57 protein-coding genes, 3 tRNA genes and 1 riboswitch (2 of these 61 only partly in view) are annotated in these 54,165 nt (G+C 73.7%); of the genes, 28 read left to right on the plus strand and 32 right to left on the minus strand.

Translation table 11 applies throughout. The features are described 5' to 3' along the window. Together SRB5_RS20355 and SRB5_RS20360 are read left to right on the plus strand one after the other, a co-directional pair. Positions 1-863: the 3' portion of a GH1 family beta-glucosidase gene (locus SRB5_RS20355; protein ID WP_153454052.1), read on the plus strand. 562 nt of this gene lie to the left of the window's left edge; only the last 863 of its 1,425 coding nucleotides appear in the window; its start codon lies beyond the left edge, outside the window; the stop codon is at positions 861-863. Beyond that, a complete protein-coding gene (locus tag SRB5_RS20360; RefSeq protein WP_153454054.1) occupies positions 860-2,152 on the plus strand; it encodes an ABC transporter ATP-binding protein in 1,293 nt (430 codons plus the stop codon). Before SRB5_RS20355 ends, SRB5_RS20360 begins: the two co-directional genes overlap by 4 nt. A 113-nt stretch (positions 2,153-2,265) precedes the next feature. On the opposite strand, the gene SRB5_RS20365 is transcribed toward SRB5_RS20360, so the two are convergent. The 3 genes from SRB5_RS20365 to SRB5_RS20375 all read right to left on the minus strand — a co-directional run bounded on the left by SRB5_RS20365 (position 2,266) and on the right by SRB5_RS20375 (position 4,408). After that, positions 2,266-2,961 carry a response regulator transcription factor gene (locus SRB5_RS20365; protein WP_194292974.1) on the minus strand — a complete coding sequence of 232 codons (696 nt, stop codon included), beginning with the start codon at positions 2,959-2,961 and terminating at the stop codon, positions 2,266-2,268. A 130-nt stretch (positions 2,962-3,091) separates the two neighbouring features. Further along, on the minus strand, positions 3,092-3,946 hold the full coding sequence (locus SRB5_RS20370) for a spermidine synthase (protein ID WP_323378195.1): 855 nt from the start codon (positions 3,944-3,946) through the stop codon (positions 3,092-3,094). Between the two features lie 75 nt (positions 3,947-4,021). Then, entirely contained in the window at positions 4,022-4,408 is a 387-nt protein-coding gene (locus SRB5_RS20375; protein ID WP_153454060.1) for a hypothetical protein, read from the minus strand. A gap of 294 nt (positions 4,409-4,702) precedes the next feature. Here SRB5_RS20375 and SRB5_RS20380 point away from each other — a divergent pair, with 294 nt between their 5' ends. After that, the gene (locus tag SRB5_RS20380; RefSeq protein WP_153454062.1) at positions 4,703-6,115 is read left to right on the plus strand and encodes a tetratricopeptide repeat protein; all 1,413 of its coding nucleotides are present in this window, start codon (positions 4,703-4,705) and stop codon (positions 6,113-6,115) included. Between the two features lie 30 nt (positions 6,116-6,145). Here the strand turns inward: SRB5_RS20380 and SRB5_RS20385 are convergent, their stop codons facing one another. Then, positions 6,146-7,486: an FAD-binding oxidoreductase gene (locus tag SRB5_RS20385; protein WP_153454064.1), complete on the minus strand. Its 1,341-nt coding sequence runs from the start codon at positions 7,484-7,486 to the stop codon at positions 6,146-6,148. Between the two features lie 169 nt (positions 7,487-7,655). Between SRB5_RS20385 and SRB5_RS20390 the strand changes: the two genes are divergently transcribed. From SRB5_RS20390 to SRB5_RS20420, 7 genes are all read left to right on the plus strand, one after another. Beyond that, positions 7,656-8,537: an RNA polymerase sigma-70 factor gene (locus tag SRB5_RS20390; RefSeq protein ID WP_153454066.1), complete on the plus strand. Its 882-nt coding sequence runs from the start codon at positions 7,656-7,658 to the stop codon at positions 8,535-8,537. A gap of 158 nt (positions 8,538-8,695) precedes the next feature. Further along, positions 8,696-9,622, plus strand: a complete 927-nt coding sequence (locus SRB5_RS20395) for a phosphatase PAP2 family protein (RefSeq protein WP_153454068.1) — start codon at positions 8,696-8,698, stop codon at positions 9,620-9,622. A gap of 103 nt (positions 9,623-9,725) precedes the next feature. After that, positions 9,726-10,748 carry a hypothetical protein gene (locus SRB5_RS20400; RefSeq protein WP_407703946.1) on the plus strand — a complete coding sequence of 341 codons (1,023 nt, stop codon included), beginning with the start codon at positions 9,726-9,728 and terminating at the stop codon, positions 10,746-10,748. Then, positions 10,745-12,265: a hypothetical protein gene (locus SRB5_RS20405; protein ID WP_323378196.1), complete on the plus strand. Its 1,521-nt coding sequence runs from the start codon at positions 10,745-10,747 to the stop codon at positions 12,263-12,265. Before SRB5_RS20400 ends, SRB5_RS20405 begins: the two co-directional genes overlap by 4 nt. Continuing rightward, a complete protein-coding gene (locus SRB5_RS20410; protein ID WP_323378197.1) occupies positions 12,262-13,587 on the plus strand; it encodes an AAA domain-containing protein in 1,326 nt (441 codons plus the stop codon). Before SRB5_RS20405 ends, SRB5_RS20410 begins: the two co-directional genes overlap by 4 nt. An 85-nt stretch (positions 13,588-13,672) precedes the next feature. Then, positions 13,673-14,050: a hypothetical protein gene (locus SRB5_RS20415; protein WP_153454070.1), complete on the plus strand. Its 378-nt coding sequence runs from the start codon at positions 13,673-13,675 to the stop codon at positions 14,048-14,050. Positions 14,051-14,115: 65 nt separating this feature from the next. Next, positions 14,116-14,189 (plus strand) — tRNA-Lys (locus tag SRB5_RS20420). Positions 14,190-14,399: 210 nt separating this feature from the next. Here SRB5_RS20420 and SRB5_RS20425 read toward each other — a convergent pair. Further along, positions 14,400-15,647: a M6 family metalloprotease domain-containing protein gene (locus SRB5_RS20425; RefSeq protein WP_407703947.1), complete on the minus strand. Its 1,248-nt coding sequence runs from the start codon at positions 15,645-15,647 to the stop codon at positions 14,400-14,402. A 542-nt stretch (positions 15,648-16,189) separates the two neighbouring features. Between SRB5_RS20425 and SRB5_RS20430 the strand changes: the two genes are divergently transcribed. Next, positions 16,190-17,836 (plus strand): putative bifunctional diguanylate cyclase/phosphodiesterase, encoded by a 1,647-nt coding sequence (locus tag SRB5_RS20430; protein WP_153454188.1) that lies wholly within the window; start codon positions 16,190-16,192, stop codon positions 17,834-17,836. A gap of 10 nt (positions 17,837-17,846) precedes the next feature. Here SRB5_RS20430 and SRB5_RS20435 read toward each other — a convergent pair whose 3' ends face one another. The 4 genes from SRB5_RS20435 to SRB5_RS20450 form a co-directional block, all read right to left on the minus strand. Continuing rightward, positions 17,847-18,140, minus strand: a complete 294-nt coding sequence (locus SRB5_RS20435) for a hypothetical protein (RefSeq protein WP_153454072.1) — start codon at positions 18,138-18,140, stop codon at positions 17,847-17,849. A gap of 131 nt (positions 18,141-18,271) precedes the next feature. Then, positions 18,272-18,979, minus strand: a complete 708-nt coding sequence (locus SRB5_RS20440; RefSeq protein ID WP_153454074.1) for a maleate cis-trans isomerase family protein — start codon at positions 18,977-18,979, stop codon at positions 18,272-18,274. 41 nt (positions 18,980-19,020) lie between these two features. After that, positions 19,021-19,320, minus strand: coding sequence for a GroES family chaperonin (locus tag SRB5_RS20445; RefSeq protein WP_153454190.1), 300 nt, complete (start codon positions 19,318-19,320; stop codon positions 19,021-19,023). Between the two features lie 134 nt (positions 19,321-19,454). Next, a complete protein-coding gene (locus SRB5_RS20450; RefSeq protein WP_407703948.1) occupies positions 19,455-19,817 on the minus strand; it encodes a DUF3618 domain-containing protein in 363 nt (120 codons plus the stop codon). A 114-nt stretch (positions 19,818-19,931) separates the two neighbouring features. Between SRB5_RS20450 and bcp the strand changes: the two genes are divergently transcribed. The 3 genes from bcp to SRB5_RS20470 all read left to right on the plus strand — a co-directional run bounded on the left by bcp (position 19,932) and on the right by SRB5_RS20470 (position 22,094). Next, on the plus strand, positions 19,932-20,405 hold the full coding sequence (bcp, locus tag SRB5_RS20455) for a thioredoxin-dependent thiol peroxidase (protein WP_153454076.1): 474 nt from the start codon (positions 19,932-19,934) through the stop codon (positions 20,403-20,405). Positions 20,406-21,157: 752 nt separating this feature from the next. Beyond that, a complete protein-coding gene (locus tag SRB5_RS20465) occupies positions 21,158-21,982 on the plus strand; it encodes an HNH endonuclease signature motif containing protein (protein ID WP_153454080.1) in 825 nt (274 codons plus the stop codon). 36 nt (positions 21,983-22,018) lie between these two features. Further along, a tRNA-Leu gene (locus SRB5_RS20470) sits at positions 22,019-22,094 on the plus strand. Between the two features lie 56 nt (positions 22,095-22,150). Here SRB5_RS20470 and SRB5_RS20475 read toward each other — a convergent pair. From SRB5_RS20475 to ehuB, 7 genes are all read right to left on the minus strand, one after another. Then, entirely contained in the window at positions 22,151-23,218 is a 1,068-nt protein-coding gene (locus tag SRB5_RS20475; RefSeq protein ID WP_153454082.1) for an LLM class flavin-dependent oxidoreductase, read from the minus strand. Positions 23,219-23,626: 408 nt separating this feature from the next. Continuing rightward, positions 23,627-23,700: transfer RNA gene (locus SRB5_RS20480), tRNA-Lys, on the minus strand. A gap of 59 nt (positions 23,701-23,759) precedes the next feature. Next, positions 23,760-24,518: an IclR family transcriptional regulator gene (locus tag SRB5_RS20485; protein ID WP_323378198.1), complete on the minus strand. Its 759-nt coding sequence runs from the start codon at positions 24,516-24,518 to the stop codon at positions 23,760-23,762. A 199-nt stretch (positions 24,519-24,717) separates the two neighbouring features. Then, entirely contained in the window at positions 24,718-25,545 is an 828-nt protein-coding gene (gene ehuA / locus SRB5_RS20490; RefSeq protein WP_153454084.1) for an ectoine/hydroxyectoine ABC transporter ATP-binding protein EhuA, read from the minus strand. Continuing rightward, positions 25,535-26,179, minus strand: coding sequence for an ectoine/hydroxyectoine ABC transporter permease subunit EhuD (gene ehuD, locus SRB5_RS20495; RefSeq protein WP_153454086.1), 645 nt, complete (start codon positions 26,177-26,179; stop codon positions 25,535-25,537). Before ehuD ends, ehuA begins: the two co-directional genes overlap by 11 nt. Next, positions 26,176-26,904: an ectoine/hydroxyectoine ABC transporter permease subunit EhuC gene (gene ehuC / locus SRB5_RS20500; protein WP_153454088.1), complete on the minus strand. Its 729-nt coding sequence runs from the start codon at positions 26,902-26,904 to the stop codon at positions 26,176-26,178. Before ehuC ends, ehuD begins: the two co-directional genes overlap by 4 nt. 18 nt (positions 26,905-26,922) lie before the next feature. Then, entirely contained in the window at positions 26,923-27,831 is a 909-nt protein-coding gene (gene ehuB / locus SRB5_RS20505; protein WP_153454090.1) for an ectoine/hydroxyectoine ABC transporter substrate-binding protein EhuB, read from the minus strand. A gap of 173 nt (positions 27,832-28,004) precedes the next feature. Between ehuB and SRB5_RS20510 the strand changes: the two genes are divergently transcribed. Next, positions 28,005-28,505, plus strand: a complete 501-nt coding sequence (locus tag SRB5_RS20510) for a DUF3830 family protein (protein ID WP_153454092.1) — start codon at positions 28,005-28,007, stop codon at positions 28,503-28,505. Here the strand turns inward: SRB5_RS20510 and SRB5_RS20515 are convergent. Next, positions 28,486-29,889, minus strand: a complete 1,404-nt coding sequence (locus SRB5_RS20515; protein WP_153454094.1) for an amidase — start codon at positions 29,887-29,889, stop codon at positions 28,486-28,488. The genes SRB5_RS20510 and SRB5_RS20515 overlap by 20 nt on opposite strands. A gap of 263 nt (positions 29,890-30,152) precedes the next feature. Here SRB5_RS20515 and SRB5_RS20520 point away from each other — a divergent pair, with 263 nt between their 5' ends. Beyond that, positions 30,153-30,926 (plus strand): maleate cis-trans isomerase family protein, encoded by a 774-nt coding sequence (locus SRB5_RS20520; protein WP_153454095.1) that lies wholly within the window; start codon positions 30,153-30,155, stop codon positions 30,924-30,926. Here the strand turns inward: SRB5_RS20520 and SRB5_RS20525 are convergent. Then, positions 30,896-32,812, minus strand: coding sequence for an FtsX-like permease family protein (locus tag SRB5_RS20525; RefSeq protein ID WP_153454096.1), 1,917 nt, complete (start codon positions 32,810-32,812; stop codon positions 30,896-30,898). The genes SRB5_RS20520 and SRB5_RS20525 overlap by 31 nt on opposite strands. 186 nt (positions 32,813-32,998) lie before the next feature. Between SRB5_RS20525 and SRB5_RS20530 the strand changes: the two genes are divergently transcribed. Continuing rightward, positions 32,999-34,210, plus strand: a complete 1,212-nt coding sequence (locus tag SRB5_RS20530; RefSeq protein ID WP_153454098.1) for a sensor histidine kinase — start codon at positions 32,999-33,001, stop codon at positions 34,208-34,210. After that, positions 34,210-34,842: a response regulator gene (locus SRB5_RS20535; protein ID WP_407703950.1), complete on the plus strand. Its 633-nt coding sequence runs from the start codon at positions 34,210-34,212 to the stop codon at positions 34,840-34,842. Before SRB5_RS20530 ends, SRB5_RS20535 begins: the two co-directional genes overlap by 1 nt. A 10-nt stretch (positions 34,843-34,852) precedes the next feature. Here the strand turns inward: SRB5_RS20535 and SRB5_RS20540 are convergent, their stop codons facing one another. Beyond that, on the minus strand, positions 34,853-35,227 hold the full coding sequence (locus SRB5_RS20540; protein WP_323378200.1) for a VOC family protein: 375 nt from the start codon (positions 35,225-35,227) through the stop codon (positions 34,853-34,855). An 80-nt stretch (positions 35,228-35,307) separates the two neighbouring features. On the opposite strand from SRB5_RS20540, the gene SRB5_RS20545 reads away from it, so the two are divergent. Then, positions 35,308-35,910, plus strand: a complete 603-nt coding sequence (locus SRB5_RS20545) for a nucleoside/nucleotide kinase family protein (protein ID WP_228390247.1) — start codon at positions 35,308-35,310, stop codon at positions 35,908-35,910. On the opposite strand, the gene SRB5_RS20550 is transcribed toward SRB5_RS20545, so the two are convergent. Both SRB5_RS20550 and SRB5_RS20555 read right to left on the minus strand, forming a co-directional pair. Then, positions 35,900-36,373 carry a heme-degrading domain-containing protein gene (locus tag SRB5_RS20550; RefSeq protein ID WP_323378201.1) on the minus strand — a complete coding sequence of 158 codons (474 nt, stop codon included), beginning with the start codon at positions 36,371-36,373 and terminating at the stop codon, positions 35,900-35,902. The two genes, SRB5_RS20545 and SRB5_RS20550, sit on opposite strands and share 11 nt — an antisense overlap. Beyond that, complete coding sequence (locus SRB5_RS20555; RefSeq protein ID WP_153454104.1) at positions 36,370-37,455, minus strand: Gfo/Idh/MocA family oxidoreductase; 1,086 nt, start codon at positions 37,453-37,455, stop codon at positions 36,370-36,372. Before SRB5_RS20555 ends, SRB5_RS20550 begins: the two co-directional genes overlap by 4 nt. A 296-nt stretch (positions 37,456-37,751) precedes the next feature. Here SRB5_RS20555 and SRB5_RS20560 point away from each other — a divergent pair, with 296 nt between their 5' ends. Continuing rightward, entirely contained in the window at positions 37,752-38,669 is a 918-nt protein-coding gene (locus SRB5_RS20560; protein ID WP_153454106.1) for a hypothetical protein, read from the plus strand. Between the two features lie 63 nt (positions 38,670-38,732). On the opposite strand, the gene SRB5_RS20565 is transcribed toward SRB5_RS20560, so the two are convergent. Then, positions 38,733-39,512: an HAD-IIA family hydrolase gene (locus SRB5_RS20565; protein WP_153454108.1), complete on the minus strand. Its 780-nt coding sequence runs from the start codon at positions 39,510-39,512 to the stop codon at positions 38,733-38,735. A 212-nt stretch (positions 39,513-39,724) separates the two neighbouring features. Here SRB5_RS20565 and SRB5_RS20570 point away from each other — a divergent pair, with 212 nt between their 5' ends. Both SRB5_RS20570 and SRB5_RS20575 read left to right on the plus strand, forming a co-directional pair. Further along, positions 39,725-40,312, plus strand: coding sequence for a hypothetical protein (locus SRB5_RS20570; RefSeq protein ID WP_153454110.1), 588 nt, complete (start codon positions 39,725-39,727; stop codon positions 40,310-40,312). Further along, positions 40,299-40,946 carry a class F sortase gene (locus SRB5_RS20575; protein ID WP_323378202.1) on the plus strand — a complete coding sequence of 216 codons (648 nt, stop codon included), beginning with the start codon at positions 40,299-40,301 and terminating at the stop codon, positions 40,944-40,946. The genes SRB5_RS20570 and SRB5_RS20575 overlap by 14 nt, the downstream gene beginning before the upstream one ends. Here the strand turns inward: SRB5_RS20575 and SRB5_RS20580 are convergent. The 4 genes from SRB5_RS20580 to SRB5_RS20595 form a co-directional block, all read right to left on the minus strand. Next, positions 40,930-41,286 carry an STAS domain-containing protein gene (locus tag SRB5_RS20580; protein WP_153454113.1) on the minus strand — a complete coding sequence of 119 codons (357 nt, stop codon included), beginning with the start codon at positions 41,284-41,286 and terminating at the stop codon, positions 40,930-40,932. The genes SRB5_RS20575 and SRB5_RS20580 overlap by 17 nt on opposite strands. Before the next feature lie 134 nt (positions 41,287-41,420). Next, on the minus strand, positions 41,421-41,741 hold the full coding sequence (locus SRB5_RS20585) for a DMT family transporter (protein ID WP_153454115.1): 321 nt from the start codon (positions 41,739-41,741) through the stop codon (positions 41,421-41,423). A gap of 28 nt (positions 41,742-41,769) precedes the next feature. Next, a riboswitch (guanidine-III (ykkC-III) riboswitch) is annotated at positions 41,770-41,840 on the minus strand. Between the two features lie 6 nt (positions 41,841-41,846). After that, positions 41,847-44,051, minus strand: a complete 2,205-nt coding sequence (locus SRB5_RS20590; RefSeq protein ID WP_153454117.1) for a transglycosylase domain-containing protein — start codon at positions 44,049-44,051, stop codon at positions 41,847-41,849. A gap of 149 nt (positions 44,052-44,200) precedes the next feature. Further along, entirely contained in the window at positions 44,201-44,674 is a 474-nt protein-coding gene (locus SRB5_RS20595; protein ID WP_153454119.1) for a carboxymuconolactone decarboxylase family protein, read from the minus strand. A gap of 148 nt (positions 44,675-44,822) precedes the next feature. Between SRB5_RS20595 and SRB5_RS20600 the strand changes: the two genes are divergently transcribed. Next, entirely contained in the window at positions 44,823-45,467 is a 645-nt protein-coding gene (locus tag SRB5_RS20600) for a DUF1707 SHOCT-like domain-containing protein (RefSeq protein ID WP_153454121.1), read from the plus strand. Here SRB5_RS20600 and SRB5_RS20605 read toward each other — a convergent pair whose 3' ends face one another. Continuing rightward, positions 45,468-46,772 carry an SGNH/GDSL hydrolase family protein gene (locus SRB5_RS20605; RefSeq protein WP_323378203.1) on the minus strand — a complete coding sequence of 435 codons (1,305 nt, stop codon included), beginning with the start codon at positions 46,770-46,772 and terminating at the stop codon, positions 45,468-45,470. Between the two features lie 239 nt (positions 46,773-47,011). Here SRB5_RS20605 and SRB5_RS20610 point away from each other — a divergent pair, with 239 nt between their 5' ends. The 4 genes from SRB5_RS20610 to SRB5_RS20625 all read left to right on the plus strand — a co-directional run bounded on the left by SRB5_RS20610 (position 47,012) and on the right by SRB5_RS20625 (position 50,723). Beyond that, complete coding sequence (locus SRB5_RS20610) at positions 47,012-48,334, plus strand: DUF445 domain-containing protein (RefSeq protein WP_153454123.1); 1,323 nt, start codon at positions 47,012-47,014, stop codon at positions 48,332-48,334. Positions 48,335-48,404: 70 nt separating this feature from the next. Further along, positions 48,405-48,728, plus strand: a complete 324-nt coding sequence (locus SRB5_RS20615; protein ID WP_153454125.1) for a DUF6412 domain-containing protein — start codon at positions 48,405-48,407, stop codon at positions 48,726-48,728. A 306-nt stretch (positions 48,729-49,034) separates the two neighbouring features. Continuing rightward, entirely contained in the window at positions 49,035-49,763 is a 729-nt protein-coding gene (locus SRB5_RS20620) for a YidC/Oxa1 family membrane protein insertase (protein ID WP_153454127.1), read from the plus strand. A gap of 102 nt (positions 49,764-49,865) precedes the next feature. Next, positions 49,866-50,723: a fumarylacetoacetate hydrolase family protein gene (locus tag SRB5_RS20625; RefSeq protein WP_153454129.1), complete on the plus strand. Its 858-nt coding sequence runs from the start codon at positions 49,866-49,868 to the stop codon at positions 50,721-50,723. A gap of 51 nt (positions 50,724-50,774) precedes the next feature. On the opposite strand, the gene rdgB is transcribed toward SRB5_RS20625, so the two are convergent. The 4 genes from rdgB to SRB5_RS20645 form a co-directional block, all read right to left on the minus strand. After that, positions 50,775-51,383 (minus strand): RdgB/HAM1 family non-canonical purine NTP pyrophosphatase, encoded by a 609-nt coding sequence (rdgB, locus tag SRB5_RS20630; protein WP_153454131.1) that lies wholly within the window; start codon positions 51,381-51,383, stop codon positions 50,775-50,777. After that, a complete protein-coding gene (locus tag SRB5_RS20635) occupies positions 51,380-51,763 on the minus strand; it encodes a hypothetical protein (protein WP_323378204.1) in 384 nt (127 codons plus the stop codon). The genes rdgB and SRB5_RS20635 overlap by 4 nt, the downstream gene beginning before the upstream one ends. Beyond that, positions 51,760-52,521, minus strand: coding sequence for a ribonuclease PH (gene rph, locus SRB5_RS20640; RefSeq protein ID WP_153454133.1), 762 nt, complete (start codon positions 52,519-52,521; stop codon positions 51,760-51,762). The genes SRB5_RS20635 and rph overlap by 4 nt, the downstream gene beginning before the upstream one ends. A 156-nt stretch (positions 52,522-52,677) precedes the next feature. Then, complete coding sequence (locus tag SRB5_RS20645; protein WP_153454135.1) at positions 52,678-53,430, minus strand: MBL fold metallo-hydrolase; 753 nt, start codon at positions 53,428-53,430, stop codon at positions 52,678-52,680. Between the two features lie 205 nt (positions 53,431-53,635). On the opposite strand from SRB5_RS20645, the gene SRB5_RS20650 reads away from it, so the two are divergent. Continuing rightward, the gene (locus SRB5_RS20650; RefSeq protein WP_153454137.1) at positions 53,636-54,091 is read left to right on the plus strand and encodes a type II toxin-antitoxin system PemK/MazF family toxin; all 456 of its coding nucleotides are present in this window, start codon (positions 53,636-53,638) and stop codon (positions 54,089-54,091) included. Between the two features lie 64 nt (positions 54,092-54,155). Here SRB5_RS20650 and SRB5_RS20655 read toward each other — a convergent pair whose 3' ends face one another. After that, on the minus strand, positions 54,156-54,165 hold the end of the coding sequence (locus SRB5_RS20655) for an ABC transporter substrate-binding protein (RefSeq protein WP_153454139.1). Its footprint extends 1,562 nt past the window's final position; only the last 10 of its 1,572 coding nucleotides appear in the window; the start codon falls outside the window, past its right edge; the stop codon is at positions 54,156-54,158.

Here is a 54,165-nt window from a genome sequence, read left to right on the forward strand (position 1 = left end):
GCCGTACCGTCCCCGTCGCCGCGCTGCGCGCCGCCCACCATCTGAACCTCGGCCACGGTCTGGCCGTCCAGGCGCTGCGCCAGGTGCTGCCCGCCCGGGCGCAGATCGGCGTCTGCCACAACCCGTCGCTGGTGCGCGCCCGCACCGACAGCCCCGAGGACATCGACGCCGCGCGCCGGATCGACGCCCTGTCGACCCGGATCTGGACGGGTCCGCAGCTCAAGGGCCGCTATGACGAGGACCTTCTCGCCGACACCGCCCGCATCACCGACTGGTCGTTCGTCCAGGAGGGCGATCTGGCCACGATCAACCAGCCGCTGGACTTCATGGGGATCAACTACTACAACCCCACCCTCGTCTCGGCCCTCTCCGACGGCGAGTCCGGCCCGCGCGACGACGGCCACGGCGGCGGCGCCTCGCCCTGGCCCGGCGCCGACAAGGTCGCCTTCCACCAGTCGCCGGGCGAGCGCACCGCGATGGGCTGGACCGTCGACCCGACCGGTCTGTACGACCTGCTGATGCGCTTCCACCGCGACGCCCCCGACCTGCCGCTGCTCATCACCGAGAACGGCGCCGCGTACGACGACAAGCCCGACGCGGACGGCCAGGTCAACGACCCCGAGCGGATCGCCTACATCCACGGCCACCTGGCCGCCCTCCACCGCGCGATGGCGGACGGCGCGGACGTGCGGGGCTACTTCCTCTGGTCGCTGATGGACAACTTCGAGTGGGCGTACGGCTACAGCAAGCGCTTCGGCGCGGTGTACGTCGACTACCCGTCGCAGACCCGTACGCCGAAGGCCAGCGCCCGCTATTACGCGGAGGTGGCCCGCAGCGGAGTCCTCCAGGAGCCGCCCAGATGACGACGGGGGCCATCAGCCTGCGGGAGGTCAGCAAGAGCTACGACCGGCGCATTCCCGCCGTGAACAAGGTGTCGCTCGAGATCGAGCCCGGTGAGTTCCTGGTGCTGCTCGGCCCCTCGGGGTGCGGGAAGTCGACTCTGCTCCGGCTGATCGCGGGGCTGGAGTCGGCCACCTCGGGGCAGGTCTGGCTGGACGGCGAGGAGGCCGGCGAACTGCCGCCGGCGGCCCGCAACATCGCCATGGTGTTCCAGAGCTCGGCGCTGTATCCGGCGATGAGCGGCGCCGGGAACATCGGCTTCCCGCTGCGGCTGGGCGGGATGGCGGACGAGGAGTCCACGCCGCGCGTCGACTGGGCGGCGCGGCTCCTCGGGGTGACGGAGCTGCTCGAGCGGCGCCCGGGCCAGATGTCGGGCGGTGAGCGCCAGCGGGTGGCGATCGGCCGCGCCGTGGTCCGGGCGCCGTCGGCGTTCCTGCTGGACGAGCCGCTGTCCAGCCTGGACGCCAAGCTCCGCAACCAGCTCCGGGTGGAGATCGCCCGCCTCACCCGGGAGCTGAACACCACCACCGTCTACGTCACCCACGACCAGGGCGAGGCGATGAGTCTGGGTGACCGGGTGGCGGTGATGCGCGACGGGGTGCTCCAGCAGGTGGACACCCCGCGCGAGCTGTACCGGATGCCGGTGAACGTGTTCGTCGCGGCGTTCGTGGGCGTTCCGCGGATCAATCTGCTGAACGGGACGGTGCTGTCGCCGCTGGACGGCCCCGTCTTCGTCGACCTGGGCCGCCAGCGCATCGAGCTGCCCCAGCCGCTGCCCCCGGACCATCAGCTGCTGCGGATCCAGCAGCACCGGCCGCTGCTGATCGGCGTGCGCGCGGAGGACGTACGCATCGCGGGGCCGGAGCGGGCCGGGCCCGCGGAGGTGCCGCTGCGCGGGGTGGTGGAGCAGGTGGAGTACCAGGGACACGAGACGCTGCTGCACCTGAGCATCGGGGCCGTGCCCGCGGTCGTCCCCGCGCTGGAGGCGCCGCGCTATCTGCCCCGGGAGCGCAAGTCGGGGCGCCCGTCGTGGCTGCGGCTGGGCTCCGCGCCCCAGCCGCCCGCCCCGCCGCCGGCGCCGGCCCCGCAGCAGCAGGTGGGGGATCTGGTCGTACGCGCGGAGGCCGGGATGAATCCGCTGGTCGGCGACCGGCTGCCGGTGCTGCTCAACACGCGCCGGCTGTTCGTGTTCGACGAGCAGGGCCGCCGGCTGTGTCCGGCACCGCCCGGCGGGGCGCAGTTCTACGGCTGACCCCGCGCATGAACGTCCCGGTGGCCGTCCGTGGAGGGGACGGACGGTCGCCGGGAGATGGACCTGTCGCCGGCCCCGTCCGTTGCCCCGCCCGGGGCCGGCGACAGCCTTTCTCACGGAGGCGGCTCCAGCTTGACCCCGACCCCGCGCAGGGTGTGCAGATAGCGCGGGGCGGCGGCCGTCTCGCCCAGTTTGCGGCGCAGCCACGACAGATGGACGTCTATCGTCTGGTCGTCGCCGTAGCTCTGCCGCCACACCTCGGCCAGCAGCTCCCCGCGCGCCACGACGACCCCCGGCCGCCGGGCGAGGAACGCCAGCAGGTCGAACTCCCGCCGGGTCAGCGCCAGCGGCTCCCCGTCCAGCCGCGCCCGCCGCCGCCGCGGGTCGATGCGCAGCCCGCCCACCTCGATCACGTCCGGCTGCGGGGCCTCCTCGGGCCGGGGGCGGGGGCGGGCCCGGCGCAGGACGGCGGCGAGGCGGGCGGTGAGCTGTTCGCCGGAGAAGGGTCTGACGAGGTAGTCGTCGGCGCCCTCGTCGAGCAGCCGGACGATGCCCGCCTCGTCGGCGCGGTCGGTGGCGACGATCACCGGGACGTCCGTGACGCCGCGCAGCATCCGCAGCACCTCCGCCCCGTCCGGGCCGGCCGCCCCGAGGTCCAGGACGACCGCGTCGAAGCGGTGGTGGGCCACCTCGCGCAGGGCCTGCGGGGCGGTCCCCACGCTGCGTACCGTGTGCGCCGCCGCGGTCAGCTGCCGGATCAGCGCCGACCGTACGAACTGATCGTCCTCGACCACCAGCACACTCGCCATGTCCCGCAACGTACGCCCGTCCGCCGCGCCGGGACCCGATGTCGGCGGGATCGGTGGCGGGAACGGGGGGCGCGCTTGACCGCGGGCGGCGCGTTCGGGCCGGGTCTGCGGTACGGGTGGGGCGGACGGGTCACTTGAACACGCTGGGCGGCGGCGCCGGTGACTCCACCGCGTGGGCGTCGGTGACCGGGCGGGCGCCGCCGGGGAAGGCGGCGAGGTCCGCGCCGTGCAGGGTGCGGGCGGGCTGCGGGTCGCTCGCGGCGCGGCGGGTCAGCTCGGCGACGGGCAGCGGGGCGCCGGAGGCGACGAGCACCGCGTTGCCGAAGCGCTTGCCGCGCAGGACGGCGGGGTCGGCGATCAGGCAGGCCTCGGGGAAGACCTCCAGCGCGGTGGCGATCTGGGCCCGCAGATGCCGCAGGGGCGGGCCGTCGGCGAGGTTCGCGGCGTACGTCCCGGCGGGGTCCAGGACCCGGCGGACCTCGGTGAGGAACTCGACGCTCGTCAGATGCGCGGGGGTGCGCGCCACCCGGAAGACGTCGGCTATGACGAGGTCGGCGGACGCGTCCGCCAGCTTGGCCAGCCCGGCCCGGGCGTCGCCCCCGCGCACCCGTATGCGTGCCTGCTCGGGCAGCGGGAGCTCACGTCGTACGAGCGCGGTGAGCCGGGCGTCGATCTCCACGACCTGCTGGGCGGACCGGGGCCTGGTGGCCGCGATGTAGCGCGCCATGGTGAGGGCGCCGCCGCCCAGATGCACGGCCCGCAGGGGCCGGCCGGGCGGGGCGGCGAGGTCGGCCGCGTGGCCCAGGCGGCGCTGGTACTCGAACGTCAGCCGGGCCGGGTCGTCGAGGTCCACGTACGACTGCGGGGCCCCGCCGACCAGCAGGGTCCAGGCCCGGGCCCGCTCGGGATCCGGCCGCAGCTCGGCGACCCCGCCGTCCACCTCCTCGACGACGGCGTCCCGCCCGCGCGTCCGCTGTCTCGCCACGTCGATCAGTATGGGCGCACCCGGCGCCCGTCGCGCGAGGGGGCTAGGGCCTGTGCCGAGTTCCCCGCACAGGCCCTAGAAACAGCGGTCGGCGGCCTCGATCGTCCGCTTGGCCTCGCCCAGCGCCTCCCGCAGCACCACCGGGTCCGTCACCGGCGGGGCCTGCTCGGGGGACACCAGCCAGTGCGTCCCGGCCACCGGGGGGACGGCGGGTACGGCGCGTGCGCACGTCTGCGTGCAGGCGCTGCCGGGGACGTCCCAGCGCTCGGCCGTGCCCGGCGGCACCAGGAAGCCCAGGGTGTCGAAGTCGCCGTCGTGCAGCACGGGGCCCACGGCGGTGCGCAGCCGCAGGATGTCCACGGCCTCGAGGCCGTGCCGGGCCGGCACGGTGACGAGGTCGCAGGGCTCGGCCGGAGCGCGGCCGAGCTGTGGTCCGCTGGTGTCCACACCGGTGTCCAGCAAGGGAAACCCCTCCTCACGCGGGAAGCCGCGTTACGTGTCCGCGGCCGGTCCGCGGGGTCGTCCAGAGCGTTGTCCGCAGTGTTCAACGCGGCAGGACGTCATCGGCTACGCCGGCGGAAGGCCGTAAAGGATGGCACTTCATGGCGGATCGCGGTGGGGATATCCGGTTTGTCGGCAAACTCCGCCGTTACGGGGGTTCCCGGGCACTACCGTCGTGCCCGCCGGTACTCACGGCGGCGCCGGTTCCGCTTCGGGTCCGGTGCCGCACCCGCCGTACCGTACGCAGACCCGGAGATGAGGGATGCCGACGTGAGCCGCGACCCGTCGTTTCCCGTGCCCAACCGCCCTGTGCCCAATACCGTGTTCCGCGCGCTGCGCGGCGCCCGCTCGCCCGGGGAGTTCGCCGCCGCCGTGCGGCGGGCCGGGCGGGAGATCGGCGAGCGGGTCTCGTGCGACGCCCGGTACGTGGGCCGGGTGGAGGCCGGGGAGATCCGGTGTCCCAACTACGCGTACGAACGGGTGTTCCTACACATGTTCCCGGGGTACACACTCACCGACCTCGGTTTCGCCCCCCGCGAGACCGTACGCGGACGGCGGGCGCACGCGCTGCCGTACGCGCCCCCGCACAAAGCGGTGCGCCGGCCCGTCCCGGACCCCGCCGGCACGGGCACTACCCCGGATCCCAGCGTCGACGAGGAGAGCGACGTGCTGCGTCGCGCGTTCATGACCGGCGGCTCGGCCGCCCTGGCCGGGCTCGCGCTCGGCACCACCGCGGACCCCGCCGCCGCGAGCCCCACGGCCGCGAGCCCCGGGTTCCGGCCCGGGACCGACGAGGCGGAGGCGGTGGAGGAGGCCGTCCGCCATATCCGCCTGCTCGACGACCGGCACGGCGCCGACGCCCTGTACGAGGGCGCCGGCCGGACCCTGCGCGCCGCGTACGAGCTGGTCGACGCGGGCGCCCGCCGCCAGTCGGTGACGGACCGCCTGCACGCCGGCGCCGGTGAGCTGGCGATCTCCGTCGGCTGGCTGGCCCACGACTCACGCCGCTACACCGACGCCCGCTCCCACTACGCGGAGGCGCTGGCCACCGCCCGGGTCGCGGGCGATCCGGCGCTGGAGGCGCACGCCTTCTGCAACATGGCGTTCCTGGCCCGCGACGCCGGCCGTCCGCACGAGGCGGTACGGGCGGCGCAGGCCGCGCAGGCGGCGGCACGCCGGCTGGGGTCGGCCCGGCTGCGGTCGCTGCTGGCGCTGCGCGAGGCGGGCGGCTGGGCGGGGCTCGGCGACCGCCGGGCGTGCGGGGAGGCGCTGGGGCGGGCGGCGGATCTGTTCGCGCTGGGGACGGCGGACGCGGATCCGGCGTGGATGTCGTTCTACGGCGAGGCGGAGCTGGCGGGGCTGGAGGCCCAGTGCTGGTCGGCCCTCGGCGACCACGAGCGGGCGGCCGACCGGGCGCGGCGGGCGGTGGCGCTGCTGGACCCGCACTTCACGCGCAACATCGCGCTGTTCACCGCGCAGCTCGCCGACGACCTCGCGGCGTCCGGGAAGCTCGACGAGGCCGCGGCGGCGGGCGGCCGGGCGGTGCGGCTGCTGGGGGGCGTGAAGTCGACGCGGATCCGCCGGATGCTGGACGCCACCGCCGACCGGCTGCGGGCGCACGGCTCCCCGGTCGACGCGTTCCTCGGCGGGGAGCCGCGGCCGGCGTAGGGGGTGTCCCGTGACGAACACCCCGGCCTGTTACGCGGGCCGCACGTTGTGGTTGAGCGCGAACAGGTTCTCCGGGTCGAACTCCCGCTTCACCGCCGCCAGCCGGCGCCGGGTCTCCGCCGGGTAGACCGCCGCGACGTCCTCCTCGGCGGCCGACGTCAGGAAGTTGGCGTACGCCCCCGAGGTGTACGGGGCCAGCCTGCCCCAAAGCGCGTCCACCGCCGGGCGGCCGGCCTCCAGGGCGGGGGCCGGGCCGATGGACGTCGTCATGACCATCAGCTCCGCCGTGCGGTGGGCGTACGCGGTGGCGTCGGCGGGCACGCGGGCGACGGCGGCGCCGACGCTGCGGATGCCGATCACCGGCGACCCCTCGGCCGCCCCGGCCGCCGCCAGCACGTCCAGGGCGCCGGACACGGACGCCGCGTCCACGAACGCGCTGCGGGCGGCCAGCCGGATGCCGGGCGGCGGGGTCGCGCCGTCCTCGAGGGTGTCGCCGTACGGCTTGAGCGCCACGGTGTCGTCCAGCACCGTCCCGAGCCGGCGGAGGGGGTCGATCGCGCGGGCAGCCGCCGCCGGGTCGTCGCCGTCGTACGCCACGAGGACCTCGACGGGGGCGTTGGGGCCGCCGAGGAACGGGTTGGCGAACGTCACCGTGGACGTCAACTCCTCGGGGGCGGTACGCAGATACGCCGCCCAGCCCCGGAGCACGGCGGGCAGTTCCGCCGCCGGGAAGCTGACCTTGCCGTGGAAGACGTCGGTCGTCCGGTGGGCGGCGAACTCGAACGCGGTGACCACGCCCAGGTTGCCGCCGCCCCCGCGCAGCGCCCAGAACAGCTCCGGGTTCTCCGCCGCGCTCGCCCGTACCAGCTCACCGCGCGCGTCGACCAGCTCCGCGCCGACCAGGGCGTCCAGCGCCAGCCCGTACTTCCTGACCTTCCAGCCGATCCCGCCGCCCAGCGTCAGCCCCCCGACACCGACGCCGCGGGTGTCCCCCGAGGAGATCGCCAGCCCGTACGGGGCCAGCACGGCGGCGACCTGCCCCCAGGTGGCGCCGCCCCCGATCCGTACCAGGCCCCGCGCCTCGTCGGTGACCTCCACGGCGGCGAGCAGGGAGAGGTCCACGACGATGCCGCCGTCGTTGGTGCCGAAGCCGGAGAAGGCGTGGCCGCCGCCGCGCACGGACAGGGCGAGCCCCGACCCGGCGGCGAACCGCACGGCCGCCCGCACGTCCGCGGCCGTCTTGGGCCGCAGCACGTACGCCGGGGTGCCGGCCGCCAGGACCGTACGGCCGGCCGACTCGTACGCGGCGGAGCCCGGTTCGATGATGTCGCCGCCGAAACCGGCGCGCAGGGTGTCGAGCGTGGAACTCATGGTGGTCCAATCCTTGAAACTCTGTCGGAACTGGACACGGGACGCCGCCCGTCCGCCCCGCGTGACAGCCGTCCCCGCGTGACGTACGCCACAGCCCGCGCGATGTCACACTCCGCCGGGCAGGGGCGTCTCGTGGGGAGACCTGTCGACCGTCCAGGGGGAAGCACCGATGCCCGACCAGGCCACCGAAGCGTTCGTCGCCCACCGCAGCCTGCTCTTCACCGTCGCGTACGAGATGCTCGGCTCGGCCGCCGACGCGGAGGACGTCCTCCAGGAGACCTGGCTGCGCTGGTCGGGCGTCGACCTGTCGGCCGTCCGCAACGAGCGCGCCTATCTGGTGCGGATCACCACCCGCCAGGCCCTCACCCGGCTGCGCACCCTCGCCCGCCGCAAGGAGTCCTACGTCGGCCCCTGGCTGCCCGAGCCGCTGCTGACGACGCCCGACGTGGCGGAGGACGTGGAGCTGGCGGACAGCGTCTCGACGGCGATGCTGCTGGTCCTCGAGACACTCGGCCCCACCGAGCGGGCCGTGTTCGTGCTGCGCGAGGTGTTCGCCCTGCCGTACGACGAGATCGCGCAGGCCGTCGGCAAGGCCCCGGCGACCGTCCGCCAGATCGCCCACCGGGCACGCGACCACGTCGCCGCGCGCCGGCCGCGCGAGGTCATCACCCCCGCCGAGGCGGAGGGCGCCCTCGCGGCGTTCCAGCGGGCGGTGGAGACGGGCGATCTGCAGGGGCTGCTCGACCGGCTGGCGCCGGACGTGGTGCTGCTGGGCGACGGCGGCGGCGAGGTGGCGGCCTCGCGCGAGCCGGTGCTGGGAGCGGCTCGGGTGGCGGAGCTGCTGGCCACCGTCGTGCCCAGGCTCGGCGCCACCCGGTCCGTGGAGCGCACGCAGGTCAACGGCTCTCCCGCGCTGGCCCTCCGGTTCGGCGGGACGGTCGACGCGGTGGTGACGGTACGGCTCGACGGCGGGCTGATCACCGGGCTGTACTTCGTGCGCAACCCCGCGAAGCTGTCGCGCGTGGAGAAGGCCACCGCGATGACCCGCTGACACTCCCTTGTGCGGAACCGCACATTCGGGCAACCATTCCCGAATTCACGGCGTCTACCTGCCCGCGAACCGCTCGCTGGATGCGACCCGGCTCGTCTACACCGTACGGTGGACGCTGCGCCCGAACAGGGGAGGCGCACGGAAGGGGAAGGCGGACGATGGCCGTGCAGCGACGACAGCGATGGTGGGCGGAACTCCTGCTCATCGTCATCGTCTACAGCGCCTACTCCGCCGGCCGGCTCCTCGCCAGGGGCGCCGAGACCCAGGCCGTCGACAACGGCCTCGCCCTGCTGGACGCCGAGAAGTTCCTGCACATCAACGCCGAGCATCCGCTGAACCGGCTGTTCACCGACTACGCGGCGATCGGCGTCCCCGCCGACTTCATGTACGCCACCCTGCACTACATCGTCACCCCCGCCGTCCTGCTGTGGGTGTGGCTGCGCCACCGCGACCACTTCCGCCGGCTGCGCACCTGGCTGCTGGGCTCCACCATGGTCGGCCTGATCGGCTTCGTACTGCTGCCGACCTGCCCGCCGCGGCTGCTGGACGCCTCGTACGGCTTCGTCGACACCATGGCGCAGTACTCCTCGTACGGCTGGTGGGGCGGCGAGGCCAGCGCGCCGCGCGGGCTGGGCGGGTTCACCAACCAGTACGCGGCGATGCCGAGCCTGCACGTCGGCTGGGCGCTGTGGTGCGGCGTCGTGCTGTGGCGGCTGGCGCGTACGCCGCAGGTCAAGGCACTCGCCGTGGCCTATCCGACGGTGATCACGCTCGTCGTGATGGGCACCGCGAACCACTATCTGCTCGACGCCGTCGCCGGGGTGGCCGTGATGGGCGTCGGCCTGCTGATCGCCGCGCCGCTGATGCGGCTCAGCGAGCTCACCCTCGGCCGGCTGCGGCGCGCGCCCGCCGGGGCCGGTGAGGCGGGTGACGCCCCCGATGTCAGTGCCGGGTGGGAGACTGCCGCGCGTGGACCGCACATCCCCCGACAGCGCGACACCGTCCCTTCCGCGGACAGCGACGCCGAGCCCGGCAGACCCGGGCCGGCGGCCTCCGCGGCCGAGGACCGGCACGCCGCCCTCTGAGCCTCTGACCTCCGGGTCTGCGCCCTCTGCGCCCGCGCCTGCGGCTGACGGGCCTGCCCCCGCCGGGCTGCGCGCCCGGCTGACCGCCCTGCGCGGGGAGGGGGTGCCGCCCCGGGCGCTGGACGCGCGGGCGCTCGCCGCGCTCGCCGCCAACCCCGGCTGCCGCAGACGGGCGCTGCTGGACGGCGCCGGGGTGGACAAGGCGCGGCTCGCGGAGGCGCTGGGCAGCCCCTCGGCGTTCGGCCAGTCGCAGTTCGCCTTCGCCCGCGGCAACTCCTTCGAGGCCTCCGTCAAGGCCGACGGCGGCGCGGAGCTGCTGCGGCTGCTGTGCCGGCGCCTGGGCGTCGAGCCGCCCGCCCCCGCCGACGTCACGGTGCCCGACCTGTCGGCGCCCGGCGCCGCGGGGCGCACGGCCCGTACGGCGCTGGAGCTCAGGGCCGCCGCCGGGCGCGGGACGTGGACGCTGCTGGACCATCCGATGCTGAGCCTGGAGGTCGCGGGCGCCGCCGTCTATCTGGAGCCGGACGCGGTGGTCGTGGACCCCGAGGGCACGGTGACGGTGATCGAGATCAAGTCGTTCCCCATCCTGGACGGCTCCGCAGACCCGTCGAAGGTGGGCGCCGCCGCCCGCCAGTCCGCGGTGTACGTGCTGGCGCTGGGTGCGCACCGGGTGCGTGAGCGGGTGCTGCTGGTGTGCCCGAAGGACTTCTCCAACATCCCGGCCGCCGATCTGCTCGACGTACGGCCGCAGCTGTCGGTGACACGCCGCCAGCTGGGTCGGCTGACGCGGCTGGAGTCGATCGCCGCCGCGCTGCCCGCGGACGTGACGTTCGACGTGTCGCTGCCGCCGGTGGAGCTGACGCGGTCGGTGGAGTCGGTGCCCGCCGCGTACGCGCCGGAGTGTCTGGCGGCGTGCGAGCTGGCGTTCCACTGCCGGGGCCGGGCCCGCGCGGCCGGTGAGGTGATGACGCTCGGCAGGGCGGTACGGGGCGAGCTGGGCCGGCTGCGGACCGTGGACGCGGTGCTGGACGCCGCCGCCGATCCCGGTCCCGCCGCCGATCCGGCCGCCGCGGCGCTGCGGCGGGCGGCGCGGCTGCGGGCGGAGGCGCTGGGGGTGACCGTGTGAGCCTGCTGACGACGCTGGCGCGCGCCGAGGCCGTCCGGGCCGGGCGGGCGCAGCCGGTGGCGACCGTACGCCACCGGCATCTGTCCGGGCGGCCCCTGGTGCTGGTGCCGCTGACCGCCGCCGGTGAGGCCGCCGCCCCGCTGGGCGCCATGGTCGGTACGGATCGGGACGCGCCGGTGCTGCTGACCGTGCGCCAGCCACGGGACCGGGATCTGCGGTTCGGGTTCCTGGCACGGCTGGCGGACGTGGTGCTGCCGTACCTGGAGTCGTACGCGGACGACGTGGACACGGAGCTGCGCAAGGGCGAGGAGCTGGAGGTCTGCGCCGACGCCCCGCAGATCCTGGTGCCGTCGGTGCCCGGCGTCGACTACGTACGGCTGCTGGGGCGTTCGATGCGCTTCCGGCGGACCGCGGAGGAGGACCCGGACACGCCGTTCCCGGCGCCGCCGCGGGTGCCGCTGCTGGGGCGGTGGCTGACGCACTACGCCGAGCGGGCCCGTACGCCCGGGTCGTCGCTGCTGCTGGCGATGACGGAGCTGCTGGGGCGGCACTGGGCGACGGGGCAGAGCCAGCTGGAGGACCAGCATCTGGGCGCCCTGCTCGCCTGGATCCGCGGCGGGGACCCGGAGGAGGTGGAGCGCGGCCGGGACGCGTCCGGCCAGCTGCTCACGCCGCCCGCCGGGCCGGCCACCGACCCGGCGTTCGACAACCGGCTGCTGGCCAAGGCCACCGCCCGCTTCGACGCCGGGATCCCCGGCTCGGGGGACGAGATAGACGCCCTGCTCGCGTCGCAGCTGCGGCCCACGTGGGACGCGGTGTGGGAGGGCGTCACGCTGCTGCGGGAGCTGGCGCCCGGGACCCGGGTGCCCGACCGCTGGACGGGAGACCGCTGGTCGTACACCGGGCACCGGGACCGGCTGCGCGCCGGTGAGCCGCCGCAGCCGAGGCGGGACGACGCGACGACGGCCGCGCGCAAGCTGGCGTCGCGGGAGCGGGCGCAGGCGGAGCTGGCGGCGGGCGAGGCGCTGGACGACCCGCTGGTGATGGCGTCGCGCCGGCTCGCGGGGGAGGCGTTCGCGGGGACGGTGACGGGGGTGGAGATGGCGATGTCGGAGGGACGGTCGCCCCGACCCCGGCCGCTGGTCGTGCTGGAGACGGACGACGAGCCGTATCTGGACCCGGGGGTCAAGGCGCACCGGGTGCTGGCCACCGGGAAGACGCAGACGGCGGAGGTCGTGGAGACCGGCGCCGACGCGGACGGTCCCGGGCCCCGGACGGTCGTGCTGCGGCTGACCAGCGGGATGGGGCGCGGGAAGACCCCCGAGGAGGGGTCGCTGCCCGAGCCGGGCGACGCCCTGTGCTTCACGCTGTTCGAGCACACCGCCCGCTCCGGGGCCAAGCTCCCCGACCCGGACGACACCCCGTGGACTCACGGCGGCCCGCCGTCCGCCGCCCCCGCCGACGGCCCCCGGCCGGCCGAGGCCCCCGATCCCGTCACCGCCGAGGACTTCCTGTGACCCCCACCCCCGGCGACGCCGCCACCCGCGCCACCGACGAGATCCTGGCCGACACCCTGCACGGCACCGCGCGCGGCGTCGTCGTCGACTCCCCGCCCGGCGCCGGCAAGTCCACGCTGGTGGTACGCGCCGCGCGGGAGCTGGCGGCGGCCGGGCGCCGGCTGATGATCGTCGCGCAGACGAACGCGCAGGTCGACGATCTGGTCGACCGCCTCGCGACGGCCGACCCCGGCCTGCCGGTGGGCCGGCTGCACAGCAGCGACCCCCATCCGTACGACCGCGTGCTCGACCGGCACGCGGCGGTCCGCAAGTCCGCGAAGATCGGCGATCTGGCGGAGCTGCCGATCGTGGTGTCCACCGCCGCCAAGTGGGCGTGGGTGAAGGACGTCGACCCGTGGCAGCACGCGATCGTCGACGAGGCGTACCAGATGCGCTCCGACCAGCTCCTCGCCGTCGGACGACTGTTCGAGCGGGCGTTGTTCGTGGGCGACCCCGGCCAGCTGGACCCCTTTGCGATCGTCGGCTCCGAGCAGTGGGCGGGCCTGACGTACGACCCCTCGACCAGCGCCGTGACGACGCTCCTGGCCCACAACCCGGGGCTGCCGCAGCGCCGGCTGCCGGTCTCCTGGCGGCTGCCCCACTCCGCGGCGCGGCTGGTGTCCGACGCGTTCTACCCGTACACCGCCTTCCGCAGCGGCACCGGCCCCGGCGACCGCCGCCTCGCCCTCACGGCGGCCTCCGACGGCGGCGCCGCCGACCGCGTGCTGGACATCGCCGCCGAGACGGGCTGGGGCCTGCTGGAGCTCCCGCCCCAGCACACCCCGCGCACCGACCCGGAGGCCGTCACCGCGGTCGCCGGCGTGGTGCGGCGGCTGCTGGAGCGCGGCGCCGTCGCGCACTCGGAGCGCTCGGCGGACGGCGGCGAGCCGGTCGGCCCGGACCGGATCGCGGTCGGCACCGCGCACCGCGACCAGGCGGCGGCAATCCGGGCGGCGCTGGCCGCGCTCGGCGTCCGCGGCGTCACGGTGGACACGGCGAACCGGCTGCAGGGGCGGGAGTTCGACGTCACCGTGGTGCTGCATCCGCTGTCGGGGCGGCCGGACGCGACGGCGTTCCATCTGGAGACGGGCCGCCTGTGCGTCCTCACGTCCCGGCACCGGCACGCGTGCGTGGTGGTCTCCCGGGCCGGCATCCCCGAGCTGCTCGACGAGTACCCGTCGGCGGAGCCCGTGCGCCTGGGCGTCGAGGTGAAGTTCCCCGACGGCTGGGAGGCCCATCAGGCGGTGCTGGCACATCTCGCCGAGCTGCGGGTACGGATGTGAGGAAGCTCCTCGTACGGGCCGTTGGGGCGCTCTTGCGCGGCGCGCGACAATGGATCCCGTCCGATCTTCGACTGGAGGGCCGCACATGACGGAGCCGCAGCCGGCTCAGCACCCCGGTGAGAGAGGCGGCCGGGCCGTGCCCCGCCGTCCCGCGTCGCTGATCTTCGAGCCGCAGGACGCCGTCACGGACCCGGAGCACTTCTTCGGCCTCGAGGCCCTGGACGACCCCCTCGACCTCCTCGCCCGGTCCACGGACCTGGCACTGGCATTCCGCGCGGCCACCGACCGGGCGGTGGAGTACCAGGCCCTCGCGGCCGCGCAGCTCGCCGACCCCCGGCGGTTCGACCGGCTCACGGCGGAGGCGATCGCGGAGCGGGCGGACTGGTCGGTCGACTACGCGCAACGCATGATCGACTACGGCCGTGACCTGCTGCGGGGCGGGGAACCGCCGGTGGAGGACTGAGGTCTCCCGTAGCGCAATATCGATTTTCGATCTCAGGCACACGGGTGCTACAGTCATCTCACCAGGCGCCGCTAGCTCAGTTGGTTAGAGCAGCTGACTCTTAATCAGCGGGTCCGGGGTTCGAGTCCCTGGCGGCGCACGTCGGCCGGAGGCCGTCCTGTCTGCAGAAAGCGCAGACCGGGCGGCCTCCGTCGTTTTTTCGCGGCTTCGCCGCGGGTGGGGGCTGCCGCCACCCACACCCCCGCCGGGTGACGGGGCGGGCGGAGTCGTTCGGCACCCCGCCGGCAGGCGTGAAGCGTCCCCCTGGGCCAGGGGCGTAGCCCAGGGGGACGCGGTTCTGCGGGGGCGGTCAGCGGCGTTCGACGCGGATCGTCCAGGTGTTGTCCGGGGCGCGGGACGTGACCGAGATCGTCACGCCGTCCTCCGGGACCGTGAGGCGCTCCCCCACGCCCAGCGGGGCGTCCGCCAGCGGCGGGTACACCGACGTGGTGTCGCAGGCGCCGGAGCCCGGGTGGCCGTCCAGCACCTCGATCGGCCCGTCCCCGGACGACGTCCCCGCCCGTACCCGGTACACCAGCACGCCCTCCGTACACGCGTCCCGGTCGTTGCCGGAGCGGCCGCGGGCCTCGACGGCGAGCGCCGAGTCCGCGCCCGTACGGATCACGACGAGCCGGGTGCTGCGCAGCGCGCGGTCGGTGGGCGGGGCGGCCAGGGGCTGCAGGGACCAGGTGCCCTCGCCGGTCTTGTCGACGCAGCCGACCTGCGCGTCCGTGATCCAGCCGAGCTTCCACTTGTGCCAGGCGAACGGCTCGGGCGCCAGCCCGAACTGGCTGCCCATCATGTCCCAGTCACCGACGTACGTGTCCCAGTCCGCCTTGCCGTCCACGGGCCGGTGGTACAGGTCGGGCAGGTCGAAGACGTGCCCCGTCTCGTGGGCCAGGACGTTGCGGTCGGGCGGGTGCTGCTCGAAGACGGTGACGATCCGGCGCAGCCGCGCGCCGTCGGCGGTCAGCGGCCGGTCGAAGTTGACGACCTTCGTGGCGTCGGAGTCGACGCCCGGCGCGTCGGGGTCGGCGACGAAGTACACGACGTCGTAGTCGCGGAAGTCCACCTCCGCGTCGGCGGCGTCGACCGCGTCGCGCAGATAGCGGGCCCGCCGGTCGGGGGCCCAGTCCCGCTCGATCCGGTACGCGGTGGACGCGGCCGGCATCTCGATCCAGTCCCGCAGCGGCTCGGCCTCGAGCCGGAACCGCCCGTAGGAGGAGCGGGCGAAGAAGTCGGAGGTGGCGGGGAAGTGATCCGCGGCCAGCTCGCTCGTACGAACCTCGGGGCGCGAGTCCGGGAACGAGAGGAACACCATCACGGCGCGGAGGGTCTCGCGCGGCCGTGGGTAGGCGCTGTTCCAGGTGTCCAGGCCCTCGGAGTGGTGCGCGTCGGTGCGCTCCAGGGCGCACGGACGGGGGGCGTCGGCGCCGGCCGGGCCGGCTATGAAGGAGCTGGCTATGAGCGCGGCCACGGTCCCGGTCACCGCGGTTATCCGCCGCAGGTTCCGCCCGCGCCGACTCTTCGCTCCTGCTATACGCCCTGGCTGCACCACACGACCCCGTCCCTCGCGAAGCGGACTGCGAGGCTGTCGCCAAACCCCCGCCTGCGCCCTGCGCCCGCGCTCCGCGCGGACGACGGGGGTTTGGCGACAGTCTCTTACCGAACAAGACCCACCCTGTGTGGTTTTATGGGCGAATGCCCTGTTCCAGTGCGCCAGCCGGGTGAGGAGCCGCCCGATGGGGCCCGCGGGGCCGGAGTGACGGAGAGTGACGCGTGTGGGGGCGATGGCAGGCCACGTCAAGAACAGGCGGGTTCCGCCCCGCTCCCGGGGTACCGTGAAACGAGGGGCGGCGACGCTGCTGGATCGCTGTGGCGGGCAGCCTCTATGATCGGCACATTTCCAGCGTGGTGACGGTGCTGCCCCAGGCAGTCGGGTGCCCCTACGGGTGGGAGCTAGCGGTGAGCGGATCCCTCGGCCGGCCGGTCTGCGCGACCGGCGCCACGGCGGCTTTGATCACGGAGCGTCATCTGGCCGCGGCGGCGCCCGTCGACGCGGAGGACTTCCGGACCGCGTTCGTCTCGGCCCATCTGGCCATGGCGATCGTCGGCAGCGACGGACTGGTGCGTGCGGCGAACGAACGACTCCTGGCCCTGTTCGCCCCCGCGGGCGCCGGGGCGGGCGCGCTGACCGGCGCCTCGGCCGCCGATCTGTGCGCGCTGCGCGAGGAGCCGTGGATGTGGAGCTCCTTCGTCGAGGTCCTGCAGGGCCGGCGGGCGGAGCTGCTGGTGTCGCGGCGGCTGAAGGCGGCGGACGGCACCCCGCTGTGGGCCGAGGTGACGATCACGCCGCTGGCCGCCGGCGGGGCGCTGCTGTCGGTCGCGGACGTCGGCGAGGACCGGGAGCTGCGGGCCCGGCTGCGGCATCTGCAGATGCACGACGCGGTGACGCGGCTGCCGAACCGGGCCCTGTTCTTCGAACGGCTGTCCGGGGCGTTGGAGCAGGCCCGGGAGGCCGGCACCGGGCGGATCGGCCTCGTCTATCTCGACCTGGACGGTTTCAAGGCCATCAACGACACCCTCGGCCACCGCACCGGCGACCGGCTGCTGGCCGCCGTCGGCCGGCGGCTCACGGACTGCGCGGCGGCACACGGCGGTCATCTGGTCGCCCGCCTCGGCGGTGACGAGTTCGCCCTGCTGGTGACCGGCTCGACGGGCACGGAACAGGCCGGCGAGCTGGCGACGGCGGTGCTGAACGCGCTGCAGGAGCCGTTCGACCTGGCCGGGCAGCGGCATTCGGTGTCCGCGAGCATCGGCGTGGTCGAGCGGGCGGCGCGCGGCACGACGGCGACAGCCCTGATGCAGGCCGCCGACACGACGCTGTACTGGGCCAAGGCCGACGGCAAGGCCCGCTGGACGCTCTTCGACCCCGAGCGCAACGCCCACCGGATGACCCGTCAGGCCCTCTCCTCGGGGCTGCGGCCGGCCGTGGAGCGCGGCGAGTTCCAGCTGGCGTACCAGCCGCTGGTCGGCCTCGGGGACGGCGCCGTGCGCGGCGTGGAGGCGCTGGTGCGCTGGCGGCACCCGCGGCTCGGGCTGCTCACGCCGAACCGGTTCATCGGGCTGGCCGAGGAGAACGGCGCCATCGTGCAGCTGGGCCGCTGGGTGCTGCGCACCGCCTGCCGCCAGGCGCGGGCGTGGCAGCTGACACGGCCGGAGACGCCGGTGCTGATGAGCGTGAACGTCGCGGTGCGGCAGGTGTGGGACTCGGATCTGGTCGCGGACGTCGCGGAGATCCTGGCGGAAACCGAACTGCCGCCGGGGCTGCTGCAGCTGGAGCTGACGGAGTCCGCGGTCATGGGCTCCGCTGGCCGCCCGCTGCAGGCGTTGCAGGCGCTGCACGAGATGGGCGTGGGGATCGCCATCGACGACTTCGGCACCGGGTACTCGAACCTCGCGTACCTGAGCCGGCTGCCGGTGACGACGCTGAAGCTGGACGGCTCGTTCGTACGCGGCTTCCGCGACGCCGAGCATCCGAACCCGGCCGACGAGACGATCGTCGAGGCCCTGGTGCATCTGGCCCACCAGCTGGGCCTCTCGGTCGTGGCGGAGGGTGTGGAGTCGGAGGAGCAGGCGCAGCGGCTGCGGGCGATCGGCTGCGACACGGCGCAGGGCTGGTTCTACTCGCGCGCGGTGTCCGCGGAGAAGGTCACGGAGCTGCTGGGGGCTCCGGTACGGCCCTGAGGCCCGCCCGTCAGGCCGCCTCGGCCTCCTCGGCGGTCTCCTCCGCCCCCGGCAGGGCGCGGTGGACGCGCAGGAGGGCGCGGGTGCCGATGGACAGCAGGCTGGGGATCTCCGCCGTGGGGGCCCGGCGGGCGAGCGCCAGGATGTCGACGACCAGCGCGTAGTCCTCCAGCGCCGAGAGCGGGACGCGCGGGTCGCCCACCACCGCCGCGTACTCCGCCGCCACATCGGCGTACTCCATCACCGCCAGCCGGACGTCGACCTCCAGGCTGCGCGGGCCGTCACGGAAGTACCTGTCCGCCATGGCGATACACCCCCGGTTGCACACTTTTCGAGCACCTGCCGTCAGTGTTCCCTTTTCGGGGCGGCAGTAGCATCACCCGTTCGGCCAGATTTTCCGGCACCGCAGACTGCCTGATCCCGGCAAGAAGCGGGTCAGCCCCCCGCCGCGAACAGCGCGCCCAGCTCCGGCCGTTCCCCCACCGTCCGCCCCACCAGCCGCAGGCCCTCCCAGACGGTGACCTGGTTCGCCGTCAGCACCGGCTTGCCCAGCGCCTCCTCCAGCGCCGTCAGATGCGCCGCCGTGTGCAGCGCGGTGTCCGGCAGCAGCACCGCCTCGGCGTCGGGGTGATCCCCCGCCCGCGCCAGCTCGACGACCTCCGCCCGCCCCAGCGTCCCGACCTCCGCCGCCGTGACGATGCCGCGCGCCCGGGTGGACAGCACCTGCGCCCCGGCCGCCTTCAGGAACTCCGCGAACATCCCCGCCACGTCCGCCGGATACGTCGCCGCCACCGCCAGCCGCGTCACCCCCAGCGCGTGCGCCGCGTGCGCGAAGGCGAACGAGGTGGACGACGCCGGCACCCCGGCGGCGGCCGACAGCTCCCGCACCTGCTCGAGGGCCCCGTCCCACCCGTACACGAAGCTCGCCGACGTACACGCCCACACCACGGCGTCCACCTCCGGCAGCTCCACCAGCGCGGCCGTGAGCCGGGGCAGCGCCCCCATCCGCAGCAACGCGTCCATCCGGTGCGCGTCCTCACCGATGTCGGTGTGCGCGACGCGCAGCGGCTCACCGGTCAGGTCCGCGAGCACCGGATAGTCGTCCTCGGCGGAATGCCCGGGATAGAGGAAGCCGATCGTCATGAAAGTGCCCCTTCCCCGACGGCACGGGGGCGAATCAGGCCCTAGAGATACAACCCCGTGGAATCCACGCCCTCGAGCCGCTCCGCGGCCACCGCGTGCAGATCGCGCTCGCGCAGCAGGACGTACGCGACGCCCCGTACCTCGACCTCGCCGCGGTCCTCCGGGTCGTACAGCACCCGGTCCCCGGCCTCCACCGACCGCACGTTCTGCCCCACGGCCACCACCTCCGCCCACGACAGCCGCTTGCCCACCTGGGCGGTCGCGGGGATCACGATGCCGCCGGACGAGCGACGCTCGCCCTCGGTCGTGTCCGTACGGACGAGCACGCGGTCGTGCAGCATCCGGATGGGGAGCTTGTCGTGGGTCGGCCGGGAGGAATCAGTCACGGGTACGACCGTACCCGTGCGCGACCCGCCCGCGCGCCCTGGGTCCGGTACCCAGGCCCGTACGGGCAGCGCCTGTACGGGACCGGTGCTCAGCGCCGCCGGCGGCCCCGGCGCGGGCGGCGGGTGCCCAGCGTCAGCAGGCCCACCACCGCGATCGCCGTCAGGGCCACGGGCAGGATGCGCTCCAGCCGCGGTGCCCCGTCGGGGCCGACCAGCTGGGACTTGACGCCCGACACCGCCCGGTTGGCGGTGACGAACGCGCGGCCCGCGGCCTGGTCGACGGCGCCGACCGTACGGGCCCGTACATCACTCATGATCGTCTGGGGGTGAACGCGTGTCGCGAGCTCGTCGAGCGTTGCCGACAGCTGCTGCCTGCGGCGGACGATCTCCGCCTCGATCTGCGCAGGGGACCTGCTGCCTTCCGCCACCGCGCTGCCTCCGCTCTCGTACACCGTCGGCCGCGTACCGCCGCCGGGCTTGTCCGATGTGCACAGTCTGTCAGCCGCTAGGCTCGCCTGCGATACCGACCCCGCATCCGACGACCCTCGAAGAGGAGCCCCGGCACCATGAGCGAGCGCCTGAAGCCCGGAGACACCGCCCCCGCGTTCACCCTCCCCGACGCCGACGGCAACGAGGTCTCCCTCGCCGACCACGCCGGCCGCAAGACGATCGTCTACTTCTACCCCGCGGCCCTCACCCCCGGCTGCACCAAGCAGGCCTGCGACTTCACCGACAACCTCGACGTCCTCGCCGCCGCGGGCTACGACGTCATCGGCGTGTCCCCCGACAAGCCGGAGAAGCTGGCGAAGTTCCGCGAGAAGGAGTCCCTGAAGGTCACGCTGGTCGGGGATCCGTCGAAGGCGGTGCTGGAGGAGTACGGGGCTTTCGGCGAGAAGAAGATGTACGGCAAAACGGTGACGGGGGTCATCCGCTCGACGATCGTCGTCGACGAGAAGGGCAAGGTCGAGCACGCCTGGTACAACGTCCGGGCGACGGGGCATGTGGCGAAGCTCCTGAAGGACCTCAAGATCGAGTCCTGACGCCGCGATTCCGGTGAGTGACGGGCCCGCCCTTGCGGCGGGTCTTTCTCTCACCCTGCGTGACCTTCTGATGATCGGATCGTTTCTCCGTATGAGAACACGAACCCGTCGAAGGGGGCCGGGATGTCACCGCGTACCTACGAGCCACAACGTCTGGCGGAAGCCGCCCGATCGTCCGCGTCCTGTGACGACGTGATCCGGTGGTTCGGCCGAACGCCCACGCCCGGATCGCGCAGTTACGTACGGCGGTTGCTTCGCGAGCAGGGGGTCGACACATCCCACTTCGCCACGCGATGGGTTCGCCACAGCGACGAGCGCCTGCGTGAGCTGACGAGCCGCTGTACGAGCGTCTCAGAAGTCGTCCGTGAGCTGGGAATCAGCCCGGTCGGCGGAAATCAGGCGCACATCGGGCGCCGAATCGCGGCGCTGGGGCTCGACACGAGTCACTTCCGCAGCTCCCGGCCGGGAACGGTCCGTCGGGGTGACGTGCTGTGCCTCGGTTCGCCGGACCAGGGTCGCGTTTCCGGAGTCCGGCTTCGCCGGGCCATGCTCGGCCGGGGTATACCGGAGAATTGCGCCGAGTGCGGCACAGCGCCGGAGTGGAACGGAAAGCCCCTTCGCCTTGAGGTGGACCACATCAACGGGTCATGGTGGGACAACCGGCCGGCCAACCTGCGTTTCCTGTGCCCCAACTGTCACGCCGCGACCGACACCTACCGAGGGCGGAAGAACCGCGGCAAGGAGGCGCGCTGATGTGCGTCAGGCTGCCCGCGCCCGACATCCTGGCCGCGACGGCGGCGGAATCCTCCAGCCTCGTGGACATGATGCGCCGACTGGAATTACCTCTGACCAGTCGTCAGCGGCGCTACCTGGGCGATCGGCTCGGTCACTACGGCATTGCGACACCCCACTTCCAGGCGGAGCCGCTGCCGCCCCGCCCCCGCCGGGCATACGCACGCGAGACCTTGGAGGCTGCCGCCGGGGAGAGCGCCGACTTCACCGAATTCCTCGAGCGCCTGGGCGTGCCCGTTGGGGAACCGTACTTCTACCTGCGCAAGAGGCTGTCCCACTTCGGCATCGACACCTCGCATTGGACCGCCGAAGGCCGACGGGGAAGCCCGACGGGCGACGCGCAGGAGCTGGCATCGGCGGTGGCAGAGGCGCAGAGCATGGCCGGGGTGCTGCGTGCGCTGGGGCAGCCCGTCAACACGTCGACGCGGCGGCGCATCAGCAACCGGATCCAGTCGCTGGGCCTGTCCACCTCCCACTTCACGGGTCAGGCTCATCAAAAGGGCCGTCCGTCGTCGAACCGCAAAACGGCCGAGCAGATCCTCTGCCGTCGGCCCCCCGGTTCCCTCCGCACCCCGGCGCGCCTCCTTCGCCGCGCGCTGCACGAGTGCGGGGTGCCTGCGGTCTGCGCGGAGTGCGGGCAGGGCGACACCTGGCGGGGGCGCCGGATCGTGCTCGAGATCGATCACCGTAATGGTGATCGTCTCGACGATCGGCCGACCAATCTCCGGTACCTGTGTCCCAACTGCCACAGTCAGACCGCGACGTACTGCCGGACAGGCCCATAGTCATCCTGGCCGCGGAAGGCGCTAGGGTAGCAGCAGGAGCCCGTACCCCAGCTGGCCAAGAGGGCGCCGGTTTAGATCCGGCGTGTCGTGGGTTCGAGTCCCACCGGGCTCACCGGGCGAAGGGGCCCTCATCGAGGGCCCCTTCGTGCTGCCGGAGGCAGGGACACATCACCTGACGGGCGCCGTGAGCCCCCACGCCTCAGCGACGAGCTCGTACGACCGCACCCGAACGTCCCCGCTGTGGGCCGGGGCCGTGAGCATCAGCTCCTGGGCGCCCGTGCGTGACGCCAGGGCGCGCAGGCCTGTCGTGACCTCGTCGGGGGTGCCGTGGATGACGTTTGACAGCCATTCGTCGGCGAATTCCGACTCCAGGGGGCTGTATGGGTACGCCTCCGCCTCCTCCGGGGTCGGGACCAGGCCGGGGCGGCCGGTGCGGAGGCGGAGCATCGAGAGGGACTGGGCGCGGGCCTGGCGGTAGGCCTCCTTGGGGTCTTCCGTGGCCAGGGCGGAGACGCCGATCAGGGCGTACGGCTCGGTGAGGACGTCCGAGGGGCGGAACGAGGTGCGGTAGAGGTCCAGCGCGGGGACCGTGTTCGCGGCGGAGAAGTGGTGGGCGAACGCGAACGGGAGGCCCAGGGTGCCGGCCAGGCGGGCGCTGAAGCCGGAGGAGCCCAGCAGCCAGATCGCGGGGCGGGCCGGGGACTGGACGCCGCCGGGGGCCTTGCCCTGGACGGGGCCGGGGACGGCGTGGATCCGGGCGTAGGGGTGGCCGTCGGGGAAGGAGTCGTCGAGGAACCGGGTGAGCTCGGAGAGCTGGTCGGGGAAGTCGTCGGCGCCGCCGTGGGAGGTCACGGTGCGGCGCAGCGCGGCGGCGGTGGCGCCGTCGGTGCCGGGGGCGCGGCCGAGGCCGAGGTCGACGCGGCCGGGGGCGAGGGCCTCGAGGGTGCCGAACTGTTCGGCGATGACCAGGGGTGCGTGGTTGGGCAGCATGACGCCGCCGGAGCCGAGCCGGATGCGGTCGGTGTGGGCGGCGAGGTGGGCGAGGATGACGGCCGGGGAGGAGGAGGCGACGCCGGGCATGGAGTGGTGTTCGGCGACCCAGTACCGCCGGTAACCGAGCTCTTCCGCGGTCCGCGCGAGGCGGACGGAGGTCCGCAGCGCGGCGGCGGCCGTGGAGCCGCTTCCGACGGTGGCGAGGTCCAGCACGGACAGCGGGATGGATTCGGCGTCGGGCATGCGGGCTCCGGGGTCGCGGCGTACTCCTACGCAGGGCTTCAACCTCCCCGCCTCAGGCCTTGTTCCCGGCCACAGGGTGACCCGTGGCACCTCCGGCTGCGCCTTCCGCCGGCGCCTGCGGCGCGCTTCGGCTTCGCCGAAGTCCTCAAACGCCGGACGGGCTGGAGGGCGGCCCCCGGCCCACCTCGCCCCCAGCGGGGTAACGCCGGACGGGCTGGGGGCGGCCCCTGGCCCGCCCCGTCACCCGGCGGCGGTGGGGGTGGCACAGGTCCCAGCCGGACCCCGGCCCGCCCCGTCACCCGGCGGGGGTGTGGGTGGCGGCAGCCCCCACCCGCGGCGAAGCCGCGAAAAAACGACGGAGGCCGCCCGGTCTGCGCTTTCTGCAGACAGGACGGCCTCCGGCCGACGTGCGCCGCCAGGGACTCGAACCCCGGACCCGCTGATTAAGAGTCAGCTGCTCTAACCAACTGAGCTAGCGGCGCCTGACGTGGATAACTCTACAGGGCCGGGGAGGGTGCTGATGACCAACGGAGGCTGTGACCTAGATCGCCATGGACAGCAGCAGCGGCGCCGCGTTCCTGTTCAGCGCGTCGGTGGCAGCCCGGAGCCGGTGTGCGTGTTCGACGGGGAGGGACAGTGCGAGGGTCCCGACGGCGGTGCCCGCCGTGAGGGGGACCGCGGAGCAGACGGTGCCCAGCGCGTACTCCTGGAGGTCCAGCGTGGGCACTGTGACGGGGTGGCGGTCGAGGCCGGCGAGGAAGGCGTGCTCGTTGGTGACGGTGCGGGAGGTGAGGCGGGCGATGCGGTGGCGGGAGAGGTGGTCGCGGCGGCCGTCGGCGTCGAGCTGGAGGAGGAGGCATTTGCCGATGGCGGTGGCGTGGGCGGCGGAGCGGAAGTCGACCCATTCGTTGACGCGGGGGCTGTCGGGTCCGTCGGCGACGTGGGTGACCTTGATCTCGCCCTCCTCGTACCGGCTGAGGTAGATCGCGGCGCCGGTGTCGGTGCGCAGGGTGTCGAGGGCGCGGGTGAGTTTGTGGTCGAGGGCGCGGGTGCGGTCGGCGCCGGAGGTGAGGAGGACGAGGGCTTCGCCGATGACGTACGCGCCGTCGGCGATCTGCTCGACGTATCCCTCGCGGCGGAGCATGAGCATCATGTGCGCGAGGTGGCCGAGGGGGAGTCCGGTGTCGCGGGCGAGCTCCTCGGCGCGGACGCCGTCGGTGTGCCGGGAGACGGATTCGAGTACGCGGAAGGCGTGCTGCACCGCGTGGAACGGTGCGGTGGGTTCGGGTCTTACCGCCACGGTGCCCCCCTGCCGACGGTTTGTGACTGTTCGAGGCGCTTTCGTCGCTGTGGGTGACGATCACGGGTCGGGGTTCGTCGTCGCCCGCAGTGCGGTCGTTTCCACGATAGCGGCGCGGGTGGGTGCGGCGGGTGGTCGTCGGCGACATAGGCGGCACCCCGTGCCCGGGGTGTGCGGCGGGGGCACGGGGTGCGGGTGGTCAGAGGATCGCTCCGAGGAAGTCCCGGGTGCGTTCGTGTTCCGGTGCGGTGAAGATCTTTTCGGGGGTGCCGCTCTCGATGACGCGGCCCTCGTTGAACATCATCACGGTGTCGGAGATGTCGCGGGCGAAGCCCATCTCGTGGGTGACGCAGAGCATGGTGATGTCGGTCGACCGGGCGATGTCGCGGAGCAGGTCGAGGACGCCGGCGACGAGTTCGGGGTCGAGGGCGGAGGTGACCTCGTCGAGGAGCAGGATCTCGGGCCGCATGGCGAGGGCGCGGGCGATGGCGACGCGCTGCTGCTGGCCGCCGGAAAGCTGGGTGGGGTGGGCGTCGATCTTGTCGGAGAGGCCGACGAGTTCGAGGAGTCCGCGGGCGCGTTCGGCGGCCTCGTCCTTGTCCATGCCGAGGACGTTGACGGGGGCCTCGATGATGTTCTGCAGCACCTTCATGTTGGGGAAGAGGTTGAACTGCTGGAACACCATGCCGATCTTCTTGCGGACCTGCCGGAGGTGTTTCTCGTCGGCGGACTTGAGCTTGCCGCCGGGGGTGCGCCGGTGGGTGAGGGGTTCGCCGTCGACCCAGATGACGCCGCCGCTGACCTTCTCCAGGGTCATGAGGAGGCGCAGGATGGTGGTTTTGCCGGAGCCGCTGGGTCCGATGAGGGTGACGTGCTTCCCCCGCTGTACCTCGAAGTCGAGGTGGTCCAGGACGGTGTGGTCGCCGTAGCGTTTGACGACCTGGTCGAAGTGGACGAGGGCGGATCCGGAGGTACCGCCGGGTGCGTCCTCGGGACCGGTCTTCTTGACGGGCTGATCAGTGGCCAAGGCGCTTCTCCAGGCTTCGCACGAGCAGTGAGGTCGGGTAGCTGGCAGCCAGGAAGATGAGGCCGGCCAGGGTGAACGCCTCGGTGTAGTAGAAGTGTTCGGCGCCGTACTCGCGGGCCTGGCGGACCATTTCGGAGACCGTGATGATGGCGAGGAACGGGGTCTCCTTGAACATGGAGATCGCGTAGTTGCCCAGTGCGGGCAGGACGTTGCGTATCGCCTGGGGCAGGATCACGGCCTGCCAGGTGCGCCGGCCGGACATCGACAGCGCGGTGCAGGCCTCCCACTGGCCGCGGGGTACGGCGTCGATGCCGGCCCGGTAGACCTCGGAGGTGTAGCCGGCGTAGTGGATGCCGAGGACGGCGGTGCCGACGTACAGCGGGTCGGTGCCGGGGAAGAGCGCGACGGCGAAGACGAGCTGGACGACGAGCGGGGTGGACCGGACGAATTCGGTGACGGCCCGTACGGGGGCGCGGACCAGCCGGCTGGGGGCGCGGCCGGCCACCGCGACGGCGAGGCCGAGGGCGGCGGCGAGGGCGATGCCGAACACCGTGGCCAGCAGTGTGATCTTGAAGCCCTCGAGCAGCAGGGGGAGGACTTCCTGGGCGCGTTCCCAGCTCCAGTCGAAGGTCATCGGTCGACCCCCGCGATCTGTCCGCTGCGGCTGCGCAGCAGGCCGCGGGCCGAGGTGTGCTGGCCGAGGCGGGCCTTGGCGGCGGCCTCCAGCATGTTCATCAGCATGGTCAGGGCGTACGCGAGCACGAAGAAGATCACCAGCAGGGTGAGGTAGGCGGGGACGGTCTCGCCGGTGCGGTCACGCAGCTGTTCCATCACCGTCATGAGGTCCTGCACGCTGATCAGCCACAGCAGCGGGGTGCATTTGAGCAGCTGGATGAGGAGGTTGGCGAAGGGCGGGATCATCTGCGGCCACGCCTGCGGCAGGACGACCCGCCGCAGGCGCTGGAAGGGCGTCATGTTGAGGGCGATGGCCGCTTCCCGCTGGGCCTTCGGTACGGCGCCCAGGGCGCCGCGGACGACTTCGGAGCCGTAGGCGCCGTAGTTCATGCCGAAGGCCAGGACGCCGCAGAGCAGCGGTTCGATCTCGTAGTCGGTGTTGATGGTGGGCAGTACGTAGTACAGCCAGAACAGCTGGACGTACAGCGAGGTGCCGCGGAAGAACTCGACGAACACCCGGGAGACGCCGCGTACGGGCAGCAGCCGGGAGCCCGACATCAGGCCCAGGAGGAAGGACAGGACGAAGGCCAGGGCCGCGCCGTAGAGCGTGGCCTGGAGGGTCGTCCACAGACCGGAGCGGACGTCCGGCATGTTGTCGAGGAAAGCGGTGAGGAAATCGCCCATGGCGTCGGTGGTGCCCCGTCAGCCCTTGCAGAGGTCGGCGGTCTTGAGGTCGGCCGGGGGGACCTCGGTCTCGGCGAAGCCGTACTCGCCGAGGAGCTGGGTGAAGCGCGCCGGGTCGGAAGTGATCTTCTTGAGTTCGGTGTTGAAGGCGTCGCGCAGGGCCTCGTTGCCCTTCTGGAAGACGGCGCCGCCGGGGCTGTACTGCTTGACGCCGTCGAGTTCGGGCAGGAAGGGCTCGGTGACCTCGACGTCGGGGTTGGTCTTGGCGAGCCAGCGCAGGGAGATGCCGGTGAGGAGGAAGCCGTCGACGCGGCCGGCCTTGACGGCGTCGGCGCCGTCCTGCGGCTTCTGCAGCGTCTTGATCTTTCCGCCGTCGATGCCGGCGCCCTCGGCGTAGCTCTTCTCGACGGCGCCGCTCATCACGCCGATGGTGATGCCGGCGGCCTTGGCGGAGGCGAGGTCGGTGATCTTCTTCGGGTTGCCCTTCTTGACCATGATGGCGGTCGGGGAGATGAACTCGGGCTCGGAGAAGATGACGGCCTGGCAGCGCTCGGGCGTGATGGCCATGCCGGCGCTGATCACGTCGTACTTCCCGGCCTGGATACCGGGGATGAGGCCGTCCCACTCGGAGAAGGTGGGGCGCAGCTCGGGGACGCCGAGGGCCTTGAAGATCTCGGCGTGCAGGGTGGGGGCCTCGCCCTTGAGGGTGTCGCCCTCCTTGTAGCCGTACGGTGCCTCGTTGGCGTACGCGACCCGGACGTAGCCCTGCTTCTTCAGCTTCGCGAGCAGGCCGCCCTCGCCCTCGGCGTCGCCGCCGTCGTCCTTCTTGCTGCAGGCCGTGAGGACTCCGGGGACCGCGAGGAGCCCTCCCACGGCGGCCGTCCGGGTAAGGAAGCCACGGCGGGACAGGTTCGGGTAGTGAGCCATGCGGGTTCCAACCTCCAGGGTGAGCGGACGTGGACGCGCCTGCCCCCGACCGGGGAAATATGCGCCCCGACCCGCGGTGGTTATGGAACGTACATCTTGCCGTTATCCGGGCGTGACTGATCGCCGAGGGGCGAAGGGGGCATACCCGCCGATTCCCCGGGGAGGCTCGGGGGATGACGGATCGGTATGTGGAAGTGACGCTGGCCAAGCGCGCGGTGGGCTGTACGGCCCGGCTGCTCACCGAACGCGCACCCCGTACGTGTGACGCGGTGTGGGACGCCCTGCCCCTCGGGGGTGACGTGTACCACGCGAAGTACGCGCGAAACGAGATCTACACCCTGCTTCCGGCGTTCGCCCCCGAGGAGCCGCCGCTGGAGAACCCGACGGTGACGCCCATCCCGGGTGACCTGTGCTATTTCACCTTCTCCGACACCCAGCTCGGCACCGCCTCGTACGGGTACGGGGAGGACGCCGCCCATCAGGGGCGCCGGCGGGTGGTGGACCTCGCGCTGTTCTACGAGCGGAACAACCTGCTGATCAACGGCGACCAGGGCTGGGTCCCGGGCATCGTCTGGGGCACCGTCGTCGAGGGTCTGGACGTGATGGCCGACGCCTGCCAGGACCTGTGGCGGGCGGGGGCGCTGGGCGAGTCCCTCAGGTTCCGGCGGGCGTGAGCCGCGGCGCCGCCCCCGCCTCGTACAGCGCGTGGGCGGCGCGCAGCACCAGCGCGTCGTGGTGCCGCGCCGCCACGAGCTGGACGCCGACGGGCAGCCCCTGCCCGTCGGTGCCGCAGGGGACGCTGGCGGCGGGCTGCTGGGTGAGGTTGAAGGGGTACGTGAACGGCGTCCACCCCGTCCAGCGGGTGAAGCCGCGCCCCGGCGGCACCTCGGCGCCCGCCCGGAACGCGGTGAGCGGCATGGTGGGCGTCAGCAGCAGGTCGTACGTCTCGTGGAACCGCCCCATCGCCGCCCCCAGCGCCATCCGCACGTCCACGGCGGCCAGGTAGTCCAGCGCCCCGTATTCCTCCCCCGCCGCGACGATCTCCCGCAGCCCCGGGTCCAGCAGCTCCCGCCGCCCCGCCTCCAGCGGCTGCACGACCCGGGCGGCGCCCGCGAACCACAGCGTGTGGAACGCCTCCACCGGATCGGCGAACGGCGGATCGGCCTCCTCCACCAGCGCCCCCAGCCCCGCCAGCCGCTCCGCCGTCGCCCGGACGACCGCCGCGACCGCCGGGTCCACGGCGACCTGCCCGCCGAAGGAGGCGCTGTACGCCACCCGCAGCCCCTTCACCCCGCCGTCCAGCCCCTCGCGGAAGCTCCCGGCCACCGGCCCCAGCGCCGACCAGTCCCGTGCGTCCGGCGCCGCGATCACGTCGAGCAGCAGCGCCGCGTCCGCCGCGTCCAGGGTCATCGGGCCGGTGTGGGACAGCGTCCCGAAGGCGCTCGGGGGGTAGATCGGCACCCTGCCGTACGTGGGCTTCAGCCCGAACACCCCGCAGAACGACGCCGGGATGCGGATCGACCCGCCCCCGTCCGTGCCCAGGCTCAGCGGGCCCGCACCCAGCGCCACCGCCGCCGCCGAACCGCCGCTGGAGCCGCCCGCCGTGCGCCGGGGGTCGTGCGGGTTGAGGGTCGTACCGAAGCGGCGGCTGTCGGTGACCCCCTTCCAGCCGAACTCCGGCGTCGTCGTCTTCCCCACGAACACCGCGCCCGCCGCCCGCATCCGCGCCACCGCCGGCGCGTCCTCGTCCCAGACGCCGGTGTCCTCCACCGTCCACGACCCCCGGTACGTGGGGCGCCCCCGCTGCAGCAGGATGTCCTTCACCGTCGCGGGCACCCCGTCCAGCGGCCCCGCCGGCTCCCCGGCGGCCCACCGGCGCGCGGAGCGCACGGCCTCGGCGCGCGCGCCCTCGGCGTCGATGTACACGAACGCGTTGGTCCGCTCCTGCGCCTCGGCGGCCCGCCCGAGCACGGCCTCCACGACGTCGACGGGGCTGAAGTCCCCCGCCGCGTAGCCGTCGAGCAGGCGGACCGCGGTAAGTCCCGCAAGCTGTGGCATCGTCACCCCTCCAGGACGTTCGACCCGTCGTATCCAGACCTACCCGATATCCCGGGCGGCGCACGGGGCCCTTCGGGCACTCTTGCGGGGTGCGACAGTCCGTTTATCCGGCGGAAATGCCACGGCAACGGGAATCTGCTGCACTGAGTGCCACGAACCCGGGAAAACCGGCCGAGTTATGCGGATTGACCGCGTCAGGCCCTATTCCCTACCTTCGTCTGACAGGCATATCTGCGGTGTCGTACGTACGAATGTGAGCGCCGATGGATGTCACTTTCCTCGGGGGCCCGCAGCCCCAGCGGGGCGTCGGAGTGGTCGCCCCTTTTGACTTCGCGCTCGACCGCGAGCTGTGGCGCTGGACGCCCGACGACGTGTCGCTGCATCTGACGCGCACGCCGTACGTACCCGCCGAGGTCAGCCTCGACCTGGCCCGCCTCGTCAGCGAGCACCAGACACTGCGGGAGGCGTCCCGGGCGCTGGTCGCCGTGGAGCCGGAGGTCATCGCGTACGCCTGCGCCTCCGGCAGCTTCGTCGACGGGCTCGCCGGGCAGCGGGCGGTGGCGGGCGCGGTCGCCGGGGCGGCGGGAGTGCCGGCGGTGACGACGTCCGGGGCGATGCTGGAGGCCCTGGAGACGCTGCGGGTGCGGCGGGTCGCCGTGGTCACGCCGTACACCCGGTCGGTGACGGACGCCCTCGCCGCGTTTCTGGCGGAGGGCGGGATCACGGTCACCGGGCGGGCGTATCTGGGGCTGACGCGGCTGATCTGGCGGGTGTCGTACCGGGAGGTGATGGAGATGGCCCGGCAGGCCGTGGGGGCGATGCGGCCGGACGCGCTGTACATCAGCTGTACGAACCTCCCGACGTACGACGTCATCCCCCAGCTGGAGGCCGAGCTGCGGCTGCCGGTGGTGACGGCGAACCAGGTCACGATGTGGTCGGCGCTGCGCCGCATCGGCGCGGGGGCGGTGGGCCGGTACCAGGCCCTGCTCGACCCCGCGGCGCGGGCTCAGTGGGGCGGGGCGTCGGAGCCGGTCTGACGCTTCCGCAGCCGCCACCACGCCGGGACCAGCGCCGCCGGGAGGGCCGCCAGAGCGCATGCGGCGAGCAGCAGGCCCAGCGTCGTCCAGGGCACGCTGAGGGTGACCGGGGCGGAGAGGGCGGCCAGGGCCACCGTGAGCGGGGCCAGGGTCAGGGCCGCGACCGCCGCGCCCAGGAGGCCGCCGACCGTCACGACCAGGAGGGTTTCCGCCGCGACGGTCGTCAGCGTCTGCGTTTTCGTCGCGCCCGCCAGCCGGAGGGCCCTGAGGTCGTGGGCGCGGTCGGCGGTGGACATCCACAGGGTGTTGGCGAGGACCAGGACGCCGTAGAGCAGGGCGATGCCCAGGATGAGGGCGAACCCGGCGCGGGTGGCGCGGCCGGTGCCGGGGCGGGTGTCGGCGAGCCAGCGCGCGGCGGTGCGGATCTCGGCGTGCGGGGCCGCCTCGCGCAGGGCGTGGGCGGTGGTGCCGCGGACCTCGAGGCGGTCGGGGGTGGCCCCGGGGGCGTTGGCGGGGGTGACGTAGGCGCCGGTTTCGCCGGTGCCGGTGGCCAGGACGGCGGCGATGCGCAGGGTGCGGCGGGAGCCGTCGGCGAGGCGGACGGGGACCGTGGCGCCGACGCGGTGGGTCAGCCATTCCTCGGTGACGATGATGCCGTCGTCGTCGAGGTCCGTGATCCGGCCGGCGGTGACGGGGAGGCGGGTCAGGGCGGCGAGGTCGTACGGGTTCACCGCCCGCCCCTCCCAGCCGATCCAGCGGTCACTGTCCTCCCGCGCCTCCACCCGCGTCGGCGCGCTCGCCAGCGTCCGCGCCCCCGCCGGGGGCCGCACCCCGCCGACGTCCCCGGTGACCACGTACTGCGCCCGCGTCCGCGCCGCCGCCTCCGCCGCCTTCGCGGCGTTCACGGTGCCCACCGTCCCCAGCAGCGACCCCGCGAGGGCCACGGTCATCAGCACCGGCGCCGCCACCGCCCCCGTCCGCCGCACCGCCGCCACGGCCCCGCCCCGCGCCACCCGCCCCGTCCACCCGGGCAGCGCCCGCCCCGCGAGGCGGCACAGCGGCACGGCACACACCGGCGCGAGCAGGGCCACGGCGGTGACCAGGAGCATGGGCTGGACGGTGTACGTCTTGCGGTGCAGCAGCTCCCCCGGGTCGGTGGCGAGCCGCCACGCCGTCAGGGCCAGCGCCGTGACCAGCAGCCCGCCCCCGGCGAGCCACCGTCCGGGGGTCATCGCCCGGTCGTCGACGGCGGCCTCCTTCAGCGCCTCCGCCGGCGCGGTCCGCCCGGCGCGGCGGGCCGCCGCGGTGACGCCGGCGAGGGTGACGCCGAGGCCGGTCCAGAACGCCAGGTGGTACGGCCAGACGGCGCCGGTGACGGCCAGCCCGGGGGGTGCCAGCCGCTCGTCGGCGAGCCAGGCGGTGAGGCGCGGGGCGGCGGGGGCGGCGAGGGCGCAGCCGGTGGCGGACGCCAGGGTGCCGAGGATGAGGGCTTCGCCCAGGACCAGGCGCCGGACGAAGGCCCGGCTCGCGCCGGCGAGGCGCAGGAGGCCGAGCTCGCGGCGGCGCTGGGCGACGGCGTACGAGAAGGTCGAGGCGACGACGAACACCGACACGAACCCGGTGACACCGGCCGCGGTGCCGAGGAGGGCGACGGCGGTGGTCAGTTCCTCGCTCGCGGGCAGCGGGCCCGTGCCGGCGAGGGCGCGGCCCATGACGGCGATGAGGGCGGTGCCGATCGTGAGGGCGAGGAAGCTGCCGGTCAGGGTGGCCCAGCGGGCGGCTACGGAGCGGAGGACGAGTTTGGCCAGTCGGGGGAAGGCCCCCAAGCCACCGGCCGGAGGCCGTCCGGTACGCGGTCGGGTCAGGGCCGTACGCAGTGATGTCATGCCTCAATCCCAGCCGCACACCGCCCCCGGAACACGCCCACCAAACCCCCGGCGAAAGGTAGGGCAGGCACTACCGCCCCCGGCTCCCCCGCGATCTACCGTTGCCCCCATGCCGCACTCTCCCGGGGGACAACCCCCGGCCCCCCGGCCGAGGTGCCGGTACCGGACATCGCAAGGCGTGCCCGTATGAAGCCGACCCTCCGGGCCGCCGCCTACCTGACCACCGGCCTCCTCCTCGGCCCCCTCACCCTCACCGCCCTCCTCCTGCTCACCGCCACCGGCGTCGCCCTCTCCCCTCTCCTCGTCGGCCTCCCCCTCCTCGCCCTCGCCGCCCTCACCGGCATCCCCGCCACCGCCGCGGAGCGCCACCGCCTCCGCGTCCTCGGCGCCCCCGTCCCGTCCGGCCCGCATACCCCGCCCACCCGGCCGGGGCTGCTTCCCTGGGCCCGGCACCGGTTCACCGAGCCCGCGACCTGGCGGGAGCTCGCGTACGCCGTCCTCGGCGCCCTCGTCCTGTGGCCCCTGGAGGCCGTGGCGCTGACCGTGCTGGTCGTCATCCCCGGCGCGCTGATCGCCACCCCCGTCCTCCTGGCCCTGGACGGGGCCGAGGTCAAGGCCGTCAAGCTGCTGACCGTCACCGGTCAGCCCGCCGCCTTCGCCTGCGCCGCCGCCGGGCTCGCGGTGCTGCTCCTCGCCGCCCGCCCGCTGCGCGCCCTCGCCGCCGCCCGCGCCCGGCTGACGCGCGCCGCGAGCCGGGGCACCACCGCCGTCCGGGAGCTCACCCGGTCCCGCGCCCGCCTCGTCGACGCCTTCGAGGCCGAGCGCCGCCGGATCGAACGCGACCTGCACGACGGCGCCCAACAGCGCCTCGTCGCCCTCTCCATGACCCTGGGCCTCGCCCGCCTCGACACGGAACCCGGCACCCCCCTGCACGACCGGCTGACCGCCGCCCACGACGAGACGCGGCACGTCCTCGCCGACCTCCGCGACCTCATCCAGAACATCCACCCCCGCGTCCTCACCGACTACGGCCTCCCCGCGGCCGTCCCCGACGCCGCCGACCGCTCCCCCGTCCCCGTCACCACGGACGTCGCGGACCTCCCCCGCTTCCCCGAACCGGTCGAGGCCGCCGCGTACTTCGTGATCCGCGAGGCCCTGGCGAACGCCGCGAAGCACAGCGGCGCCGACGGGATCCGGATCGAGGGCACGTACCGGACCGGCCTGCTCACCCTCGCCGTCCGCGACGACGGCCGCGGCGGCGCCGACCCCGCGGGCGGCAGCGGGCTGACGGGGCTGGCCGACCGGCTCGCCGTGCTGTCCGGCACACTGACGCTGACCAGCCCGCCCGGCGGGCCCACCGAGCTGCGAGCGGAGATACCGTGCCGTCCCTGCGTGTAGTGCTCGCCGAGGACAGCGTCCTGCTGCGCGAGGGCCTGACCGCCCTGCTGGACCGCTTCGGCCACCGGACGGTGGCCGCCGTCGGTGACGCGGACGCGCTGCCGGGGGCGGTCGCCGAGCACGGCCCGGACATCGTGGTGACGGACGTACGGATGCCGCCCGGCGACGGCGACGACGGCCTGCGCGCGGCCCTCGCGCTGCGGGCGGCGCGGCCGGGGCTGCCGGTGCTGGTGCTCAGCCAGTACGTGCAGCGCGCCTACGCCGCCGAGCTGCTGGACTCCGGGGACGGCTCGGGGGTCGGGTATCTGCTGAAGGACCGGATCGGGCAGGTCGAGGAGTTCGCGCGGGCGGTGGAGGAGGTGGCGGCCGGCGGGACGGTGATCGATCCGGAGGTCGTACGGCAGCTGCTGCGGCGGCAGCGGGATCCCCTGGAGCGGCTGACCCCGCGCGAGCGGGAGGTGCTGGGGCTGATCGCCACCGGACGGTCGAACGCGGCGATCGCGCGCGAACTGGTCGTCACGGAGGCCGCGGTGGGCAAGCACGTCGGGAACATCCTGGCCAAGCTGGACCTCCCGCCCGCCGAGGACACCCACCGCAGGGTGCTGGCGGTGCTGGCGTTCCTCAGCGCGTGAGCGGCGTGAGTCAGCTGGTCAGCGCCTCCGGCGCCGGCTCCCACAGCTCGAAGCGGTTCCCCTCCGGATCCTCCGCCCAGCCGAAGCGCCCGATGCCGTCCTGCGCCTGGACCTCGTCGTCGACCGCCACGCCCGCGCCCCGCAGCTGCGCGAGCATCGCGTCCAGATCCCGCACCCGGAAGTTGATCATCCACTGCTGCTCGTCGCCACCGAAGTACGAGGTGTCGTCGGCGAACGGCGCGAAGACCGTCGGCCCGGCCCCCGTCCGCCACACATCGCCCTCGGCGATGGCGTCCACGCCCAGATGGTCCTGATACCACCGGGCCAGCTTCTCGGGGTCGGCGGACCGGAAGAACACCCCGCCGATGCCCTGCACCTTCTCCACGGTTCCCTCCTGACGTCGGTCACCCAGCGTCTCACTCCGGTCGCAGCATGGCATCAGGGTTATTCCGTAGGGTGCGGGACATGACACTGACGGACGACGCCGGGAAGCTCGTCGGCGACCGCCGGCGCGTCGTCCTCGGGCTGGCGGGGCCGCCGGGGGCGGGGAAGTCGACGCTGGCGCGGCGGCTGGTCGCGCGGCTCGGGGAGCGGGCCGCGTATGTGCCGCTGGACGGGTTCCATCTGTCGAACGCCCAGCTGGACCGGCTGGGGCTGCGGGGGCGCAAGGGCTCCGAGCCGAGCTTCGACGCGTTGGGGTACGCGGCGCTGCTGCGGCGGATCGTGGAGCGGCCGGCGGAGGAGATCTACGTGCCGGACTTCGACCGGGCGCTGGACGAGCCGGTCGCCGCCCGCCATCTGGTCGCCCCGGCCGCCCGGCTGATCGTCACCGAGGGGAACTATCTGGCGCTCGACGCCCCCGGCTGGCGGGAGGCGCGGGAGCTGATGGCGGAGGTCTGGTACGTGGCGGCCGACCCCGCCGTACGGGACCGGCGGCTGATGGAGCGGCACGTCGGTTTCGGCCGTACGGCGGAGGCGTCGCGCGCGTGGATCGACGCGAACGACGCCCCGAACGCGGACCTCGTCACCGCGTCCCGGGGGCGCTGCGACCGGGTGGTCAGCTGCTGAGGAAGCGCTCCAGGCCCTCGACCACCAGCGCGTGGTCCGCTGCCTGCGGCAGGCCCGAGACGCCGACCACGCCGACGCAGCCCACGTCCCGTACGTACACGGGGAACGCCCCGCCGTGCGCGGCGTACAGGTCCGCGTCCAGACGGGCGGACGCCTCGAACGTGGTGCCCTTGGCCCGGAAGCGGGTGCCGACGAGGTACGAGCTCGCCGCGTACCGTTCGACGACGCGGCGTTTGCGGGCCAGCCAGGCGTCGTTGTCCGCGGAGGTCCCGGGCAGCGCCCGGTGGAACAGCTGCTGCGCGCCGCGGTGGATGTCGACGGTCACGGCCGCTTCGCGGGTGAGGGCCAGCTCCGCGAGCAGCGAGCCCAGCGCCCAGGCGTCGTCGTTGTCGAACCGGGTGAAGCGGAGCCGCTGCTCCTGCTCCCACAGCTCGGCGATGAGCGCGTTCAGGTCCTCGCTCACGCCCCCACCTCCACCGTGCGCCCCTCGGCGGCGGACACCCGCGCGGCCTCCAGCACCCGCAGCGCGGCGGCGGCCTCCCCGGCGGTGACGGGCGGCACTCCGCCGGTACGCAGCGCGCGTTCGACGGCCGCGTAGTACGCCGGATAGTCGCCGGGCAGCGTCGGTACGGGGTCGCCGCCGCCGGTCAGCGGCGACTCCCCGGCGCCGAGCCGTCCCCGGAAGGACTCGGGCTCGGTGCCCCAGCCGTCGCCGGGGACCTGGCCCTCGCGCAGGGCGGCCTCCTGGGGGTCGAGGCCGTACTTGACGTAGCCGGCGCGGCTGCCGAGGACGCGGAACCGGGGGCCGAGCTGGGCGGTGGTGGCGCTCGCCCAGAGGTGGGAGCGGACGCCGCCGGCGTGGGTGAGGGCGAGGAACGTGTCGTCGTCGGTCTGCGCGCCGGGGCGGCGGACGTCGGACTCCGCGTAGACGTGGGTGGCGGGGCCGAAGAGGGTGAGGGCCTGGTCGACGAGGTGGCTGCCCAGGTCGTACAGCAGTCCGCCGATCTCGGCGGGGTCCCCCGACTCGCGCCAGCCGCCCTTGGGCTGGGGGCGCCAGCGTTCGAAGCGGGACTCAAAGCGCTGGACGTCGCCGAGGGCGCCGTCGGCGATGAGCTTGCGGAGGGTCAGGAAGTCGTTGTCCCAGCGGCGGTTCTGGAAGACGGAGAGCATCAGGCCGCGCCCGGCGGCGAGCTTGTCGAGCTCCTCGGCCTCGGCGGCCGTGCCGGCGACCGGCTTGTCGACGACGACCGGCAGCCCGGCCTCGAGGGCGGCGCGGGCGAGCGGCACGTGGGTCTTGTTGGGCGAGGCCACGACCACGAGATCCAGCTCCCCGGCCCGCCCCAGCAGCTCCTCGGCGCTCGCGGCGACGTTGATCCCCGCGTACCGCTCACGGGCCTGCGCGGCGCGCTCGGGGTTGCCGGTGACGACGGTGTCGAGGGCGAGACCGTCGGTCGCCGCAACGAGGGGTGCGTGGAAGACGGACCCGGCGAGCCCGTAACCGACGATGCCTACGCGCAGGGGCGCGGGGGTGGGGGTGCCGTTCATACGTCCACTTAATCATTGGGGGGCGGGGGGCGCTCCGGGCGGCTTGCCCGTGGGGGTACGGGGGGTGTTCTCCCCGGGCAGCACAGCGCCGACCGCCTCGATCGGCCAGGGCCCGGGAGGGGTGCCCCCGGGGGCAACGCAGCGTGCGGGCCGGCGCGGCGGCCGCCCCGTCCGGCCGGGGGTCCGGGGGTTGTCCCCGGCGGAATTGGGCCGAACGAGCGGATTCGCTGCTCCCCCCGGGCGTCCCGGGGCCGTGTCGCCCCCGTCCGGTCGGCCGGCCGTGGCACGGTCCGACCATGCGCCCGCGCCTGGCTCTCGCAGCCGCCGTCGCCGCCGGCGCCGTGGCCCTCGTGCCCGGCGCGGTGGCCGCCGGCGCCGAACCGGGCTGCGGCGGGCGGGACTTCCCCCTCGAGGCCGAGCTGTCCGGGGGGCCGCAGGCGTACGAGGCGGGCGGTGCGCCCGGGGGCTGGACGCTGACGCTGCGCAACACCACCCGGACCACCTGCCGGGCCGTCCACCCCGTCGCGGTGCTCGTCGACGACGGCGCCGCGCTCACCCCGGCGCACATCCGGCTGGCGTTCCGCGACGAGGCAGCGGGGCGCTGGCGCGCGGTGCGCTTCCGGGAGACGGACCGGGCGGAGAACGTCGGGGTGTTCGCCGGCCGCGGCTTCACGGTGCGCGCGGGGCGCGAGGTGACGGTACGGGTACGGCTGGCGTTCACCGGGGACGCCCCGGCGGGCGCGGTCACCGCGACGGTGTCCGCGATGCGGCGCCAGGCGGGCGACGGGGTGTGGGCGGGGCAGTCCCGGGCGTACGCCTTCGCGGTCACCGAACCGGGCACCGGACCGCGCACCGGACCGGGCGGCGGCGGGACCGGCGAACGCGGCGCGCCCCTGCCCCCGGGCGCGGACGCGACCCGCGAGCCGGGCGACCGGCGCACACCCGCGGCGGGCGGGAAGACCCCGCCCTCGCACGACGGCCCGCGCATCCACGCCCCGGACACGTCCACCGGCGCCCCGCGAACCCCGTCGGCGGCCGACCCCTCGTACCGACCGGACCGCGACGGCTTCCCGTGGTCCCTGGCGAACTCCGGCTCGGGCCCCATGGCCGGGATCGGCTGCACCGCCGGCGCCTTCCTCCTCGGCGGCGGTGCTTTCCTGGTGGGATCCCGGCGTCTGGACAGGACGCCGGCCAGCCGGTCCCACCACCGGTAGGCGGTGTCCGCGCCTGTCCCCCCGGGCGCGGGCACCGCCCGCCCTCCCCCGTGGAAGCGCGGGTCAGACCAGATCGACGAGATCCGCGATCGAGTCCACCGTCCGCGTCGGCCGGAACGGGAAGCGGTCCACGTCCCCGGCCTTCGTCAGCCCCGTGAGCACGAGGAACGTCTGCATCCCGGCCTCCAGGCCGGCGAGCACGTCGGTGTCCATCCGGTCCCCGATCATGGCGGACGTCTCGGAGTGGGCGCCGATGACGTTCAGCCCCGTACGCATCATCAGCGGGTTGGGCTTGCCCACGAAGTACGGCTCCTTGCCCGTCGCCTTGGTGATCAGCGCCGCCACCGAGCCCGTCGCCGGGAGCGCGCCCTGCGGCGAGGGGCCGGTGTTGTCGGGGTTGGTGGCGATGAACCGGGCGCCGGCGTCGATCAGCCGGATCGCCTTGGTCAGCGCCTCGAAGGAGTACGTGCGGGTCTCGCCGAGGATCACGAAGTCGGGGTCCTGGTCGGTCATCACACAGCCCGCGTCGTGCAGCGCGGTGGTCAGCCCGGCCTCGCCGATGACGTACGCGGTGCCGCCGGGGTGCTGGCTGTCCAGGAACTTCGCCGTGGCCAGCGCGGACGTCCAGATGTTCGCCACCGGCACGTCGAGCCCGATCCGGTTGAGCCGGGCGTGCAGATCGCGGGCGGTGTACATCGAGTTGTTCGTCAGCACGAGGAACGGCTTGCCCGAGTCGCGGAGCTTCTTGATGAACGCGTCCGCGCCGGGGACCGGCACGCCCTCGTGCATCAGCACCCCGTCCATGTCGGTCAGCCACGAGTCGATCGGCTTGCGTTCGGTCATGAGTGCGAGGCTCCTGCGCTACGAGGACATCGGATGACCATGCTATTCACTCCGCGCCCCGCACACCCAGCACGTCTCGGGAGCCGGACACCGCATCCGGGGAGGGCCGTCCGGGTGGTCCGCACCCCGTTCGGAGCAACGCTGGCCCACGGCGGGATGCGAAGCCGTACGGGGTGTCCAGGCTGAAGGCACGAGATTCCTTCGGAGGTCGCATGCGCCGGGCCCGAGTCCCCCTGCTCACCGTATCCGCGGCGATAGTCGTGGCCGCCTGCTCCTCGTGCGGCGGCAACGCCTTCGCGGCGGGCGACGTCATCGTCTCCCCGTCCCAGGCCCGTCCCGGGTCGAAGGTGGAGATCCGTACGTCCAAGTGCCAGGGCACCTGGGCGATAGCCAGGTCGGAGGCCTTCGTCGCCGAGGCGCGGCTGGCCAAGGCCCAGGACAACCGCGCGCTGTGGGGCGAGGCGCAGATCCGCAACGACGCGCAGAGCAGGCAGTACGAGGTACGGGTGCGCTGCGAGGACGGCGGTCAGGCGACCGGTTCGTTCTCCGTCGTCGCCCACCATCCCGGACCCAAGCCCCAGCCCGACCCCTGGCGCCCCGATCCGTGGAGCCCGCAGCCCTGGCGCCCGGTGCACGCGGGCGGGGGCGGCACCGCGGCGGACAAGAACGCGGACACCACGACCCTGGCGGACGAGCGGCCCTCCGCCGCCGGCTACGCCGACGACCTGGCCCTGGCGGCCGGGCTCGCCACCCTCCTCGGCTTCGCCGGCCACCGGCTGCGGCGCCGTGGCCGAAGGTAGGTCCGCGGGGCTCAGCCCCCGTACGGCGAAGGTGCTGGTCTGGGCCGTGCTGCTGGCCGCCCTGTGGGTGTACGGGCGGACGCACGGCGCCGCCCCGGCCCCGGCGGACGCGGCGGGCGCGTCGGTGCAGCTGCTGCAGGGGCCGGGACCGCGGGCGCTGAAGCCGCTGAAGGGGTCGGATCCGGTGACGCTGACCGTCCCGGGGGCCGGGGTGGAGGCCCCGGTGATCGAGCGGGGGCTGGACGACACGGGCGCGGTGGACGCGCCGCCGTTCACCAGCCCGGGGGAGGTCGGCTGGTACCGGGGCGGGGCGCGGCCGGGGGCGACGGGGGTGGCGCTGTTCGTGGGGCACCTGGACACGGCGACGGCGCCGGCGGTGTTCTACCGGCTGGCGGACGTGCGGCCGGGCGAGCGGGTGCGGGTGACCCGCGAGGACGGGCGGACGGCGGAGTTCACCGTGGACCGGGTGGAGACGATGGACAAGCGGCGCTTCGACGCGGAGCGGGTGTACGGGGCGCATGTGAAGGGGCGGGCCGAGGTACGGCTGATCACCTGCGGCGGGCGGTACGAGCCGGACAAGAAGAACTACACGGCGAATCTGGTGGTCTCCGGCTATCTCACCGGGAAGCGCTGACCCCGGGCCGCTCGGGGGAGACGTCGAAACCCTCGTCCGTCCGGGTCAGCCGCAGCACCCGCAGCACCGCCGGGGCGACGCACGCCAGGGTGACGCTGCCGCCCCGGCGCAGGGCGCGGTTGCGGGCCCGTATCAGCAGGGCGAGGCCGCCGCAGTCGGCGAAGGGGACGTCGCTCAGGTCGATGACCAGGTCGGGCGGATTCGCGGCTCCCAGCACGACGTCGAGCTCGGGTTCCAGCAGCCCCCGGGCGTACGCGTCGAGCTCGCCGCACAGGACGACGAGGGTCCGGCGCCCGAGGGCCTCGGTGTGCAAGGTGGGCAGCGCCCCCGGTGTGGTCATGATCTGGTCCCCGTACTCGATGGACGGCGGAGTCACAGGCCGGCGGGTCCGGGCCGACGGGGCGAGCCTAGGGATGCCATGAACCGCAGGGGGGCGGTTCGGGGGAAGTGCTTGACGGTTGCACGAACGGTGCGCTAGTGGCTGGAGGTGGCCTTCAGCCCCACCACGGACACCAGAAGCAACGCTATGAAGAAGATCCGCCCCGCGTTCGCCGGCTCCCCCAGGACCGTCATCCCCAGTACCGCCGCGCCGGCCGCGCCGATGCCGACCCAGACGCCGTACGCGGTGCCTATCGGCAGCGTCTTCGCCGCCTGCGCCAGCAGCAGCATGCTCGCCGCGATGCCCGCGAGGGTCAGGACGCTGGGCCACAGCCGGGTGAAGCCGTCCGTGTACGTCATCCCGACCGCCCAGCCGACCTCGAGCAGACCGGCGACGGCGAGCAGTATCCAGGCCATGACGGCACCTCCGTGAATCACTGAACGGGGTGCGTCGTCTTGTCCTGACCCGGTACGGCGCGTCTCGTCGGGCTTCCCCCCACCGTAACCGAGACGCGCCCGGGCCTACCGCTGGGCGGACGGCGGCGGCACGGGCGCCGGGGCCGCCGGGCGCGGCGGCTCCACGGGGCGCGGCGGGGCGACCGGCCGGGGCGCCGGGCGGGGCGCGGGGCGGGGCGGGACCGGGAGCGGGGCCGCCGGCACGGGCATGGGGGCCGGGACGAACGGCATCGGCGGGGGCGGCGGGGCCGGGAGGCGGCCCTTGGCGCCGGCGCGCAGGTCGAAGTCCTCCCAGTCGGTGTCCGCGAGGGCCGCCGCCGTGTAATCCGCCCAGATCTCCGCCGGCACCTCGCCGCCGGACATCCGGTCCTCGCCCAGCGCCCCGTGCAGCGACTTCTGCACGCCGGTGTTGGAGTCCTGCCCCATCAGGGCGACCACGGTGGCGAGTTCCGGGGTGTAGCCGGCGAACCAGGCGGAGCGGTTGTGCTCGCCGGTGCCGGTCTTGCCGGCCGAGGGGCGGCCGGACTCCTGGGCGACCTCGCCGGAGCCCTTCTCCACGACGCTCTCCAGGATCGCCGTGGTGGCGTCGGCGGCGACCCGGCTGACGGCGCGGCGGCCGCCGCCGGGCGGGAGCTGGTACGTCTGACCGTTCTTGGTCATCTTCTCGACCAGGCTGAACGCCGGCTGCTTGCCGTGGTTGGCGAGGGTGGCGTACGCCTGCGTCATGTCGAGCACGCTGGCCGTCGCCGCGCCGAGCGCGATCGCCGGATGGGGGGCCATCTCCGGGGTGTCGGGGGACAGCCCGAGGCGGACGGCAGTGTCGCGGACGCGGCGGGGGCCGACGTCCTGGGCCATCTGCGCGTACACGGCGTTCACGGACTTGTCGGTGGCGTCGGCGACGCTGAGGCGGCCGTAGTTCTCGTCGTCCTGGTTCTCCGGCGCGTAGCCGACCTTGCGGCCCTTCTTGTCGGTGACCTGGCGTTTGCTGGCGCCGTCGTACATGGTGCGCGGGGTGATCTCCGTACCGCCGCGGGTGCGGGCGTCGTACTGGACGGCGGCGGCGAAGACGAACGGCTTGAACGTGGAGCCGACCTGGTAGTCGCGCCGGGTGGCGTTGTTGACGAACTGCTTGGTGTAGTCGCGTCCGCCGTACAGGGCGACGACGTGCCCCGTCCGCACGTCGATCGACGCTCCCCCGGCCCGGACGAACGCGTCGGTCGGGTTGTCGTCGCTGAGCCGGGACTCGAGGCGGTCGTCCACGGCCTGGACGAACGCCTTCTGCTTGTCCGGCTCGATGGTGGTGGTGATACGGAAGCCGCCCGCCGCCAGGGTCTTCTCGTCGATGATGCGGTTCTCGGTGAGGTAGTGCTTGACCGCCTCGACGAGATAGCCGCGCTGACCGGACAGCGACTGGCGGGGCTTGGCCTGCTGCGGCTGGGGGAAGCGCAGGGCGGCGCGCTGGTCCTTCGTCAGCCAGCGCTTCTTCCGCATGCCGTCCAGGACGTAGTTCCAGCGGGCGACCGCGGCGTCTCGGTTCTGCGGGTTCAGGGTGACGTCGAGGCTGTGCGGGGCGTTCAGCAGCGCGGCGAGGTAGGCGCCCTCGGAGAGGTTCAGCTCGGTGGCGTCCTTGTCGAAGTACGCCTTGGCCGCGGCCTGGACGCCGTAGGCGTTGCGGCCGAAGTAGCTGGTGTTGAGGTAGCCCTCGAGGATGTCGTCCTTGGTGACCTCGCGGTCCAGCTTGATGGCGATGAAGAACTCCTTGAGCTTCCGGGAGATCGTCTGCCCCTGGTCGAGGTAGTAGTTCTTCACGTACTGCTGGGTGATGGTCGAGCCCGACTGGGTGCCCTTGCCCGTCGCGGTGTTCCAGCCGGCGCGCAGCATGGCCAGGGGGTTGACGGCGGAGTCGGTGTAGAAGTCGCGGTCCTCGGCGGCGAGTACGGCCAGTCGTACGCCCTCGGGGATGCGTTCGATGCCCACGCTCTCCCGGTCGACCTCGCCGTCGCGGGCCATGGGGGTGCCGTCGGCGTAGAGGAAGAGGTTGCTCTGCGCCACGGCGGCCTGGTTGGGCTCGGGCATGTCGACCGACATGTAGCCGACGGCGAACGCCCCGCAGCCGGCGGCCAGCGCGATCAGCGCGCTCCCGGCGAGGGCGCGCCAGCCGGGGAGCCAGGCGGTCCACTTCCGGCGCTTTTGCGGCGGCTGCGCGCCGTCACCCCCGGGTTCGGTCCGCGGGGGCTCTTCGGTCACCAGGGGCGGCTCGGTCTGAGTCATGGGGCATCACATCCGATAAGTCTGATATGTGCCACTTTGCCACCGGGGGCATGGTTTTACGGGTACGGCGCGCGGGGAGTTCGAACACGGCGGTGCCCCGGGGCCGGCGCGGGAAGGGCGCCGGGCCCGGGGCACCGGATCTGCGCAGGTCAGTGGAACTGACCCGGCGTGTAGTCGCCCGCGGGGCGCTGGAGCATCACGTTCGCCCGGTTGAAGGCGTTGATGAGCGTGATCACGCAGACCAGCGCGGCGAGCTCCTCCTCGTCGTAGTGCTTGGCGGCGTTCGCCCACACCTCGTCCGAGACCCCGCCGGCGGCGTCCGCGATCCGGGTGGCCTCCTCCGCCAGCTCCAGCGCGGCCCGCTCGGCCTCGGTGAAGACCGTGGCCTCGCGCCAGGCGGCGACCAGGTTGAGCCGGACGCCGGTCTCGCCGGCGGCGACGGCGTCCTTGTAGTGCATGTCGGTGCAGAAGCCGCAGCCGTTGATCTGGCTGGCACGGAGCTTCACCAGCTCCTGCGTCGCGACGGGCAGCGTCGAGCCGGCGAGCGCCTGGTTCGCGGCGACGATGTGCTTCATGACCTTGCCCATGACGGGGCTGGCGAAGGCGTCCAGACGGGCACTCATAACGATCTCCTCTGCCAAGTACGGTGACTTCGCCCATGAGACGCACGCCGCACCCGGGGATGTGACAGAAGCCCGTGTGACCTGCGTCTCCACGTCCCCGTCCACCTACGTACCGCTGAACTCAAGGGCTTTCGCCTAGAGTCGGGGCATGACAAGCGACGAGCGGCCGTCCCGTCCCCTGCCGGAGCTCCGGGCGTCCGACGCCGACCGGGACCGGGTGGCGAACGTGCTGCGGGAGGCCCTGGCCGAGGGGCGGCTGTCGATGGACGAGTTCGAGGAGCGGCTGGAGTCCGCGTACCAGGCGAAGACCTACGGCGAGTTGGAGCCGCTGACCGCCGATCTGCCGGGCCCCGAGTCCGGCGCGCTGTCCCTGCGCAAGCGGCAGACCCCGGCCGGGAGCGCCTGGCCGGGGCGGATCGGCGGGCGGCCGACGTCGACCGCCGGGATCGGGGTGCTGGGCGGGTTCCAGCGGCGCGGGCGCTGGACGGTGCCGCGGCTGTTCACCGCCGTGACCGTGTGCGGGGGCGGTGAGATCGATCTGCGGGACGCCGACTTCGAGTCGGCGGACACCGAGATCCGGGTCGTCGCGGTGATGGGCGGCGTCAACATCGTCGTACCGCCGGAGATCGAGGTCGAGGTGCGGGGCCTGGGGATCATGGGCGGCTTCGACCAGTCGCACACGGGCACCCGCGGCGCCCCGGGCGCGCCCCGCGTGGTCGTCACGGGCTTCGCGTTCTGGGGCGGGGTGGGGATCAGCCGCCGCCGGCGCCACCGCGAGATCGCGGAGGACTGACTAGAGCGCCGCCTGCGTCGTCCCGCGCAGCTGGGCCGGGTCCACGGCCTTCGCCATGGCCAGGAAGCCGGCGTCCGTCAGATGCAGATGGTCCCCGGAGTCGTACGCCGGGAGGAGCCGCGACGGGTGCCCGGGGTCCCGTACGGCGGCGTCGAAGTCGAGGACGGCGTCGAACACCCCGCCGGCCCGGATCTGCCGGTTGACCTCCGTACGGGTCTTCTCCAGGGCCTTCGTCCCGCGCGGGTGGCCGGCGAACGGCATCAGGGTCGCCCCGGTGACCCGCAGCCCGCGCGCCCGGGCGTCGGCGGTGATCTGCCGCAGTCCGGCGACGATCGCGTCCGGGTCGGTCTGCTGCGGGGACTTCAGCAGGTCGTTGACGCCGACTTCGACGATGACGGCCTTGATGTTCGTACGGGAGAGCACGTCGCGGTCGAGCCGGGTGAGGGCGCTCTCGCCGGCGCCCTCCCGGGAAGAAGCGTCGTGCAGCAGCCGGTTGCCGCTGATCCCGAGGTTGAGGACGCCGTAGCGCGGGGCGCCGGGCTCGGTGCGCAGGCGCTGGGCGAGGAAGTCCGTCCAGCGGTGGTTGGCGCCGATCGTCGAGGTCAGGCCGTCGGTGAGGGAGTCGCCTATGACGGCGACCGCGCCGCGGGCCTGGGTGGACCAGACGTCGACGCCGGTGAGGTAGCGCCAGAACGGGAGCTGCTGGGTGAAGGCGCCGCCGCGGACGTCGGTGGTGTGGTCGCCCTCGGCCGCGTAGCTGATCTGGCGGGAGTGCGGGTGGTACGTGACGGGGCCGGACGGGGTGCGGGCGTACGTGGTGACCAGCAGGTCCCGGTCGGCGGGGACGGTCAGCCGGACCGCGTCGCTGATCACCGACCGGCCCACGGGCACCGTGACGGCGGAGCGCTGCGCGAACGTGAGGCGCCGCATGCTGCCGGGCGCCGCGCCCGCGCTGCCGCCGGCCACGGCCAGGGCGACGGAGGCGCCGTCGAGGGTGAGGGGGGCGGTGCCGAAGGCGTTGGACAGCTGTATGCGTATGCGCGTCCCCCCGACCGTCGTGTGCACGACGTTGCGGACGGAGAGGTTCGCGAGCCCCCGCTCCGTGCCGGGCTCGGCGGCGGTGGGGGCGGTGGCCCAGGTGCCCGTCCAGCCGCCCGTCCCGGCGGGCGCGGCGGGCTCGCGCGGGGTGAACGCCGCCCGGTCGCCGGACCCGTCGTCGCCGGTCAGGGCGTAGACGCCGGCGGCAGCCGGGACCGCCACGGCCACGAGGGCCGCGAGCACCGCGTAGCCCGCTCTTCTCGTCACGTACGCATTCTCCCGGGGACGTGGGCATGCCGCCGTGGGCGGCCGGTCATCTCATCGGTGGAACGGCACTGTCCCGCAGGGGGTACGAGTCGCGCAAACCGTCGGTGCGCGTTACTGCATCCGGAGGAGTAGGACGCCGGGAACCCGCTGTTCGTTCCCTTGGTGGAAGAGATACGTGGAACGGGTCCGGCCTCGGGCACCATGGCCGTATCGGCTCTTGCTCGAACGGGTGATAGGGAATGGAACAGACGGAAGCGGCCGAATCGCCGGACGTCACGGGATTTCTCCCCGCGAGCGGCTTCGCGTACACGGAGTCCGACGAGGAGAAGCGCCGGGGCGTCCGCCGGATGAAGCTCTTCGCCACCTGTCTGCTGCTGCTCGCGGCGACGGTGTTCGCGCTGGCCAAATGGGCCGAGCACGCGGACGCCGGGGCCTGGGCCGGCTATGTGGCCGCCGCCGCGGAGGCCGGCATGGTGGGCGCGCTGGCCGACTGGTTCGCGGTGACCGCGCTGTTCCGGCATCCGATGGGGCTGCCGATCCCGCACACGGCGATCATCCCGACGAAGAAGGACCAGCTGGGGCAGTCCCTGGGCGACTTCGTGGGGGAGAACTTCCTCTCCGAGAGCGTGGTGCGCTCCCGGCTGTCGACGGTCAAGCTGGGCCGCCGGCTGGGCGCCTGGCTCTCCGAGCCCGCCAACGCCGACCGGCTGACCACCGAGGTCTCCACCGCGCTGCGCGGCGGGCTGACCGTGCTGCGGGACTCCGACGTCCAGGCGATCGTCGGCGAGGCCATCAACCGCCGGGCCGCGACCCTGGAGATCGGCCCCGGGGCGGGGAAGCTGCTCGAGCAGATCGTCGCCGACGGGGGGCACCGGCGGGTGGTGGACCTGGTGTGCGAGCGGGCCGAGATCTGGCTGGTGGCGAACGCCGACTCGGTGATGGGCGCGGTGACCGGCGGCGCCCCGGGCTGGACGCCCAAGTTCGTCGACCGGAAGGTGGGCGAGCGGGTCTACAAGGAACTGCTGCGGTTCGTCACCGAGATGCGTGACTGGCCCGAGCATCCGGCGCGCGGCGCCATCGACCGCTTCCTGCGGGACTTCGCGAACGACCTGCAGTCCGACACGGCGACCCGCACCCGGGTGGAGCGGCTGAAGGCGGAGGTGCTGGCGCGCGACGAGGTGCAGGACTTCATCGCCTCCGCGTGGGGTTCGCTGCGGCGGATGATCGTCGGGGCGGCGGAGGACGAGCAGAGCGAGCTGCGGCTGCGGGCGCGCGCGGCGATCCTGTCGTTCGGCCGGCGGATGGAGTCCGACCCGCGGCTGCGGGCGAAGCTGGAGGGCTGGGTGGAGGACGCCGCGACGCATGTCGTGACGACGTACCAGAAGGAGATCACGTCGCTGATCACGGACACCGTGGCCGGCTGGGACGCGGAGCACACCTCGCGCAAGATCGAGGCGCACATCGGGCGGGACCTGCAGTTCATCCGGATCAACGGCACGGTCGTGGGCTCGCTCGCGGGCCTGGCGATCTTCACCGTGTACCGGGCGATCGCGGGCGGCTGACGGCCTTGGACGGGCCGCCCCGGGGCGGGTTACGATCCGTGGAAGCCGTTACGAGGAGAGGGGGCCGGCCATGCGTGAACGTACGGGTGTCGCCGTGCGGCTGCTCCTCGGCGCGCTGCTGTATCTCGTGGGCGTGTCCCTGCACGACGACGTCGGCCTGACGGCCGGTGTGGCCGGGGCGGCGGCGTCGGCGGCCCTGCTGCTGCTGACGGCGGCCGTCACGGGCGTCATCGCCCGCCCGCTGCCGCCGGGCCTGATCCGCACGGCCATCCGCGACCGCGCGATCCGCACGGCGTTCCTCCCGCAACGCGACCCGGACGCGGCGGGACGGTCGCGGCCCAGGGCACCAGGCGCGGGCCTTCCGACGGCCGCGCTGCATCATTTCGGGGGGTAACCCCCGAACCCCCAGCCGAGGCGGGTGACCGTCCGGCGTGGGGCGCCGGGGTGCTGCATTTATCTGGGGGATAACCCCCAGACCCCCAGCCGGGGCGGGTAACCGTCCGGCGTGGGGCGCCGGGGTGCTGCATTTATCTGGGGGATAACCCCCAGACCCCCAGCCGGGGCGGGTAACCGTCCGGCGTGGGGCGCCGGGGTATAGCTCCCGGATCCCCGGCCGAGGCGTTTCAACGCCCGGCGCAGGGCGCGCGGCTCGTCACACCGATCCCTCTTCGGTACGACGACCCGGAAGGTCCCTCCCGTCATGTTCGACGCCCTCAGCTCAGCCCTGTCCGCCCTGGCGGACACCCTGTCCCCCGCGTTCGGCGCCTCCGCCACGGCCGCCGCCGTCATCGCGTTCACCCTCTGCGTGCGGCTCGCCCTGCATCCCCTGGCCCGGGCGACCGCCCGCGGTCAGAAGGCCCGCGAGAAACTGGCGCCGCAGCTCGCGGAGCTCCAGCGCAAGCACAAGAAGAACCCGCAGAAGCTGCAGAAGGCCACCGTCGAGCTCTACAAGGAGGCCGGCGCCTCCCCCCTGGCCGGCTGCGGCCCGATGCTGCTGCAGATCCCCGTCTTCATGATCATGTACCGGCTCTTCTCCGGCCACGACCACGACCTCCTCGGCCACACCCTCCTCGGCGCCCCGCTCGGCGACAACTGGTCCGACGCCTTGTCCGACGGCGGCCTGTTCGGCGCCCACGGTCTCGTGTACCTGGGACTGTTCGCGGCGGTGGCGGTGGCCGCCGCCTGGTCGTACCGGCACGGCAGGATGCTGGCGGCCGTCGCCGCCGAGAAGCGCGCGGCGAACAAGAACGCCCCCGAGCTGCCGCCGGGGATGGCCGGGATGTCGAAGTGGATGCCGCTGCTGTCGTTCGGCACGATCCTCTCGGCCGCCGTGGTCCCCCTCGCCGCCGCCCTGTACCTGGCCACGTCGACGGCCTGGTCGGCGGCGGAGCGGACGTTCCTGCACCGCACGATCGTCGCCGCCGGATAGCACGGCGGCGGCGGAACGAACGGGTCTGGTATCCGAACAGGGTCTTGCGGTGTGGATCATGCCGCTGGAGGATCGGCCGCGAAACCGATGGGAGTGAGGAACATGAAGCTGCTGCGTGTGGGCCCGGCCGGGGCCGAGCGTCCGGCCCTGCTGGACGGGGCCGGGGTGCTGCGGGATCTGTCGGAGCTGGTCGACGACATCGACGGACGGCTGCTCGCGGACGACGCGGCACTCGCCCGCGTCCGGGAGGCGGCCGCCGTCGGCTCGCTGCCGGAGCTGGCCGCCGACGGGCTGCGGACCGGCGCGCCGCTGGGCCGGATCGGCAAGATCGTCTGCATTGGGCTGAACTACACCGACCACGCCGCCGAGACCGGCGCGAAGGCGCCCGCGGAGCCCGTGATCTTCATGAAGGCGCCCGACACGGTGGTGGGCCCGGACGACACCGTGCTGGTGCCCCGTAACAGCCGCAAGATGGACTGGGAGGTGGAGCTGGCGATCGTCATCGGCCGCACCGCCCGCTACCTCTCCTCGCACGAGGAGGCCCTGGCCGCCGTGGCGGGCTACGCCACCTCGCACGACGTCTCGGAGCGGGAGTTCCAGACCGAGCGCGGCGGGCAGTGGGACAAGGGCAAGAACTGCGAGACGTTCAACCCGCTCGGCCCCTGGCTGGTCACGGCCGACGAGATCCCGGACCCGCAGGCCCTCGCCCTGAAGCTGTGGGTCAACGGCGAGCTGCAGCAGAACGGCTCCACGGCGGACCAGATCTTCCCGGTGGCGGAGGTCGTCCGGTACGTCAGCCAGTTCATGACCCTCTACCCCGGCGACGTCATCAACACCGGCACCCCGGCGGGCGTGGCCATGGGCCGCCCGGAGCCCAAGCCGTATCTGCGGGCGGGCGACGTGGTGGAGCTGGAGGTCGAGGGCCTGGGCCGGCAGCGGCAGACCCTGGAGCAGGCGTAAAAACGGCGGAGGGCTCCCGGGGGAGCCCTCCGCGTCTGCCGAAGAAGCAGGTCAGCCCAGCAGTTCCCGCAGCTGCGGGACGAGGGCGCGGAACGCCTTCCCCCGGTGGCTGATGGCGTTCTTCTCCGCCGCCGTCAGCTCCGCGCAGGTCCGGGTCTCGCCCAGGGGCTGCAGGATCGGGTCGTACCCGAAGCCGCCGGCGCCCGCCGGCTCGTACCGCAGCGTGCCCTCCAGCCGTCCCTCGACGACCCGCTCGGAGCCGTCCGGCAGCGCGGCCGCCGCGGCGCACGCGAAGTGCGCGCCCCGGTGCTCCCCGTCGATGTCCGACAGCTGCCCCAGCAGGAGCTGGAGGTTGGCCCGGTCGTCGCCGTGCCGGCCGGCCCAGCGTGCGGAGAAGATCCCCGGCGCGCCGCCGAGGACGTCCACGCACAGCCCCGAGTCGTCGGCGAGGGCCGGCAGTCCGGTGGCCCTGGCCAGGGCGTGCGCCTTGAGCAGGGCGTTCTCGGCGAAGGTGACGCCGGTCTCGGGGACGTCCGGCACCTCGGGGAAGGCGTCGGCGCCGACCAGCTCCACGTCGAGGCCGGCCTCGGTGAGGATGGCCCGGAGCTCGCCCAGCTTGTGCGCGTTGCGGGTGGCGAGCACCAGCTTCGCGGTCGTCATGTCGTACACACCTTCGAGACCTCGCCGGCTGCGTCGGCGATCGGGGAGATGTCGGGGACGTCGCCGGAGTCGGCGGACTTCTGGGCGTTGTCGATGGCCTTCTGCAGGTCGTCGACGGCCTCGGTCAGATCGGCGTTGTCGCTCTGGTCCTTCCAGTCCTTCAGGTCGGTGTCTATCGCGTCCAGCGCGTCGACGAAGGACTGGGGGCTGTCACCGGCGTTGGAGGCGGCGTTCTGCAGGTCGTTGACGTCGTCGGCTATGTCGGCGGCGAGCTGGGCGCAGTCCAGCGCCTTGTCGACGGCGCTGCAGCCGGTGAGCGCCGCGGTCAGGGCGGCACCGGCCGCGGTCAGGGCGAGCGACGTGCGGAGCGTACGGGTCACTGAAGGCCTCCCAGGGCTTCACGCTGCAGCAGGTCCAGTTCGGCGCAGCCCCCGACCGCGAGGTCGAGCAGCGCGTCGAGTTCCGAGCGGGCGAACGGCTCGCCCTCGGCGGTGCCCTGCACCTCGACGAAACGGCCGTCGCCGGTGCAGACCACGTTCATGTCGGTCTCGGCGCGGACGTCCTCCTCGTAGCACAGGTCGAGCAGTCCGGTCCCGCCGACGATGCCGACGCTGACGGCGGAGACGGTGCCGGTGAGCGGCTGGGCCTTGGCCCGTACGAGCTTGTGGGACTGGGCCCAGGCGACCGCGTCGGCCAGCGCCACGTAGGCGCCGGTGATGGCCGCGGTACGGGTGCCGCCGTCGGCCTGGAGGACGTCGCAGTCCAGGACGACGGTGTTCTCCCCGAGCGCCTTGAAGTCGACGACGGCGCGCAGGGAACGGCCGATCAGCCGGGAGATCTCGTGGGTGCGGCCGCCGATCCGGCCGCGGACGGACTCCCGGTCGCCGCGGGTGTTCGTGGCCCGGGGCAGCATCGAGTACTCGGCGGTGACCCAGCCCTCGCCGCTGCCCTTGCGCCAGCGCGGGACGCCCTCGGTGAGGCTCGCGGTGCACAGCACCTTGGTGTCGCCGAAGGAGACGAGGACGGAGCCCTCCGCGTGCTTGCTCCAGCCTCGCTGCAGGGTCACCGGCCGCAGCTGCCGGGGCGTGCGCCCGTCGATCCGGGGCGCGTCGCCCGTGGGGCCATAGGTTCCAGACATGACTCCGACCCTATCGGGCGTACCGGCAGCACAGCGCCCTTCCGCCCGAGTTGGGAGGGAAGACCCAGTTCGTACGAGCTGAGTACGAGTCGTCCTGGAGCGGGTCCCGATGTCCCGGGCGACGGGTCCGCGTCGGTGCCGGCGGCCCGGACGGCCTCAGATCTCGTACACCGCGCCCGGCTGCGCCAGCGCCACCGGGCCGTCGTAGACGGAGCGGGCGTCGCGCAGATTGGTCTCCGGGTCCGTCCACGGCGGGATGTGCGTGAGGACGAGGCTGCGGACCTGGGCGGTGTCGGCGAGCTGCCCGGCCTCCAGGCCATTGAGGTGGAGGTCCGGGATGTCCTCCTTGCCGTGGGTGAACGCGGCCTCGCACAGAAGCAGGTCGGCGTCCTTGCTGAGCCCGGTGAGCGCCGGGCAGGGGCCGGTGTCCCCGGAGTAGACGAGGCTGCGCCCGCCGTGCTCGATGCGGAACGCGAACGCCTCCACCGGGTGGCTCACCCGGTCGGTGTGCACGGTGAAGGGGCCGATGCGCAGGGTGCCCGGCTCCAGGGTGCGGAAGTCGAAGACCTCGGACATCGAGCGCTTGGACGGAGTGGAGGCGTGGGCCTCGGTGAGGCGCTGCTCGGTGCCGGCCGGACCGTAGACCGGCAGATGGGCGGGGCGGCCGCCGTCGAGCCGGTAGTAGCGGGCGACGAAGTACGCGCACATGTCGATGCAGTGGTCGGCGTGCAGATGGCTGAGGACCACGGCGTCCAGGTCGTACAGCCCGCAGTGGCGCTGCAGCTCGCCGAGCGCGCCGTTGCCCATGTCGAGGAGCAGCGAGAAGCCGTCCGCCTGGACCAGATAGCTGGAGCACGGCGATTCCGCGGACGGGAACGAGCCGGAGCAGCCGATAACGGTGAGCTTCATGTGCGGCAGGAACCTCCGGCGGTCAAGAGGTGCCCGTCGGATTCAGGGCGACGGACGGCGTACGGCCTGTCGAGCGTACGGCGCGAAGGCCCCGCCGGGACCTGCGGTCACCCCATGTGTGCGCGGAATCACCAGGATGCGGGCGCGCCCTCCGGGCGCGGGCGCCGGACTGCGGGCGGGGCGGGCGGACCTTACGATGCCGTCAATGGACACCTCGTGGTGGTGGGCGGCAGCGGCCGTCGTGGCGCTGGTGGTGGTCGCCGGGCTGGTCGACACCTGGGGGCGCCTGGGTGCCGGGCGCCGCCGGGCGGAGCGGGTACGCGCCGCGCCCCGGGGCGGGCCGAGGCCCGCCGTGCGGGAGGGGGAGATCTGGTGGGCCCGGGTGCCGTACGAGGACCGCCCGGGGGCCAAGGACCGCCCCTGCCTGGTCCTCCGGGTGGACGGCGACACGGCCCTGGTCGCCCGGATCACCAGCCGCTTCCACCCCGAACGCCCCGGCGTGATCCCCCTGCCGCCCGGCTCGGTGGGCGACGCCAGGGGCCGCGCGAGCTTCCTGGACACCGGCGAACTGCGCGAGGTCGACCTCTGGGCCTTCCGCCGCCGCGCCGGCTCGGCCGACCCGGCGATCTGGGACCAGGTCCGGTACCTCGCGGAGGAGTGAGCGGCCGGACACGCGAGCGCCGGGCGCGGGCCCCCGCAGGAGCCCCGCGCCCGGCGGCGCGGGGTTACTCGCGG

The sequence above is a fragment of the Streptomyces smaragdinus genome (assembly GCF_009604385.1).
GTDB lineage: Bacteria > Actinomycetota > Actinomycetes > Streptomycetales > Streptomycetaceae > Streptomyces > Streptomyces smaragdinus.

Excerpts from the sequence above, each read along its gene's own strand:
- SRB5_RS20510 (WP_153454092.1), top strand. The coding sequence starts at position 28,005 with ATGACGGATCGGTATGTGGAAGTGACGCTGGCCAAGCGCGCGGTGGGC.
- SRB5_RS20515 (WP_153454094.1), bottom strand. The coding sequence starts at position 29,889 with ATGCCACAGCTTGCGGGACTTACCGCGGTCCGCCTGCTCGACGGCTAC.
- SRB5_RS20610 (WP_153454123.1), top strand. The coding sequence starts at position 47,012 with ATGGAACAGACGGAAGCGGCCGAATCGCCGGACGTCACGGGATTTCTC.
- SRB5_RS20565 (WP_153454108.1), bottom strand. The coding sequence starts at position 39,512 with ATGACCGAACGCAAGCCGATCGACTCGTGGCTGACCGACATGGACGGG.
- SRB5_RS20645 (WP_153454135.1), bottom strand. The coding sequence starts at position 53,430 with ATGAAGCTCACCGTTATCGGCTGCTCCGGCTCGTTCCCGTCCGCGGAA.
- SRB5_RS20600 (WP_153454121.1), top strand. The coding sequence starts at position 44,823 with ATGACAAGCGACGAGCGGCCGTCCCGTCCCCTGCCGGAGCTCCGGGCG.
- rph (WP_153454133.1), bottom strand. The coding sequence starts at position 52,521 with ATGTCTGGAACCTATGGCCCCACGGGCGACGCGCCCCGGATCGACGGG.
- SRB5_RS20620 (WP_153454127.1), top strand. The coding sequence starts at position 49,035 with ATGTTCGACGCCCTCAGCTCAGCCCTGTCCGCCCTGGCGGACACCCTG.
- SRB5_RS20390 (WP_153454066.1), top strand. The coding sequence starts at position 7,656 with ATGCCCGACCAGGCCACCGAAGCGTTCGTCGCCCACCGCAGCCTGCTC.
- SRB5_RS20560 (WP_153454106.1), top strand. The coding sequence starts at position 37,752 with ATGCGCCCGCGCCTGGCTCTCGCAGCCGCCGTCGCCGCCGGCGCCGTG.
- SRB5_RS20435 (WP_153454072.1), bottom strand. The coding sequence starts at position 18,140 with ATGGCGGACAGGTACTTCCGTGACGGCCCGCGCAGCCTGGAGGTCGAC.
- SRB5_RS20395 (WP_153454068.1), top strand. The coding sequence starts at position 8,696 with ATGGCCGTGCAGCGACGACAGCGATGGTGGGCGGAACTCCTGCTCATC.
- SRB5_RS20590 (WP_153454117.1), bottom strand. The coding sequence starts at position 44,051 with ATGACTCAGACCGAGCCGCCCCTGGTGACCGAAGAGCCCCCGCGGACC.
- SRB5_RS20545 (WP_228390247.1), top strand. The coding sequence starts at position 35,308 with ATGACACTGACGGACGACGCCGGGAAGCTCGTCGGCGACCGCCGGCGC.
- SRB5_RS20445 (WP_153454190.1), bottom strand. The coding sequence starts at position 19,320 with ATGCTGCACGACCGCGTGCTCGTCCGTACGGACACGACCGAGGGCGAG.
- SRB5_RS20595 (WP_153454119.1), bottom strand. The coding sequence starts at position 44,674 with ATGAGTGCCCGTCTGGACGCCTTCGCCAGCCCCGTCATGGGCAAGGTC.
- SRB5_RS20415 (WP_153454070.1), top strand. The coding sequence starts at position 13,673 with ATGACGGAGCCGCAGCCGGCTCAGCACCCCGGTGAGAGAGGCGGCCGG.
- bcp (WP_153454076.1), top strand. The coding sequence starts at position 19,932 with ATGAGCGAGCGCCTGAAGCCCGGAGACACCGCCCCCGCGTTCACCCTC.
- SRB5_RS20440 (WP_153454074.1), bottom strand. The coding sequence starts at position 18,979 with ATGACGATCGGCTTCCTCTATCCCGGGCATTCCGCCGAGGACGACTAT.
- SRB5_RS20615 (WP_153454125.1), top strand. The coding sequence starts at position 48,405 with ATGCGTGAACGTACGGGTGTCGCCGTGCGGCTGCTCCTCGGCGCGCTG.
- SRB5_RS20520 (WP_153454095.1), top strand. The coding sequence starts at position 30,153 with ATGGATGTCACTTTCCTCGGGGGCCCGCAGCCCCAGCGGGGCGTCGGA.
- SRB5_RS20625 (WP_153454129.1), top strand. The coding sequence starts at position 49,866 with ATGAAGCTGCTGCGTGTGGGCCCGGCCGGGGCCGAGCGTCCGGCCCTG.
- SRB5_RS20555 (WP_153454104.1), bottom strand. The coding sequence starts at position 37,455 with ATGAACGGCACCCCCACCCCCGCGCCCCTGCGCGTAGGCATCGTCGGT.
- SRB5_RS20360 (WP_153454054.1), top strand. The coding sequence starts at position 860 with ATGACGACGGGGGCCATCAGCCTGCGGGAGGTCAGCAAGAGCTACGAC.
- SRB5_RS20525 (WP_153454096.1), bottom strand. The coding sequence starts at position 32,812 with ATGACATCACTGCGTACGGCCCTGACCCGACCGCGTACCGGACGGCCT.
- SRB5_RS20430 (WP_153454188.1), top strand. The coding sequence starts at position 16,190 with ATGGCGATCGTCGGCAGCGACGGACTGGTGCGTGCGGCGAACGAACGA.
- SRB5_RS20385 (WP_153454064.1), bottom strand. The coding sequence starts at position 7,486 with ATGAGTTCCACGCTCGACACCCTGCGCGCCGGTTTCGGCGGCGACATC.
- SRB5_RS20585 (WP_153454115.1), bottom strand. The coding sequence starts at position 41,741 with ATGGCCTGGATACTGCTCGCCGTCGCCGGTCTGCTCGAGGTCGGCTGG.
- ehuB (WP_153454090.1), bottom strand. The coding sequence starts at position 27,831 with ATGGCTCACTACCCGAACCTGTCCCGCCGTGGCTTCCTTACCCGGACG.
- SRB5_RS20650 (WP_153454137.1), top strand. The coding sequence starts at position 53,636 with ATGGACACCTCGTGGTGGTGGGCGGCAGCGGCCGTCGTGGCGCTGGTG.
- SRB5_RS20530 (WP_153454098.1), top strand. The coding sequence starts at position 32,999 with ATGAAGCCGACCCTCCGGGCCGCCGCCTACCTGACCACCGGCCTCCTC.
- SRB5_RS20365 (WP_194292974.1), bottom strand. The coding sequence starts at position 2,961 with ATGGCGAGTGTGCTGGTGGTCGAGGACGATCAGTTCGTACGGTCGGCG.
- SRB5_RS20465 (WP_153454080.1), top strand. The coding sequence starts at position 21,158 with ATGTGCGTCAGGCTGCCCGCGCCCGACATCCTGGCCGCGACGGCGGCG.
- SRB5_RS20580 (WP_153454113.1), bottom strand. The coding sequence starts at position 41,286 with ATGACCACACCGGGGGCGCTGCCCACCTTGCACACCGAGGCCCTCGGG.
- ehuC (WP_153454088.1), bottom strand. The coding sequence starts at position 26,904 with ATGGGCGATTTCCTCACCGCTTTCCTCGACAACATGCCGGACGTCCGC.
- SRB5_RS20380 (WP_153454062.1), top strand. The coding sequence starts at position 4,703 with ATGAGGGATGCCGACGTGAGCCGCGACCCGTCGTTTCCCGTGCCCAAC.
- rdgB (WP_153454131.1), bottom strand. The coding sequence starts at position 51,383 with ATGACGACCGCGAAGCTGGTGCTCGCCACCCGCAACGCGCACAAGCTG.
- SRB5_RS20570 (WP_153454110.1), top strand. The coding sequence starts at position 39,725 with ATGCGCCGGGCCCGAGTCCCCCTGCTCACCGTATCCGCGGCGATAGTC.
- ehuD (WP_153454086.1), bottom strand. The coding sequence starts at position 26,179 with ATGACCTTCGACTGGAGCTGGGAACGCGCCCAGGAAGTCCTCCCCCTG.
- SRB5_RS20475 (WP_153454082.1), bottom strand. The coding sequence starts at position 23,218 with ATGCCCGACGCCGAATCCATCCCGCTGTCCGTGCTGGACCTCGCCACC.